We start from the raw sequence: 57061 nt of genomic DNA, 5'->3' as shown, positions 1-57061 counted from the left end.
CTGGATCAGGTCCACCAGAATCCCTTCGCGCAAACCACGGTCGGCGATGCGCAGCCGTTCCACCGGCCAGACGTTGCACAGCGCGTCCAGCACGGCGCACCCCGCGATCACCAGATCGGCGCGGTCGTGGCCAATGCAGGGATGACGCGCCCGCCCGTCAAAGTCCAGCCCGATCAGGTGCTCGATCACCGAACGGGCGTGGTCGATGCGCAGATAGCTGCCATCCACCGCCCGCCGGTCATAGCGGCCAAGCCCCAGATGCACCCCGGCCAGCGTCGTCACCGTGCCCGACGTGCCCAGCATCTGCACCTGACCGGCGGCGACGCGGCGCTCGATCCGGTTGCGCGCCTCGAACGGGGCGATGGCGTCGGCCACCGCATCGACCATGCGGTCGTACATGGCGGGCGTGACCTCCGGCCCGCCGAACTCCTCGGTCAGACCGATCACGCCGCAACGGATGGAGATTTGATCGAGCACGCGCGGCGGCCGCCCCGGCTCCAACGCCAGCCACATCAATTCGGTGGATCCGCCGCCGATGTCGAACACCAGGGCAAAGGGCGGGCTGCGTTCCAGCAGGGAGGCGCAACCGGCCAGCGCCAACCGCCCCTCCTCCTCGCTGGAGATGATTTCCAGCGCGATGCCGGTTTCGCGTTCCACCGTGGCGACGAAATCGCCGCAATTGGCCGCGCGCCGACAGGCTTCGGTCCCCACCGCGCGGGCGGCGGTCACGCCGCGCCGCTCGATCTTGGATCCGCAGACGCGCAGCGCGGCGATGGTGCGCTCCATCGCCGGGTCGGACAGGCAATCGTTGCGGCTCAACCCCTCGCCCAGCCGGACGATGCGGGAAAAGGCGTCAATGACGCGAAAGCCGCCGCCGGGGGCCGGTTTGGCGATCAGCAGGCGGCAATTGTTGGTCCCCAGGTCCAGCGCGGCGAACACCGGGCGCGTCACAGCCGACGAACGGATGCGCTCCGCGTCGCTGTCCCACTCGCTGTGCACCTGAATGACCACGTACCCCGCCCCGCCGCGTGTAAAGAGGGGATCATAGCCCGGATTGCGTTCCGACGGGAACCCCCCTTCCAGGGCGATCCTGGAACGGACGCACCCCGGTCGGGGGGGACCCGATCACGCGCCCCCGATCACGCCCCCGATCCCCTGCCCCCGATCATTTTCCGGTGATGAAGGAGCAGGTGCTTTTTTCCAGCGGCAGGAACGCCTCGTCCGCCGGGATGTTGCGGACGCGGGTGTAATAGTCCCACGGGGCCTTGCTCTCCGCCGGAGCCTTCACCTGATAGAGCGACAGGTCATAGAGGACCCGGCCATCCTTGCGGACGCTGCCGGGGGTGCCGAAATAGTCGGTCGGCATCGCCTTCATCGCCGCCGTCACCGCTTCGGCGTCGGTCGTGCCCGCCTGGCGCGCGGCCTTCAGCCAATGGCTGGTCGCCAGATAGGTGTTCGCCTGTTCCTTGCTGGGCATCTTGCCGTGACGGCCGAAGAAGCGCTTGGACCACGCCCGCGTCTGGTCGTTCTGGTCCCAATAGAAACCTTCGGTCACATACAGCCCCTTGGCCAGTTCCAGCCCAAGCGAATGGACATCGGTGATGAAGACGATGTAGCCGACCATGCGCTGTCCACCGGCGATCAGGCCGAACTCACCGGCCTGCTTGATCGCGCCGATGGTGTCGGCCCCGACGTTGGCCAACGCCACCACCTTTGCCCCGCTGCCCTGGGCCGACAGCAGGTAGGACCCGAAATCGCTGGTGCCGATGGGGTGCTTGACGCTGCCCAGAACCGTACCGCCCGCCGCCTTGATCGCGTCGGTCGCCGCCTTTTCCATCGCGGTGCCAAAGGCGAAATCGGCGGTGATGAAGTACCAGGAGGTTCCGCCCGCCTGCACCACCGCGCGGGTCGCCCCCACCGCCAGCGACGCGGTGTCGTCCGCCCAATGGATGGTGTAGGGGGAGCATTGGCCGTTGGTCAGCTCGGTCGTGGTCGCCGCGCTGATCATCAGCACCTTTTTCTTTTCCCGCGCCACCGCCTGGACCGCCAGCGCCACCGACGACACCGGAATGTCCGTCACCATGTCGACGCCCTCCACGTCGAACCAGCGGCGGACGATGTTGGACGCGACGTCCGGCTTGTTCTGCATGTCGGCGGCGATCACCTCGATCGGGCGATCCAGCAGCTTGCCGCCGAAATCCTCGACCGCCATCTGGGCGGCGATGGTCGCCCCCTTGCCGCCGATGTCGGAGGCAAAACCCGCCTCGTCCACCAGAACGCCGATCTTCACCGGCTTCACGCCCTGCCCCCAGGCCAGGTTTGCGCTGGCCGCCAACACCGCCGCCGCCAGGGCGAAAGGCCGCATCGAAAGATTCACGGAATCCTCCCCTCTTCTGCTCGCGCTCTTGTTGAGTTTCTTGGCGATGGCGCGCTGGATCTTGGTGGGTGCGGGTCGAACGTTGCCCGTCACACCCGCACCGACATTGCGCACATCCGAAACTGTTTCTATATACCAACAGTATCGTATGAAACTTTATCGCTGTCGAGAGGCTTTGATGGAATCGGGGAGCGAAGGGAGGCTGGCGATGGCCACGGCAAAACACAGGTGGAACGCAGCCACAAAAAGAAACCCCCGCGATCAGGGCGGGGGCTTCCAGAACGGATGCAGAGGATCCGCACGTCAAGAGCCAATCAGGAGAACACACTGAATTGGCGGCAGGAAACAGAAACTCAGGATGTCAAAATCCAGACATCATCAAGTAAGCGCCGGTGGAGTCATGATCTTACTCACCCTCCCTTGCTTCGGTGACTCTGTCCTTCACAAGCCCGACGCCGAGGCGCAATCGCTTGGAGGAAAACCAGTACAGGAGCGCTTTTCTGCCACCTCTGTGTTTTTCGTCTTGAATACGATGCACCCGCGCCGCCAAACCGTCAAGACAAAATCAGCAAGAGTCATCGTCTTTCAAACAGACTCTAAGAAAAAGAAACCCCCGCAACAGTGGGCGGGGGTTTCCATTACCAACCATATCGGCTGATACATTCATCGCCTTGCGGCGCATGGCAATCCAATTGTCTGGGCCGACCAGATCGGCGTGCTCAGGTAAGCGTCGGTGGAGTCATGATCTTACTCACCCTCCCTGGCTGTCAGGAACCGCAGACGACCATCGGGGGCGCAATCGCAGATCGCCAGAACCCCGAGAACTTTCGATCACCTCAACGATTACTGTAAGAAAAGCCTGCGCCCATTCCGCTGAACTGTCAAGAGCCTGTCACAGTCCAATCATCCACACACCGATCACCCACACAGCCCGCAGGCGACCGACGCCATCCGGTGCGGCGGCTTGACCGGTGGCTTGCGCGGGGGCCATTCGGAAAAGCCACGCTCCTCCCCGGCCGGGCGCAGGGCTGACAGGCGGTCGCCCGCCTCGACCCACAAGACGGCGGCGCTTCGCCACGCCGGGGTGTCCATCACCCCGCGCCAATCGCAGCCGAACAGGCTGGAGATCAGCCAACCGCACAGCAGCACCACCACCAACTGTTCGGAAAAGCCACCGGTCTTGATGATCGGCAGGGCAAAGGTGCGCCGCCGTTTCAACGGGTAGAGCAACGGCAAGCCGGACGGCGACAGCAGATCCCCGGCCAGATGGGTGAGATAGCCGACCAGGAACGGCGCGCTGAGACCCGCGTCCACCCCGCTGTGGGCGAACAGCCACGCGCAGGCGGCGACGGCGAACAGCGAATGGGTGATGCCGCGATGGCCGAACACCAGCGAGATCGGCACCGAAATCGGCTTCAACCGGCTGCCCAGCGTCGATTTGGGATGGTCGATGTCCGGGGCAAGCGCCCCCAACGCCGCCAGCCCGATGCCCAGCGGGTCGAGCGGCGGCAGACCGAACCGGGACGCCAGCCAGGTCCAGGTCGCGGCACCGACGATGATGTGCGACGAGGCCATCATGGCATCCCGCCCCCAACCGCTGCCAGCACTCCCGCTGCCCGCACTGCGGAACTCCTCCCCCCAAACGCGCCCCGCAACGTCCAACGCGCTGGAAACGGAGAGGAAACCTAGCATCGGAACGGAATCCGAACAACAGGACCCGCGCAAAAGGCGCACACAAAAAGCCCCTCTCCCGTGTTGGGAGAAGGGCTTTTGCTCACGCCCGGTGCCGCCGTGATGGGCCAGCCGCACCGGGGAAAGCGTCACAGCGCCGCGATGACCGCACCGGCTCTTTCCACACCGGTCACTGCGGAATGGCGCTGGTCTTGGCGTAGCCCAGCGTCTTCAGCGCCTCGGCGATTTCCGGCAGGATGCCGGGGTCGTCGATGGTGGCGGGCATCTTGTAATCAGCGCTGTCGGCGATCTTCTGCATGGTCCCGCGCAGAATCTTGCCGGACCGGGTCTTGGGCAGGCGCTCCACCACCAGGGCGCGCTTGAAGTCGGCCACCGGGCCGATCTGGTCGCGCACCATCTGCACCACCTCCTTGACGATGTCCTCGTGCGGGCGGCTGACACCGGCCTTCAGGCAGACAAAGCCGAGCGGCACCTGCCCCTTGAGGTCGTCGGCCACGCCGATCACCGCGCATTCGGCCACATCCTTGTGGCTGGACAGCACCTCCTCCATCGCGCCGGTGGACAGGCGATGCCCGGCCACGTTGATGATGTCGTCGGTCCGGGCCATCACATAGACATAGCCGTCGTCATCGATGAACCCGGCGTCGCCGGTCTGGTAATAGCCCGGATAGTCGGCGAGGTAGGATTTCTTGAAGCGCTCGTCGGCGTTCCACAGGGTCGGCAGCGTGCCCGGAGGCAGCGGCAGCTTGACGCAGATCGCGCCGATGTCGCCGCGCGGCACCTCCTGCAACTCCGCGTTCAGCACGCGCACGTCCCAGCCCGGCATCGGGCGGGTGGCGGAGCCGTACTTGATCGGGAACAGATGCACGCCAAGCGGGTTGCCGGAGATCGCCCAGCCGGTTTCGGTCTGCCACCAGTGATCGATGACCGGCACCTTCAGATGATCTTCCGCCCAATGCAGGGTGTCGGGGTCCGACCGCTCCCCAGCCAGGAACAGGGCGCGGAAGTGGGACAGGTCGTATTTCTTCAGCAGCAGCGCGTCCGGGTCCTCCCGCTTGATGGCGCGGAAGGCGGTGGGCGCGGTGAACAGCGTGCCGACCTTGTGCTGTTCGATCACCCGCCAGAAGGTTCCGGCGTCGGGCGTGCCGACCGGCTTGCCTTCGAACACCAGCGTCGTCGCCCCGGTCAGCAGCGGCGCGTAGACGATGTAGGAATGGCCGACCACCCAGCCCACATCGGACGCCGCCCAATACACCTCGCCCGGCTGGACGTTGTAGATGTTGCGCATGGTCCAGCGCAGCGCCACCGCGTGGCCACCGTTGTCGCGCACCACGCCCTTGGGCTGGCCGGTGGTCCCGGAGGTGTAGAGGATGTAGAGCGGATCGGTCGCCGCCACCGGCACGCAGGCCGCCGGTTCGGCCGCCGCCGCCGCCTCGACCCAATCGACGTCGCGGCCGGGGATCATCGACGCGGTTTCCTGCGGGCGTTGCAGGACGATGACGTGGGCGGGCTTGTGGTCGGCCTGCTCGATCGCGGCGTCGAGCATCGGCTTGTATTTGATGACGCGGTTGGTTTCGATGCCGCAGGAGGCCGACACGATCACCTTGGGGGTGGAATCGTTGATGCGGGTCGCCAGCTCGTGCGGGGCGAAGCCGCCGAACACCACCGAATGCACCGCCCCCAGACGGGCGCAGGCCAGCATGGCGACGACCGATTGCGGAATCATCGGCATGTAGAGGAGGACGCGGTCGCCCTTCTCCACGCCCTGCGCGCGCAGCGCCCCGGCAAAGCGCGCCACCTGGTCCTGCAACTCGGCGTAGCTGATGGTCTGGACGGTCTGCGTCACCGGGCTGTCATAGATGATCGCCGCCTGCGCGCCGCGCCCGTCCTCCACATGGCGGTCCACCGCGTTGTAGCAGGTGTTCAGCTCCCCGCCGACGAACCAGCGGTAAAAGGGGGCGGCGCTGTCGTCCAGCACCCGGTCATAGGGCTTGAACCAGGCGATGTCCTTGGCCGCGTCCGCCCAGAAGCCTTCGGGGTCGGACAGGGAGCGGGCGTGCATCTGATCGAAGAGAGCGGCGGTGCTTTGGCTCATCGGGGGCGTCCTTATCATTATATTTGGTTCGCGTTTCCTCGCGCACGCGCAACGATCCGTCGCGCGTCCCGCTCCAATGTGCGTCAAGACCACCGCCGCGCGCAAATGGCAGAAGGTCGGGGGTGCGACGGGCTGTCGCAGCGTTTCCCCCGATTCAACCCCGATTCCCCGCCAAAGAACCCGGCCTCAGAACCCCACGCAGGCCGGGCGCATGACGATGGCGACCGCCTGTTGCTTGAACCGCTTTTTGTAGAGGTCGGCGACCTCGTGGATGCGGGCCAGGGTCGCCGGATCGGACGCGGTCAGCAGGGTCAGGATCTTGCTGGGTTCCTTCACCAGCCGCCCGGTGTCGCTGTCGCGCCAATGGCCCGCCGCGTCCTGGATGGTCAGGCCATCGGGAAAGCGCGGCGTGATCTCCCTGTTGACGAATCGCGCCCACGCCTTGTCGGTGACGCCCAGGTGATCGCCGATGTTGCGGCCAAAGAACAGGCGTGATTCCACCATCGGGCTGCCCGACAGCAGGGTGCATTCCAGAGCTGGGGCCGGGGCCGGGGCCGGAACAGGCACCGCCGTTTCCGCCCGCAGCGGGGCGGACAGCGGCAGCAGCAGGGCGGCGGACAGCAGGGCGGCGCGCAACGGCATCATCACATCAACCTCCTTCGCAAACGGAACGGACATCCGCAACCGATGATACGCGCATCCCCGCGCGCGGCGAAGCGGCAAGCGGGCGGTTGCGCCGCAAGCGCCCGCCCCTTCCCGCTGGTCAGATCGCCGCCGGACGGTTATGGATGGCGCATGGCTTCCGATCCGCCCATCACCGGGATTCGCCCGATCCTCACCGTCGTGCAGAGCAACGGCGAGCGGCTGATCGTGGCCCGGCTGACCAATCTGGGCGGCGGCAGCCAGTCCAACCGCTTCGTCCTGCGCCAGTCCGATTTCCGCGCGCCCTGGACCCACCCGGACAAGGGCTATTTCGGTTACGCCGAGGTCGCCCGGGCGCTGGACGCCAACGGCTGGCGCGGCTGCAAGATCGAAGCGATGCCCACCACCGATCTGGAGGAGCGGCGCGCCCGCCTGCTCGCCCGCAAAAAGTTGCATCTGCAATGCGTGGAGGCGGCGATCCGCCGGGTGCAGGACGACAGCGCTCGCCCCGCGTAAGGCCCCAATCGTCATAATTCCCATTCGCTGTCTTCCGGTTGGTGCCGGACCGGCCTATATCCCTTGAACCGATTGTTTGGAGGGATTTGATGACCAGCAGTGCCGCCTTGGCTGCAACCGACAGCCCCGATCTGGGCACGCTCCCCACCTGGGATTTGACCGACCTCTACCCCGGCATGGACGCGCCGGAGCTGGCCGCCGACCTCGACCGCACCGACGCGCAGGCCAAGGCGTTTCAGGAGCGCTACGCCGGGGCGCTCGCCGGTTTGTCCGGCGATGCGCTGGCGCAGGCGATCGCCGACTATGAGGCCATCGACGAAACGCTGTCGCGCGTGATGTCCTTCGCCAGCCTGACCTACAGCGGCAACATGGCCGATCCGGTTATCGGCAAATTCTATCAATCCGCGCAGGAGCGGGTGAACGCCATCTCCACCCAACTGATCTTCTTCACGCTGGAGATCAACCGGCTGGAGGAGGAGGCGGTCGCTGCCCGGCTGGCGGATTCGCCCGCGCTGGCGCGCTACGCCCCCTGGCTGCGCGACGTGCGGCTGTACCGCGATCACCAATTGACCGACGAGGTCGAACGGCTGCTGCACGAGAAATACGTGGTGGGCCGCGCCGCCTGGAACCGCCTGTTCGACGAGACCATCGCCGGGCTGCGCTTCCCCATCGGCGGGCAGGATCTGACCTGTGCGGAGGCGCTGAACCGCCTGTCCGACCGCGACCCGGCCAAGCGGCGCGAGGCGGGCGAGGTGGTGGGCCGCGTCATGGGCGAGAATTCCCGCCTGTTCGCGCTGATCACCAACACGCTGGCCAAGGACAAGGAGATCGAGGACACGTGGCGGCGCTACCCCTCCCCCACCGCCGCCCGCAATCTGTCGAACCGGGTTGAGGATGAGGTGGTGGACGCCCTGGTGTCCGCCGTCAAGGCCGCCTACCCCGACCTGTCGCACCGCTATTACGCGATGAAGGCGACATGGTTCGGCCAGGATCATTTGGATTACTGGGACCGCAACGCCCCCCTGCCCAACGACGCCGACCGCAGCATCCGGTGGGACGAGGCGCGCGACATCGTGCTGGGGGCCTATGGCCGCTTTTCGCCCGATCTGGCCACGCTCGGGCGGCGTTTCTTTGACAACCCGTGGATCGACGCGCCGGTGCGGCCGGGCAAGGCCCCGGGGGCGTTCGCCCATTCCACCGTGCCCAGCGTCCACCCCTATCTGCTGGTGAATTACCAGGGCAAGACGCGCGACGTCATGACCCTGGCGCACGAGCTGGGCCACGGCGTCCACCAGATCCTTGCGGGGAAGCAGGGGCATTTCCTGTCCGACACGCCGTTGACGCTGGCCGAAACCGCGTCGGTGTTTGGCGAGATGCTGACCTTCCGCGCCCTGCTGGCGGCGGAAACCGATCCGGCCCGCCGCCGCCTGCTGTTGGCCAGCAAGGTGGAGGACATGCTGAACACGGTGGTGCGCCAGATCGCCTTCTTCGATTTCGAACGGCGCGTCCACACCGAACGGCGCGCGGGCGAATTGACCGCCGACCGCATCGGCGAGATCTGGATGGCGGTGCAAACCGAAAGCCTCGGCCCGGCGCTGCGCTTTGACGAGGGGTATCGCCATTACTGGTCCTACATCCCCCACTTCATCCATTCGCCCTTCTATGTCTACGCCTATGCCTTTGGCGATTGTCTGGTGAACTCGCTCTACGCGGTCTATCAGGACGCCGAACAGGGCTTTGCCGACAAATATCTGGCGATGCTGACGGCGGGCGGCACCCTGCGCCACCAGGATCTGCTCGCCCCCTTCGGCCTGGACGCCACCGACCCGGCCTTTTGGCAAAAGGGCCTGGACGTCATTCGCGGCTTCATCGACGAACTGGCCCAAACCCCCACCTGACCCACCTCCAGAACCCTCTCCCCCCGGGGAGAGGGCAGGGTGAGGGGGAAACCGCCCCAAGAATCCCCACCCCTCAAAACCCCACCGCCCATTTGACCCCGGTCAAGGGCACCCGCGCCCCCACAGGGCAGAATGGCCCGCGAAGCCCCCGCTTCGCGGGCCATTCCCGTTTCCGGTCCCGCCCCTGCCCGTTTCCTCAAGGACCCGCCGCATGACCGCGCACCCCGCCCCGGCCACCGATTCCGCCCCCCGGTCCAGCGCCGAGGCCCTGCCCGATCCGGCGGCGCTGATCACCCTGGGTCATCCGATGATGGACCACGACCACGCCGAGGCGCTGGCCCTGCTCGCCGCCGCCGAGGCCACCCCGCCCGGCGCGCTCGCCCCGGCCTTCGCCGCGCTGGCCGACCATCTCCGCGCCCATTTCGCGCGGGAAGAGGCGCTGATGGCCGAAACCGGCTTTTTCGCCCAACACTGCCACAGCGCCGAACACGCCCGCCTGCTGGCCGTCTTCGCCAACCTGCAAGCCACCCTCACCCCCCACCACGAATCCCCCGCCCGCACCTACCTGCGCAGCGCCTTCCCCTCCTGGTTCGACACCCATCTGGTGACGATGGACCGGGTGACGGCGGGGTTTTTGATGGGGGGGGACGGGGATTTTTGAGGCAAGGCGAGCGATTCATAATGATCGCTTTGCGCCAGAAATGGACTATTTGGTTTTAAGAATAGAACCTAAGAACGGTGACGTTGAGTGCATTGTTTTAATGACGCCGCCGCGAACTGGATTGACGGCAAGCCCGGTGAAATCGCCTCTCTGTCCGACCATGCCGATTTCGTGACGGCGGTGCCCATCATCGAAGACTTCCTGCCACTGCTACATGCGATTGCTATCACAGCTAACTTGCAGGACGCTGCAAAGCCGCTGGTTTCCGGCTGTGCAATGAGGTAGTTTTACCCGATATAAATGAGTTATCGCGTCTGATATCAAAATTTTGGCTAGAGTAGTCTGGACAAAGGTAATATTTGGTCGGGGGTTATGTGACGAAAAGCAAAAACGGCCAGACAGCGAGCCAAATGGAGGATTTGGAACCGCCCACTCCGTGGCCAGGTGCGAATGCGCGTTTGCTCGGTTTGGGAGTCGGATTGCCAATATCGGAGCTCGATCGACTCGCAAATTTCAGCGCGGCGGAGTTCGAGCGCCTCACCCTGGAATGGGCGTCCGATTATCTAGCCGTGAAGAGACCAGAAATCGTCGAGGTCCAACAGCGCGGTGGCGCAGGCGATAAGGGCCGCGATGTCATCGCCTGGCACGATCCAAACACTGTCCCACTCCGCAAATGGACGCTCTACCAGTGCAAGCACTACGGTTCAGCGCTGGGGGCTGGCACAGCTGCGGCAGAAATCGGGAAGGTGTTATTTTACAGTCACCGTGGCGACTACACCTTTCCAGAAGAATATTATTTCGTAACTCACAAGGGTGTGACCTCGCCATTCCAAGACCTTCTGGATAAGCCCGAAGATCTTCGAAAATTCATCATCGATAAATGGGAAGAGCATTGCCGGAGCAAAATCCGCAAGGATCCCGTCGAGCTAACGGTCGAACTTAAGGCCTACATCGAAAGCGTCCCTTTTACGGCTTTCCGTGCGAAGCAACCGCTTACTCTTCTGAACGAACACGCCCAGACCAAATACCATCTGACCGTCTTCGGCGCACCGCTGATCGATCGCCCGAAGCCGCCCGAACCACCATCCGATGTGGCACCTGGCGAGAACAAATATGTTACGCAACTCATGAGGGTGATTTCAGCCGATCTCGGCCACACAGTATCAAATCTGTCCGATTTTCTGCATTCGAATAAGCATCGCCGATTGTTCGATCGGTCGCGCCTGACCTTTTATCATGCCGAAGGACTTAAAGAGCTGGCGCGGGACCAGATGGCTGACATTGCATTCTTTGATACGCTCCTTAAGGAGTTTCACGATGGTCTGTACCACTGGCATACCAGTGAACCTGACGGCTATCAGCGGTTGATCGAGACCGTTAAGGCGTCGCAGAATATTCAGCTCAGCAAGCACGCGCTTGAGCCTCACGTTCTGCCAAACGACCGAGAGGGTATGTGCCATCAGATGGCGAACGAAGGGCAAGTCCAGTGGTGCGACAAATGAGCTTGCCGGATCAATGGGCACGACCGTTCAACACCCCGATAGAGTCGGGATTGCGGCTTCTCTTCGCGCTTGATGAAGCCAATGGTGAGGCGTTCGATCTCCAGCGTCTGGTGTCCTACGACTATCTTCTCGTCCATTCCGGCGACGTTAAGGGCGGCCCGCCGAGCCTTCACCCCGCCGTGCCGTTCAGAGGAGGAGAGCTTTTGGTGAAGCGCGAACTCGTACTCGCGGGGCTTGATGCCATGTTCGCGAAAGAGCTTTTGGAGAAGGAATTCGAACCCAGTGGCATTTGCTATCGTGCCACTGCGCTCACAAGAGCCTTCCTAAAATTGCTCGCATCCAACTATGCATCCTCGCTGCGTGCGCGAGCGGCCTGGGTAGTTCGGCACTTTGCGACTTACACAGACGAGATGCTCGAAAGTTACATGACCGAGAATATCGGTCGTTGGGGCGCTGAATTTGATCGCCTGACGATAATAAAGGAATTGGAACTGTAATGCTCCAGATCAGGGAAATACGCCTCAGTGGCCCAAATGTTGAAGACGCCTCGGTCAAATTCGGTCCCGGCCCGAACGTCATCGCCGGCGAATCCGACACCGGGAAAAGCTATCTGCTTCATTGCCTCGATTACATTTTCGGAGCCGAGGAGCTGAAAAAGCGCATCCCGCAAGCCGAACCCTATGACGAACTGAAAGTCGAATTTCAGAACACAGCAGGCGATTATCTCACATTGGTTCGCAACCTTTCGGGCGGCGATCTTAAAGCACATCGTTCGCAGATCGACGCCATCCAGGGAGATGGCGAGGCGATCGCACACCGACGGCACGGCACAAGCAAGGCCGATGACATAACATCGGTTCTGTTTCCTTTCGCGGGCATCAAGGAAGCCATGCTCCGCAAGGATAACGATGGGAAAGTGCAGCGGCTCACAATCCGTACATTCTTTCCGACGATAATCATCGACGAAGTGGCCGTGATCGAAGAGCAGTCACCTGTTCTTGGACGGGGAGGGTTCGATGAGACGCCGCGGAAGCGCATGTTCGCATACATGCTCTCTGGCAAAGACGATTCCAGTGTAGTCGCCAGTGAAAAGAAGGCGATCGTCACGGCTCGTTTGAATGCCCAAATAGCGCTGATCGATGACTTGCTGGCACCGTTGGAGCAACAGCTCCAAGCCACGCCGAGCGATCACACAGAGGATTCCATCGAGAAAATCGATGAGACAATCGCCAGGGTTTCTGACGAGCTTGCCGCTATTGAAACGGAACGCGCGAACTTACTAAATGAGCGCGATACGGCGAGCGACGTGAGAACCAAAGCCGATACTCAAATATTAGCGATTGATCAACTTCTGACACGATACCATCTCCTCAGCGAGCATTATACGTCCGACCTGAGCCGCTTGGACTTTGTCGCAGAAGGCACGTATTATTTCGATAGTTTGCAAACTGTCACCTGTCCGCTCTGCGGACAGAATATGGATGACGATCATGCTCATAAGGCTGCGCAGGCCAGTGCAGATGTCTATGCGGCCGCCAGAGCGGAGGCAGCGAAAATACTTGCTCAGCGTGCTGACCTTGAAGACGCCATTGCCAGCTTGAAACAACGGCGCAAAGCGCGCGACGCGGACAGGGCGAATGCACAAACCGCGTATCAGGATGCCGAACGCAGACTGGCCAGCATTCTGCTACCTGCTGCCGCAAACAGCACCGCGCAGCTTCGTCGCCTTAACAAGCGGCGATTAGAGCTGGAATCTGCTCGCAACACGAGCGAGCAAGTCGAGATCTTGCGCGCGCTCAAAATAGAAATCGAGCAGAGCAAAACTGGAAAGGGAAAAACCAAGAAGCTGTGGGAGAGCTTGCCTGAAGTCTCTTTGCTGAAATTTTGTAAAGAAGTCGAAGAAGTTCTTAAAGAATGGAAATGGGAAGGCGAAGGCCGCGTCGAATTTGACACGAAGAATTTCGACATCAAGGTCGATGGGCAAACTCGACAATCCCACGGGAAGGGCTTCCGAGCCGTCTTGTATTCGGCCTTCGTAATCGGGTTGGTTCGCTACTGTCAGAAAATGAACCTACCCCATCCGGGGGTCGTGGTTATCGACTCGCCATTAACAAGCTATAAGCGGCGGGGTGCGAGGGATGTGAAGGGTTCTGACAGCACAGTAAGCTCCGGCGTCGAGGCAGCTTTCTGGGTGTCACTTACGAAAACTGCCAAGGACGTGCAGGTCATTATCGTAGAAAACAAGGAGCCGCCTGCCAGTGTGGCCGCTGCCGTTCACTATGAGTGGTTTGCGGGGAATGAAGCCGAACCCGGTGATCGAGTTGGCTTCATTCCCTGGGCACTGGATAATTAGAACTCTTCCCAAGCACCATTGGTACCCTTCGTCAATTTACCCCAATGGTCAGGGGTAGGCTTCTTGTGCACCTTGCGCCGTTTTTCAGTGGACTTTTACAACCAGGGATTTTACGTGATTGATAAAATTACGACTTTCATGATTTACCGCAGATTAGCAGAATGTCTAAAACTGGCGCAAGGCGATCCTGGCCAAAGGTCCGCTTTGAGGCATAAGCCACCATGTCCGAAGGACCGATCTTGGCGTGCATCAGACCCCACCGCCAACCCCAGAAACGCAAAAAGCCCGGCTCAAGGCCGGGCTTTATTGGGAACCGTTGGTGCGGTTCGGAAGATGGTGGGCGCACAAGGACTCGAACCTTGGGCCCGCTGATTAAGAGTCAGCTGCTCTACCAACTGAGCTATGCGCCCATCTGTGTTGTTCGTTTGGCCGCGATCACCCGCGAACCCAGCCGGAACCACACGGCTGCCAAGAGATGGTGGGCGCACAAGGACTCGAACCTTGGGCCCGCTGATTAAGAGTCAGCTGCTCTACCAACTGAGCTATGCGCCCATCTCTCGGTGATCACCAGACGCCGACTTGCGGAGACCGCTTGTCCAACCGACTGGTCATCGTTCCGGGCCGACGGTGCCGCCCGCCCGGTGTGGCGCGGTTTATAACGAAGCCGGTTGGGGCTGTCGATAGGAAAATTCGGTCGCCGCCGATTTTTTTCGCCCGTCCGCGCGGCGGGGGTTTTTCGCCGGATCGTTGCCGCGCCGGGCCGACCGTTATAGGACTCATCCCCAGGCTGGGCGGATCGGGGGGCCGGGCGGATCGGGGAAGGATGGGGGGTGCCGTGGAACGGTGAACAGGGGGCCGAAACATGTTTCACCGTGTTTCAAACGTTCCATTCGCCCCACCCCCGCCCCCGCCCCCGCCCGCTGCGGCACGGCGGCGGGGGCTTGTGGGCCGGGGTGGTGGCGGCTACACCGTCGCGGCGGCGCGCGACGGGCGGCGCGGATGGACGAACGGGGGCGTGGGGCATGAGCGGTGATGCGGGCGGTCAGGCGGGGGATTGGACGGGCGGCTATGTCGGCGGGATCGACTACATCCGCGCCTTTTACCGCGATTGGACGCCCGCCCTGCTCTCCTTCGCCCTGACGCTGAAGGGCTGGCGCACGCCCGACGCGCTGCACGACGGGCGCTTCACCCTGGCCGAACTGGGCTGCGGCCATGGGCTGACCAGCGCGGTGCTGGCCGGGGCGACGCCGCAGGCGCGGTTCGAGGCGATGGACTTCAACCCCGGCCACATCGCCGGGGCGCGGCGGCTGGCCGGGGATGGCGGGCTGGGCAACGCCCGGTTCCTCGACGACAGCTTCGCCGACCACGCCGGGCGCGACGGGCCGCCGCTCGACGCCGTCGCCCTGCACGGGGTGTGGTCGTGGGTCAGCGCCGACAACCGCGCCATCCTGGTCGATCTGCTGCGCCGTCGGCTGGTGCCGGGCGGTGTGGTCTTCGTCAGCTACAACGCCCTGCCCGGTACGCTGGCCCACATGCCGCTGCGCCGCCTGCTGGTGGACCGCTGCGCGGCCGACCACGGCCCCCTGCCCGACCGGATCGAGCGCGCCGTCGCCCACGCCGCCCGGCTGGCGGCGACCGGCGGCGGCTGGTTCGCCCGCACCGACGGGGTGGTGGAGCGCATCGAGTCGTTGCGCGGCAAATCGGCCAACTACATCGCGCACGAGTATCTGAACCGCGACTGGACCGCCTTCCACCACGCCGACGTCGCCCGCGAGATGGCCGCCGCCAAGCTGGATTTCGCCGGGGCCGCCGTGCCGATGGAGCAGTTGGACGATCTGACCCTGTCAGACGCCGCCCGCGCCCTGGTGGCGGAGGAGACCGACCCGACCCAGGCCGAAACCCTGCGCGACCTGCTGACCAACCGCAGCTTCCGCCGCGACCTCTTCATCAAGGGGGGCGAACGGCTGAGCGCCGCCGAGCGGCGCCGCCGCCTGCGCGCCACCCGCTTTGCCCTGCTGGTCCCCGCCGACGATCTGCCGGACAGCGCCTCCACCCCCGTCGGGACCCTGCGCTTTGCCCGCGCGCTGCACGAGCCGTTGGGCGCGGCGCTGGAGCGGGAGCCGCAGAGCCTCGGCGCGCTGCTGGCCCTGCCCGCGCTCGCCGCGCAGGGGGAAGAGGCGCTGTTGCGCGCCCTGATCCTGCTGACCAGCCTGGGCCTTGCCGCCCCGCTGCCGGAGCAGGACGACCCGCAGGGGGCGCAGGCCCACGCCGACCGCTTCAACGCGGCGGTGCTGGCCCGCCACCGCGACGTCGACGGCCCCAGCCACCTCGCCGCCCCGCTGCTGGGGTCCGGCGTGGCGGTGTCGCGGATCGAGGCGCTGTTCCTGCTGGCCGCGCGCGAGGGCGTGGACCCGGCGGCCTTCGCCTGGTCCTGCCTGTCGGAGGATGGGGTGGTTCTGGCCCGCGACGGCGCGCGGATCGACGGCGATGCGGAGTCGGTGGCCGAGTTGCGCCGCCGCCACGCCGCCTTCACCGCGCGGCGGCTGCCGGTGCTGACTCGTCTGGGGGTGCGTTGACGGGACGACGGACGGAAAGGCGGGTCAGCGCCCGCCGCTGCCACCCGCCGCCGGTTTGGGCAGCTTCTCGGCGATGCCGTACAGCTCCTCCCGCCGCCGGATCTCGTCGAACACGTCGTCGGGCCGGATGTTCAGCGTCGCCCACAGCACCGACAGATTGTAAAGCAGATCGGCGCTTTCGTTGATGACGCCCTGGCGGTCCTCGTTCATGGCGTCCAGCGCCACCTCGACCGCTTCCTCGCCCACCTTCTTGGCGATCTTCTTCGGCCCGGCGGCGATCAGCCGCGCGGTTTTGGAGTCGGCGGGGTTCATGCCCTGCCGGTCCAGGATGGCGTCATACAGGCGGATCAGGGCGTCGGTCATCTCGGGAACGGGCTGTGTCAGAAATGTTTCAGCAGCGTGAACCCGCCGAACCGTTTTTTCCACACCCCATTCGCACCCGGCGTGCGTTTTTTGTCACCGGGTGCGGGGCCGCCACACCCGGTGACGCCCCTCCCCGAGCGCGGTCAGAGCGCCGGATCGCAGGAGCGGTCGGCCTTGGGGCGCTCGTCCAGCAGCGGCTTCCCGGTGCTGACGTAATAGACGACCTCGGCGATGTTGGTGGCGTGGTCGCCGATGCGCTCCAGATTCTTGGCGATCATCATCAGATGCATGTGGGCGGTGAACTGCCCCGGCGCGGTGGAGGCCGAACGCTCGATCTCCGCGCACAGGCTGGTGTAGAGCGCGTCCACCTCGTCGTCGGTGTTCCAGATCCGCAGGGCGGCTTCGGCGTCGGTGTCGACGTAGGCGTCGATGACGGCGGTCAGGCGCTGGCGCACCAAACGCCCCAGATTGGGCAGGCCCAGCAGCGGCGCGGATTCGGGAAACACCTCGATCGCCGCCGCGCGCTTGGCCGAATTGGCGGTGTGGTCGCCGATCCGCTCCAGATTGGCGGCGATCTTCAGGGCGGAAACGACCTCCCGCAGGTCGTCGGCCACCGGCTGGCGCAGCGCCAGCAGGCGCATGCAATGCGCTTCGATCTCGTGCTCGAAACTGTCAAGCTGAGCGTCGGACCGCACGACCTCCAGCGCCAGTTCGGGATTCCGATGGGTCAGGCAGCTCAACGCCTGATCAAGCTGGGTTTCAGCCGCTCCCGCCATCTGGACGATGGCGGACTTCAGCCGCTTCAGGGCGTCCTCAAACGCGGACACGATGTGCGGGGCGGAGTTCGACATCGGGGCAGACCTTTCCAGGCAACGGACTGTGTGGGAGGCGACGGATCGGTAACGCAGCTTTTACCAACACCAAGAATAACGACAGAACGTTACCGCAGCATGACAGCCCTGACCAGATCGTTGCGCACCCGTTCCACCGGCGCGCGCCAAGGGTTGATTTCGCACCGCAGCGCTGCCACAAGGCGATCCACAGGCTGTATGTCCGCCCCATCAACCGCCGGAACCCCGATGCTCGCGATGATCGAACGCCGCTTTGAACAGGTCATTTTCGCCAGCCGCTGGCTGCTCGCCCCGTTTTACCTAGGGCTGGTGATCGCCCTGGGCCTCTTGCTGATCAAGTTCCTGCAAGAGGTGCTGCACATCGCCCCCCATGTGCTGGACATGGCGGAAAAGGATGTGCTGCTGGCCGTGCTGACGCTGATCGATCTGTCGCTGGCGGGCAACCTGCTGCTGATGGTGATCTTTTCCGGCTATGAGAATTTCGTGTCCAAGATCGATGTGGCTGACCACGAGGATCGGCCCGACTGGATGGGCAAGGTCGATTTCGGCGGGCTGAAGCTGAAGCTGATCGCGTCCATCGTCGCCATCTCGGGCATCCATCTGCTCAAGTCCTTCATGAATCTGGCGAATGTCACCCAGAACGAGTTGATGTGGCTGGTGATCATCCACATGACCTTCGTGGTGTCGGGCGTTCTGCTGGCGCTGATGGATCGGCTGGAAGGCCACCGCCACGGCCCGGCCAAGGGCGACGCGGAGCATTGATCCACCCCGGGACGCGCGTCGGTGTTCCCCACAATCCCGTTGCGGCGCAGCATGAATCGGCCTAGACAGGGCCAATTCACGCTCACCCGCACTCGGCGCTTGAGCGTGTCCGTGCATTCGTCTATGGAACCGTCGGCGGACGTGCCGCGTCGCGCCGCCGGTCCGGCCGTCTCAACCGCTTTCAAGAGTCCGTCACCCCCATGCTCTCCAAACTGCTTGGCGTATTGTCCGCCGACATGGCGATCGACCTCGGGACGGCCAACACCCTCGTCTATGTGAAGGGTCGCGGCATCGTCCTGAACGAACCCTCGGTCGTGGCCATCGCCAACGTGCGCGGCAAGAAACAGGTGCTGGCTGTTGGCGATGAGGCGAAGTTGATGCTGGGCCGCACGCCCGGCAACATCCAGGCCATCCGCCCGCTGCGCGACGGTGTCATCGCCGATTTCGAAGTGGCGGAAGAAATGATCAAGCATTTCATCCGCAAGGTTCACAACCGCCGCAGCTTCGCCAGCCCGCAGGTCATCATCTGCGTGCCATCGGGATCGACCGCGGTGGAGCGTCGCGCCATTCAGGAATCGGCGGAGGCCGCCGGTGCCCGCCGCGTGTTCCTGATCGAAGAGCCGATGGCCGCCGCGATCGGGGCCGGTCTGCCGGTGACGGAGCCGACCGGCTCCATGGTGGTGGACATCGGCGGTGGGACCACCGAAGTGGCGGTCTTGTCTCTGGGCGGCATCGTCTATTCGCGGTCCGTCCGCGTCGGTGGCGACAAGATGGATGAGGCGATCATCGGCTACATCCGCCGCACCCACAATCTGTTGGTCGGTGAAGGCTCCGCCGAGCGGATCAAGAAGGAAATCGGCTCCGCCTGCCCGCCGGAAGACGGCGAAGGCCGCATCCTGGAGATCAAGGGCCGCGACCTGATGAACGGCGTGCCCAAGGAACTCATCATTTCCGAACGCCAGATCGCCGAGTCCCTGGCTGAACCGGTGTCCGCCATTGTGGAGGCGGTGAAGGTCGCCCTGGAACACACCGCGCCGGAACTGGCCGCCGACATCGTCGACAAGGGCATCGTGCTGACCGGCGGCGGGGCGCTGCTGGGCAATCTGGATTTCGTCCTGCGCCACGCCACCGGCCTGCCGGTGTCGATTGCCGATGACCCGCTCTCCTGCGTTGCCCTGGGGACCGGTCGCGCGCTGGAAGAGATGAAGACCCTGCGAAACGTCTTGGTCAGCGCTTACTGATTGGTGTATCTGTCGATGGCCCTTGGTTTGCCGTGCCATGGTTAGGCCGCGCAGACCTGGGGCATCCCCGTATCTGGACGGGAACATCCTGTGAAGCCTCGTTCCTCCGGCTCCGTTGTCCGCCTTGCCGCCCCGTTGCGGGCGTTGGCGCAGCGTTTTTCCTTCCTGCTTCTGGTCCTCGCCTCAATCGCGCTGATGATGGTCGGGAAGATCGAGTCAGTGTCGGTGGACACCGCGCGCGCGCGCGTGACCGACGCTTTCTCCCCGATCCTGGATGCGATTTCGCGCCCAGCAGCGACCGCTGCCCGCGTCATCGAGTCGGCGGTCGAGGTCCAGAACGCGTTTGAGGAGAACCAACGCCTGAAGGCGGAAAACGCACGTCTTCTGCAATGGCGGCAAGCCGCCCTGCGGTTGGAGGCGGAAAACGCCAGTCTGCGCACGTTGTTGCGGGCCACCCCGGAACCGGCGGTCAACTTCATCACGGCCCGCGTCATCGCCACCCCGGGCAGTTCCTTCGTCCGCACCTTGGTGGTCACGGCCGGGCGGCGGGATGGCGTGAAAAAGGGGCAAGCCGCGCTCGCGGGGGCTGGGTTGATCGGTCGGGTTATCGAAGTCGGGGAATGGTCATCGCGCGTGCTTCTGCTGACCGATATCAGCGCCCGTGTGCCCGTGGTGCTGGAAAGCTCCCGGCAACGCGCGGTTTTGGCCGGTGACAACTCCGATCAGGCCAAGCTGTTGTACCTGCCGCCGGATTCTCCGGTGCAGGTCGGGGACCGTGTCGTGACCTCCGGCCATGGCGGGCTGTTCCCGCCCGGGCTTCTGGTCGGCGTCGTCACATCGGCCAGCGAACGCGGAGGCGTACGGGTGCTGCCAAGCGCCGACCTGTCGCGGGTCGAGCATTTGCGTCTGGTCGATTTTGGCCTGCCCGGAACGGAGTTTGACTCCTCACCCGAGTGGAAATGAGGCGCGTCCGCGCGACCCCGATGGACGCATGACATGACAACAACCTTCTGGCAGAGGCTGGACAAGGCGGGGCGCAATCTTGCGCCCTTTGCCGTTACGGTGATGCTGGTGCTGGTCGGGCTGATCCGCCTACCCGCCCCCTCCTATGCCCCCATCGCACCCGACCTGACGCTGATCTCGGTCTATTACTGGACCATCCACAGACCAGATCTGATGCGACCGAGGGTGGCCTTTCTGATCGGGCTGCTGCAGGATCTGCTGATCGGTGGACCGCTGGGGGTCAACGCGCTGATGCTGGTGGTCACGCAATGGGCGGTGGTCAACCAACGTCGGCTGTTCCTGGCCAGCACCTTTCTGTTGCTGTGGATCGGCTTTGCTTTGGTGATGATCGGGGCGGCCTTTCTGGAATGGCTGGCCTTTTCGGCGTTGAATGCGACCATCCTGCCCCTCAAACCGGCCCTGTTCCAGGGTTTGCTGACGGTGGCGATGTTCCCGGCGCTGGGGTGGTTGCTGATCCGGGTCCATCGGGCTTTCCTCAATGAGTAGCGGGGTTTCCCACAGGGTTTCATGAGTTCCATCGACCGCGACACCGACCGATCCCGATTGCTGACCCGCCGCGCCATGGTGCTGGGCGGGTTGAAGTTGGCTGGGCTGTCCGCGCTGGTTGGACGGCTCTATTATCTTCAGGTCGTTGAATCCGCGCGTTACACCATGCTGGCGGAGGAAAACCGCATCAGCCTGCGCCTGATCGCCCCTTCGCGCGGGACCATCGTTGACCGGTTCGGTGTGCCGTTGGCGGTCAACCAACAGAATTACCGCGTCGTGGTGGTGTCGGAGCGGACCCGCAACATCCAGGAAACGCTGGACAAGATCTCCCGCATCGTTCCACTGACCGAGGGCGACCGCCGCCGCGTGCTGCGCGAACTGCACCGCAAGCGCCGCTTCGTGCCCGTCACCGTGCGCGAGAACCTGTCTTGGGAACAGGTGGCGACGCTGGAGATGAACACGCCGGACCTGCCCGGCGTGGCGATTGAAGTGGGTGAACTGCGCCATTACCCGCAGGCGGATTCCCTGGCCCACGTCATGGGCTATGTCGGCGCGGTGTCGGAAGCGGAGTTGAGCGGCAACAGCGACCCCGTGCTGTCCCTGCCCGGCTTCCGCATCGGCAAGGCGGGCATCGAGAAGTTCCATGAAAAGGTGCTGCGCGGAACCGCCGGAACCAGCCAGTTGGAGGTCAACGCGGTTGGCCGCGTCATCCGCGAACTGTCGCGCGACGAGGGCCAATCGGGCCGCGAAATCCAGTTGACCATCGACATGGAGATGCAGCGCTTCGTTCAGCAGCGGTTGGCGCAGGAGCAAAGCGCGTCCGTGGTCCTGATGGACGTGCACACCGGCGGCATCTACGCCCTGTGCTCCCACCCCAGTTTCGACCCCAACCAGTTCACCTTGGGCATCAACGCCGAGCTGTGGGAGGAGTTGCTCTCCAACCCGGCCACGCCGCTGAACAACAAGGCGGTGGTCGGGCAATACCCGCCGGGGTCCACCTTCAAGATGATCGTGGCGTTGGCCGGGCTGGAATCGGGGGCGATCAACAGCCATCATTCCGTCTTCTGCCCCGGTTATATGGAATTGGGCGACCACCGGTTCCATTGCTGGCGCAAGGGCGGGCATGGGACCGTTGATGTGGTCGGCGCGCTGCGCCACTCCTGCGACGTGTTCTTTTACGACGTGTCGCGCCGCGTCGGCGTGGACCGCATCGCCGAGATGGCCCGGCGTTTTGGCCTGGGCGAACGCACCGGCCTGGATTTGCCGCACGAACGCCCCGGCGTGATTCCTTCCATCGCCTGGAAGAAGGCAACCTATGGCAAGGGCTGGGACATGGGCGAAACGCTGATTTCGTCCATCGGTCAGGGCTATGTCCTGACCACGCCGTTGCAATTGGCGGTCATGACCTGCCGCTTGGCCAACGGTGGCTATGGCGTCAAACCGCATCTGACCCGGCAGATCAAGACGGTCAGCGGCGAGCAAACCAGTTGGCCCAATCTGGGGGTCAAAAAGGAAAATCTCGACATCGTGCTGCGCGGCATGAACGAGGTGGTGAACGCCCCCAACGGCACCGCGTTCAAATCGCGCATCACCGAGATCGGCTATGAGATGGCCGGAAAGACCGGCTCGGCCCAGGTCCGCCGCATCACCATGGCCCAGCGCGCCGCCGGTCTGAAGAAGCAGGACGAAATCCCCTGGCGCGACCGCGACCACGCGCTGTTCGTCGCCTTCGCGCCGCTCCAGGCCCCGCGCTACGCCTGCGCCGTGTTCGTCGAGCATGGCGGCGGCGGGTCCACCGCCGCCGCCCCGATCGCCCGCGACATCCTGCTGGAATGCCAGAAGCGCGATCCAGGCCGCGCGGCGGTGGCCGACAACGCCCCAAACAGCCCGAAGGGCAAGCCCAAGGGGTGATGGCGCGGCGGAGTGCGGCCCCTCCCCTGCCCGCCGGATCACTTCACGGCGGCGTTCCCACCATCGGCGAACAGGGCCGATCCGGCGACGAAGCTGGACATCGGCCCGGCCAGGAACAGCGCGGCCTGCGCGATCTCCTCCGGCTGGGCGATGCGCTTGAGCGCGTGCAGGCCCGCCGCCCACGCCCGTTGGTCGGCATCGCCCGCCATCGCGGTGTCCACCCCGCCCGGCAGCAGCGCGTTCGCGCGCACGCCCCGGGCGGCGTAATCCGCCGTCAGCCCCTTGACCAGGCCCATCAGCCCGGCCTTGGCCGCCGCATAGGCCGCCATGCCAGGCAGACCGACGCTGGTGCCGACAAAGCTGGAGGTGAAGACCAGCGCGCCACCGCCCCGCGCCAGCAGGGCGGGAACCTGATGGCGCGCGCCCAGAAAGGCCGCCGTCAGATTGACCGACAGAACCGCGTTCCATTCCGCACAGGTCACGTCGGCCAGCGGCTTGATCGACCCGACCACGCCCGCGTTGTTGACGGCGATGTCCAACCCGCCAAAGGTGCCGTGCGCCGCCTGAACCAAGGCCGCGTGCGTGCCCTCGTCGGCCACATCCCCGGCAACGGCCAGCGCCCGGCCGCCCTGGCCCGTGATCGCCGCCACCACCGCGTCCAGGCCGGAGGCGTTGCGGGCGTTCACTACCACCGCCGCCCCTTCGGCGGCAAACAGCAGCGCCGTCGCCCGGCCAATCCCCGCCGACGCGCCGGTCACAATCGCCACCTTGTCGCGCAACATCGCCATGATCCGTCTCTCCTCCATCACCGTTTGGTTGGAGACACAGACCTACGCAGCCCCGGCAGGCGGCAACACCCGGTTCTTGCGATCCAATCGACGGGGTGAAGCGCGCTTCCTCACGGAATGCACGCGGGCAACAAAAAAGCGCGCCCCTTGCGGAGCGCGCCTTTCCGTGTGGAACGGATCGGAGAACCGATCAGTTCTTCGACTTGTCGACCAGGCGACGCTCGGCGATCCACGGCATCATGGCGCGCAGCTTCTCGCCGACCTTTTCGATTTCGTGTTCGGCGTTGCGGCGACGGATGGCCTTGAAGGACGGCTGGCCGACCTTGCATTCCTGCATCCAGTCGCGGACGAAACGGCCTTCCTGAATGTCGGTCAGGACGCGCTTCATCTCGGCCTTGGTCTCGGCGGTGATGATGCGCGGGCCGGTGCGGTAATCACCATACTCAGCGGTGTTGGAGATCGAGTAACGCATGTTGGCCATGCCGCCCTCATAGATGAGGTCGACGATCAGCTTCACTTCGTGCAGGCACTCGAAATAGGCCATTTCCGGGGCGTAACCACCCTCAACCAGCGTTTCATAGCCAGCCTTGATGAGTTCGGTCAGACCGCCGCACAGGACGACCTGCTCACCGAACAGGTCGGTTTCGCACTCTTCCTTGAAGCTGGTTTCGATGATGCCCGCACGGCCGCCGCCATTGGCAGAGGCGTAGGACAGGGCGATGTCCAGCGCGTTGCCCGAGGCGTTCTGGTGCACGGCGACCAGCGACGGCACGCCGCCGCCACGCTGATATTCGCTGCGCACGGTGTGGCCAGGCCCCTTCGGCGCGATCATGAACACGTCGAGGTCGGCGCGCGGCTCGATCAGGTTGAAGTGGATGTTCAGGCCGTGGGCGAACGCCAGAGCCGCACCCTGCTTCATGTTCTTGGCCAGATCGTCTTTGTACAGGTCGGCCTGGAGTTCATCGGGGGTCAGAACCATCACGACATCGGCCCACGCGGCGGCTTCGCCGGGAGCCATCACGGTGAAGCCAGCGGCTTCGGCCTTCTTCGTGGTCGCCGAGCCGGGGCGCAGAGCGATCCGCACGTCCTTGACGCCGCTGTCACGCAGGTTGTGGGCGTGAGCGTGGCCCTGGCTGCCGTAGCCAACGATGACGACCTTCTTGCCCTTGATCAGGTTGACGTCGGCATCACGATCGTAATAGACGCGCATGGTGATGGTTCCTTGAATTCACAGCAAACGAAGAGGGTGTGCGTCCCCTTGCGGGCGGATTACTCCATTGAGCAAAGCCGTCCGTCAAGCGAAACAATCGCATGGTTGCGCGGCAAAACCGGGACGCTTCCTTGCGTTTTTGCCGTCGCAACCGGTCGAACCGGAGCCGGGGGTCAGAACCCGCTGGCCCCCTTGGACATGGCGACGACGCCGGTGCGGCTGGCTTCGACCAGCCCCAATTGCGCCATCAGCCCAACGAAATCATCGACCTGCTCGGTGGTCCCGGTCAGTTCGAAGACGAAGGAGGTGAGCGTGGCGTCCAGCACCGTGGCCTTGTAGATGTCGGCCAGACGCAGCGCCTCGATGCGCTTTTCACCGGTCCCCGCCACCTTGACCAGGGCCAATTCCCGCTCCACCGACGGGCCTTCGTCGGTCAGATCATGGACCCGGTGCACCGGGACCAGACGGCTCAACTGCGCCTTGATCTGCTCGATGATCATCCGGGTGCCGGACGTGACCAGGGTGATGCGCGACAGATGGTCGGCGTTGTTCACCTCCGCCACCGTCAGGCTTTCGATGTTGTAGCCACGCCCGGAAAACAGACCGATGACGCGCGCCAGCACGCCCGGCTCATTGTCCACCAGCACGGCGATGGTGTGCTTTTCGATCTTGCTGTCGTCCATGATTCCCAATCCCCAGAAATAGCGTGCGTCGGATCAACGAAGCCTGACGATCAGACCAGGACCATGCCGTCTTCCGGCGTGGCGTCGGACGGGCTGTCGTCCGGGCCAAGCAGGATTTCGTTGTGGGCCTTGCCGCCGGGGATCATCGGGAAGCAGTTTTCCTTGGGATCGACCGCGATGTCGACGATGCAGGGGCGGTCGGTGACGGCCAGCATCTTTTCGATGACCTCATCGACCTCGGCCACCGTGGTCGCGCGCAGACCGACGCAGCCCCAGGCCTCGGCCAGCTTGACGAAGTCGGGCAGCGCTTCCGAATAGCTCTGCGAGAAGCGCGAGCCGTGCAGCAGCTCCTGCCACTGGCGCACCATGCCCATATATTGGTTGTTCAGGATGAACACCTTGACCGGGGCGCGGTACTGCACGGCGGTGCCGATTTCCTGCATGTTCATCAGGAAGCTGGCCTCGCCAGACACGTCCACGACGATGGCGTCCGGGTGGGCGATCTGCGCGCCGATGGCGGCGGGCAGGCCATAGCCCATGGTCCCGAGACCACCGGAGGTCAGCCAACGGTTGGGCTGGTCGAAGGGCAGGAACTGGGCCGCCCACATCTGGTGCTGACCAACCTCGGTCGTGATGTAGTGGTCCTTGCCGCGCAGCGCGTCGCGCAGGCGCTCCAGCGCGTATTGCGGCTTGATGACCGCTTCGGTGCGGTTGTAGTTCAGGCACTTGCGCGCCCGCCAACCGTCGATCTGGCCCCACCACTCCTTCAACGCCGCCTGATCGGCGCGCTTCTGCCGGGCCTTCCACATGGTCAGCATGGCTTCCAGCACCGCCCCGCAATCGCCGACGATGGGAATGTCGACGGCGACGTTCTTGTTGATCGAGCTGGGATCGATGTCGACGTGGATCTTCTTGGACCCCGGCGCGAATTCCGACAGCTTGCCGGTCACGCGGTCGTCAAAGCGGGCACCGATGTTGATCATGACGTCGCAGTTGTACATGGCGAGATTCGCCTCGTACGTGCCGTGCATGCCCAGCATGCCCAGCCATTGCGCGTCCGACGCCGGGAAGGCCCCCAGCCCCATCAGGGTCGAGGTGATCGGGAAGCCGGTGGTCTTGACGAACTGGGTCAGCAGCTTGGCCGCCATCGGGCCGGCGTTGATGACGCCGCCGCCGGTGTAGAAGATCGGGCGCTTGGCGTTGGCGATCAGTTCGATCGCCTCCTCGACGCGGGCGATCTCCGGCTTGACCTGCGGGCGGTAGGTCTTGTGCTTGACCTCACCCGGCGGGACATAGACGCCATCGGCGAACTGCACGTCCTTCGGCACGTCGATCAGCACCGGGCCGGGGCGGCCGCTGCGCGCGACGTAGAAGGCCTCGTGCATGGTGCGGGCCAGATTGTTGACGTCCTTCACCAAGTAATTGTGCTTGGTGCAGGGCCGGGTGATGCCGGTGGTGTCGGCCTCCTGGAAGGCGTCGTTGCCGATCAGGTGGGTCGGCACCTGACCGGACAGGCAGACCAGCGGGATGCTGTCGCACAGGGCGTCCAGCAGACCGGTGACGGCGTTGGTGGCACCCGGACCCGACGTGACCAGCACGCAACCGACCTTGCCGGTCGAGCGCGCGTAGCCTTCCGCCGCGTGAACGGCGGCCTGTTCGTGCCGTACGAGGATGTGACGAAGATCGTTTTGCTGGAACAGCGCGTCGTAAATGGGAAGTACGGCGCCGCCGGGATAGCCGAAGATGGTATCAACGCCCTGATCCTTCAGAGCCTTGATGATGATCTGGGCGCCGGTCAGCTTCTGTTCAGGCATAGCTCACGACCTTCTCAAAGGGGTGCCTCTCCTTCGGGCACCCGTATCCCCGGGACTGCCGCCACCAAGCCAAGGCTATTCCATCAAAACAACGGTTTAGCCCCCTGCAGCCGGGGCGGGAGCGGCAAATTAGCCAAATCCACGCGCGGTGGTCAACCCATTTCGCGAATGATTGACAAGTTTTTTTGCCGCAGTTTTTCCAATTGTTGCGCGATGATGTCACGAAGCATCACGCCCGGCCTCACACCCGCCCTCCGCCCCCCACATGCGTCAACGGCGGCCACCCCAGGCCGGGATGGCCGCCGTGTCGGCGGGACCGCAGGAGTCGGACGGGGCGAACCCCGCCCGGTCAGGCGTCAGATCGACTCTTTCAGCAGCGCGCAGAGACGGCGCACGCCCTCGCGCACCCGCTCCGGCTTGTTGACGGAGAAGGAGAGACGCAGCGTGTTCTGGCCCGAACGGTCGGCGTGGAAGGCCGAACCGGGCACGAAAGCCACGTTGGCTTCCTTGATCGCGCGTTCCAGCAGCGCGGTGCCGTTGACGGTCTCCGGCGCTTCCACCCACACGAACATGCCGCCTTCCGGCTTGGTCCAGGTGACGCCCGGCGGGGCGAACTCGTCCAGCGCGGCCAGCATGGCGTCGCGGCGCTCCTTGTACTGGGAGCGCAGATGCTTGATGTGGCTGTCGAAAATCTGCGACACGACGTCGTGCAACACGATCTGGTTGATGGTGCTGGCGTGCAGATCGGCGGCCTGCTTCATCAGCACCAGACGGTTGATGACCTCCGGCGCGGCGTTGACCCAACCCACGCGCAAGGCCGGAACCATCGTCTTGGAGAAGGTCCCGCAATAGATGACGTTGGTCAGTTTGCCGCCGTTGCGGGCGCAATCCAGCGCGGCCATCAGCGGCAGCGATTCGCCGTCATAGCGCAGTTCGGAATAGGCGGTGTCTTCCACCACCGGCACGCCAGCAGCCGCGCAGCGGTCGAGAATCGCTTCACGCCGGGCCAACGACACCGTGGTCCCGTTCGGGTTCTGGAAGTCGGGCACGAGGTAGAAGAATTTCGGCTTTTGCGCCAGCGCGGCGTCCAGCGCCGACAGTTCCGGCCCTTCCTCGTCCATCGGGATGGAGAGGTAGGACGGCTCATAGGGCGAAAAGGCCTGAAGCGCGCCAAGATAGGTCGGGCGGGTGACGACCACCTTGTCGCCGGGGCCGATCAGCAGCTTGCCGACGAACTCAAGAACCTGCTGCGATCCGTTGGTGACAAGCACGCTGTCCAGCCCGACCGGCACGCCGTTGCGCTCCATATAGGCGCAGATCCATTCGCGCAGCGGGGTGAACCCCTCGGTGATCGAGTATTGCAGCGCGCCGCCAGCGCCGCCGTTCGATTGGAAAATCTTCTCATAGGCCCGTGCCAGGGCGGAGGTCGGGAAGAAATCCGGGTCGGGAATGCCACCGGCGAAGGAAATGATCTCCGGCCGGTCGATCAGCTTCAGCAGCTCACGGATCTCCGACGCCGTCATGCCGCCCACGCGGCTTGCGAACACATGACCCCAATCAACCGACACGACGATTCTCCTGGACTGATGCGGCGCGCCGATTCACCGGCGCACGTGTGTTTTTAGAAGGCGGAGAATTGCACTCCGTTGGTCCAATGAACAGAGCGAATCGACCGTATGGCAGCCATGCGGTGCCGTATGGGGCGGTCGTTCCGCAAGTTGATGACGGAACCATGTCACCTGCCGCTTGGCATAGCGCCGGGTGGATTGCTGGGCAAGGGCGATGGCGTCCTCCAACCCAATCTCTCCGTGCAGATGGCGGCGCAACTCCGGCACACCCAACGCCTTCAGCGCGGGCAGATCGGCGGGCAAGCCCTGGCGGGTGGCCAGCTCGTCCAACCGCCGCACCTCCTCCAGCGCGCCTTGGCCCATCATCAGGCGAAAACGGTGGTCGCACAGGGCGTAGAGATCGGCGCGCGGCGGGTCGAGCAAGACGATGGAAAAGCGCATGCCCTCGGGCGCGCCTTGGGCGGTCTGGCTTTGCCAGTGGGACAGCGGATGGCCGGTCGCCTCCAACACCTCCCAGGCGCGGGTCAGGCGGGTGGTGTCACCGGGGTTGAGCTTGGCCGAATCCGGGTCACGCGCCACCAGTTCGGCGCGGAACGCCTCCCCGCCCAAGGTGGACAGGCGGGCGTGGGCGGCGGCGCGCACCGCGTCGGGGATCGGCGGCACCTCGCTCAACCCGTGCATCAAGGCGCGCAGATAGAGGCCGGTCCCGCCGACCAGCACCGGCAACCGACCGTCAGCCTGAGCCTGGGCGATCTCCGCCAAGGCCAGATCGCGCCAGCGCGCCGCCGACCCGCGTTCGGCCACCGGCAACACGCCATAGAGCCGGTGCGGCGCGCGCGCCAGATCCTCGGCGGGCGGGCGGGCGGTGATGACGTCCAACTCGGCGTACAACTGCATGCTGTCGGCGTTGATGACCGTGCCGTCCAACGCCTCCGCCACCGCCAGCGCCAAGCCGGATTTGCCCGACGCCGTCGGCCCACCGATGACGACCACGTCCGTAAGCTCGCTCATGCCCCGTCCCTTGCCACGCCCTTCAAACCCGATCACGGTGATTGAGCATCATCGGTGCGGCAGGCCAAGCGAAAACACAGCACCCACCCCGCGCACCAAGCCGATCAAAACGGAAAGCCCCGCCCGACCAAAACGAAAAGCCCCGCAAGGGGTGCGGGGCTTTTCAGTGCGGGCCAAAGGATTCCGCAAGATGATCGCCGTCAGGCGAAAAAACTCGAGGGTGTGATTTGGAAAACATCACGGGTCATCGCGTAAGCGCCGGTGGAGTCATGATCTTACTCACCCTCCCTGGTTTCGGTTTCACTCAAACGGTTCAAGACCCGACACCGCAGAAGCGCCGGTAACTCGGAAGCATGTCTTGCTCACCTCAGCGCCGTTTCTGTAAGGAGAAGCCTGCTCCTCTTGCCCAACGCTGTCAAGCGCCCGCGCTGTCATCAAAGCGCAAAAAAGCGGCGGCCCTCCGGCGCTGTGGCGGCGGGGCCACGCCCCACCTTCCCAAAGCGGGGCGGTTCGGTCTATAGCTGCGGCTTCCATGAAGACCGCCGATTTCGATTTCGACCTGCCGCCCGACCGGATCGCCGAGCATCCCGTCCGGCCCCGCGACGCCGCCCGCCTGTTGGAGGTCGGTGCCCGTCTGCACGACCGCGTGGTGCGCGACCTGCCCACCCTGCTGGAGCCGGGCGACCTGATGGTCGTCAACGACACCCGCGTCATTCCCGCCCGGTTGGACGGGCGGCGCGGCGCGGTGGCGGTGGAGATCACCTTGCATAAGCGCCTGGGCGAACGGGAATGGGCCAGCTTCGCCCGCCCCGGCAAGCGGCTGAAGCCCGGCGACGTCATCGACATCGCCGAGGATTTCCAGGCCGAGGTCATCGCCAAGGACGGGATGGAGGTGCGCCTGCGCTTCTCCACCGGCGGGCCGGATCTGATGGCCGCGCTGCACCGGCATGGCCGGATGCCGCTGCCCCCCTACATCCGCCGGGCGTCGGACGCCAGCGACAACGCCGATTACCAGACGGTCTTCGCCGCGCGCGAAGGGGCGGTCGCCGCCCCCACCGCCGGGCTGCATTTCACGCCGGAGCTGCTGGCGGCGCTGGACGCGCGCGGGGTGCGCCGGGTGCCGGTGACGCTGCATGTCGGGGCGGGAACCTTCCTGCCGGTGAAGGTGGACGACATCGCCGACCACACCATGCACAGCGAATGGGGTGAGATCCCCGCCGCCACCGCCGACGCGGTCAACGCCACCCGGCGCGCGGGCGGACGGATCGTGTCGGTCGGGACCACCCCTCTGCGCATCCTGGAAACGGCGGGGCGGGAGGACGGGACGCTGGTCCCCTTCAGCGGCGACACCAGCATTTTCATCACGCCGGGCTACCGCTTCCGCATCGTCGATCGGCTGTGGACGAATTTCCACCTGCCGAAATCGACGCTGTTCATGCTGGTCTGCGCCTTTGCCGGGTTCGACCGGATGCGCAGCGCCTACGCCCACGCCATCGACCAGAATTATCGCTTTTTCAGCTACGGCGACGCCTCGTTGCTGCACAGGACGGATCACCAATGACCGGCATCGGCTTTGAGCTTCTCGCGACCGACGGGCGGGCGCGGCGCGGACGGGTGACGACTGCCCACGGGACCATCGAAACCCCCGCCTTCATGCCGGTCGGCACCGCCGCCACGGTCAAGGCGATGACCACGGACGCGGTCGCCTCCACCGGGGCGGAAATCCTGCTGGGCAACACCTATCACCTGATGCTGCGGCCCACGGCGGAACGGGTGGCCCAACTGGGCGGTTTGCACCGCTTCATGAATTGGGACAAGCCGATCCTGACCGACAGCGGCGGGTTCCAGGTGATGAGTCTGGCCGGCCTGCGCACCATGTCGGAAGAGGGCGTGACCTTCAAATCCCACCTGGACGGCAGCCGGTACCACCTGACGCCGGAACGCTCGATCCAGATCCAGCACATGTTGGACAGCAACATCACCATGTGTCTGGACGAGTGCACGCCCTACCCTGCCACGCCCGCGCAGGCCGAATCGTCGATGAAGCTGTCGATGCGTTGGGCCAAGCGCAGCAAGGACGCCTTCGTCGAACGGCCCGGCTATGGCCTGTTCGGCATCGTCCAGGGCAGCGTCTACCCCGAATTGCGGGCGGAGAGCGTCGCCGCCCTGACCGACATCGGGTTTGACGGCTACGCCATCGGCGGGCTGGCGGTGGGCGAAGGGCAGGAGACGATGTTCACCGTGCTCGACTTCACCGAACCGGCGATGCTGAAGCAGCGCCCGCGCTATCTGATGGGAGTGGGCCGCCCCAGCGACCTGATCGGCGCGGTGCGGCGCGGCGTGGACATGTTCGATTGCGTCATGCCGACCCGCTCGGGCCGCACCGGGCAAGCCTTTGTCCGGCGCGGAACCATCAACATCCGCAACGCCCGCCACGCCCACGACGACCGGCCGCTCGACGCCGAATGCGGGTGCCCGGCCTGCCAGCGCTACAGCCGTGGCTACCTGCATCACCTGTTCAAGGCGAACGAGATGCTGGGGCCGATGCTGCTGACCTGGCACAATCTGCATTATTATCAGGACCTGATGCGGGAGCTGCGGCAGGCCATCGCCGACGGCCGGTTCGAAGCGGTCGCCACCGCGCTGGAAGCCCGTCTGGCCGAAGGCGATGTGGAGGCGACCACCGACCCGCTGGGCAAACCGCCCAAGCCGCCCAAGCAGAACCGCCCGCCCAAGCCAGCCCCCAAGCCGGAGAAGGCCACGGCGGAGACGGCCGCCGCGACTCCCGACACCCCAACCGCCCCCGCGCCGACCGCCGCCGCGCCAGCCGAAAAGGACGCGCCCCATGAGTGACAGCATCTATTCCGGCCTGACCATGCTGGGCGGGGCCACCGTTCAACCGCAATCGCCGGACGCGGCGGTGTTGGAACGGGTGCCGAACCCGAACCCCGGCGACGCCTATGTCGTGCGCTTCACCGCGCCGGAATTCACCTCGCTCTGCCCAATCACCGGCCAGCCGGATTTCGCCCATCTGGTGATTGATTACGTGCCGGGCGATTGGCTGGTCGAAAGCAAGTCGCTGAAGCTGTTCCTCACCAGCTTCCGCAACCATGGGGCCTTTCACGAGGCCTGCACCGTCGGCATCGGCAAGCGGCTGGTGGCGGAGCTGGCCCCGCAATGGCTGCGCATCGGCGGCTACTGGTACCCGCGCGGCGGCATCCCGATCGATGTCTTCTATCAGACCGGCGACGCGCCCAAGGGCGTGTGGATTCCATCGCAGGACGTTCCGGGCTACCGTGGCCGGGGCTGACCCGAAGGCACTTGATCCGGCCACGCTGCGCGCCCGCATCCGTGACCGCATCCGTGACAAGGCGCTGACCATGGGCTTCGACGCGGTGGGCTTCGCCCCCGCCGCGCTGGGGCCGGAGGCGCGCGACCGTCTGGCCGCCTTTCTCGCCGCCGGTCGGCACGGCGATATGGGCTGGATGGCCGACCGGGTGGACCAGCGCGCCCACCCGCAAGCCCTGTGGGAGGAGGCGCGCAGCGTCATCGTGTTGGGGACCAGCTACGCCCCCCACGACGACCCGCTGCGGCTGCGCGACCGCCCCGACCGGGGGGTGGTGTCCGTCTACGCCCGCAACCGCGACTACCATGATCTCATCAAGGGGCGTTTGAAAACGCTCGGCCATTGGCTGCACCATCAGACCAAGGCCGGGGTGAAGGTGTTCGTCGACACCGCCCCGGTGCTGGAAAAGCCGCTGGCCCAGCGCGCCGGTCTGGGGTGGCAGGGCAAACACACCAACCTCGTGTCGCGCGAGCATGGTTCCTGGCTGTTCCTGTCGGAAATCTACACGACGTTGGAGCTGCCGCCCGACGACGACGCCCGCGACCGTTGCGGGTCCTGCACCCGCTGTCAGACCGCCTGCCCGACCGACGCCTTTCCGGCCCCCTATCAGCTCGACGCCCGGCGCTGCGTGTCCTATCTGACCATCGAACACAAGGGGCCGATCCCCGACGATCTGAAGCCGCTGATCGGCAACCGGATTTATGGCTGTGACGATTGTCTGGCCGTGTGCCCGTGGAACAAATTCGCCCGTGCGGCGCGCGAACCGGCCTTTCTGCCGCGCGCCGAGTTGACCGCCCCCCGGCTGGCCGATCTGGCGCAACTGGACGATCCTGGATTCCGGCAGGTGTTCAGCGGCTCGCCGATCAAGCGCATCGGGCGCGACCGTTTCGTGCGCAACGCCCTGGTCGGGCTGGGCAACAGCGGCGACCCGCGCCTGCGCCCGGTGGCCGACGCCCTGCGCGACGACCCCAGCGACATCGTGCGCGATTCCGCCCACTGGGCGTCGAGCCGGTTGAGCGGCTGATCCTTTGGTCCTTGGATACGGCGGCTTTTGCCAGCCCCCGCCATTCCCGCTACCATCCCACCAACGCCGCCCCACCAACGGCGCGACACACCAGCCGTGGGAACCTCCCCATCGACACACCGCCCCCTTATGGCCCGGTTCGGCCCGACGAGATCGACGCCGTTGCCCGCCTCGCCCACCACGGCTTTGGCCTGCCCCGCCCGATCTTCGACCGCTACGCCGATCTGTTTGGCGTGGACCGGTTGCGCGTGCTGCGAGCCACGGGTCCAACCGGACGCTGTGAACCGATGGCTTGCGCCGCGCATTGGCTGGTCAATCAGTGGTTTTGTGGACAGCCGGTGTCCACGCAAGCCATCGCCATGGTGGCGGTGGATCCAACCCGGCGAGGGGAAGGTCATGGCAGCGCGCTGATGCGCAACCTGTTGGCCGAAGGGCGGGCGGCGGGGGCCGCGCAGGCGGTGCTGTGGCCGTCCACCCTGCCTTTCTACCAGCGGCTTGGGTTCGGTCGGGGCGGTGTCGCTTGCCGTTGGAGCGCCCCGCCGGCACTGCTGACCCCATTGCGTGGCATCGAATGGGATGATGGCGCGATTCTGCCCGCCGACCCGCGAGACGCCACCCCGCTCGCCGCCATCCGCCGCCGGATGCTGGAAGACGGCAACGGCCTGATCGAACGGGATGAAACGCTATGGTCCCTGGCCCTGTGCCCGGACGGCGACCCTGCCGCTCTGTTCCTGTTGACCGGTCCCAGCGGTGCCGAAGGTTACATCGCACTCTCACCGCCCCAGAGTCGGCGGTTGCAGGTGGCCGACCTGTGCGCTGCCACCCCGCGCGCCTTGCAACTGGCCCGTCGGTTGTTGTCCGGCTACCGGGCACAGGCGGACCACGTGGTGTGGCGCGGCGGCCCAGACGAATCGCTGCCCCTGCTCGCCTCTGACCTGGGAGTGGAGTTGGAGCAGCGAGAGGAATGGTTGCTCCGCATTCTCGACGTCCGGCGGGCCTTGACCGCGCGCGCTTATCCAAGCGACATCGATACCGTCGTTGCGTTTGCCATCAACGATCCACTCTTCCCCGAGAACAACCAAACATTCCATCTAAAAGTTGCAAAATCCAAAGGCGAAATCATTCTTTGCATGAATGACAACGCCCCGACTGCAACTTTGGGAATTGACGCGTTCTCCAGCCTCTACAGCGGTCATGCCAGCGCGAAGGCGCTTTGGCAGGCTGGTTTGCTGTACGGTAAAGAAAAGATTATCGCACCGATGGAACGGTTGTTTTGCGGACCCCGCCCCTGGATGGTCGATCGTTTCTGAAATAGGGATTGGTCCTGACCTGCATCAAAGCGAAAATTAACCTCCTGTGCTCCAATAAGGACTTAGAGACAGAAAACCCACCATCGGCCTGCGGGGAGTCCCTCTTTCATGACGATCGGAACACGGATTGCGCTCGGTTTTGCCACCGTGCTGCTTCTGACGGTTGCCGTCGCGTTCGTTGGCTGGAACAGTCTGAGCACCTATGCGGAGCGGGTCGACCTTGCCGCTCACACCGCCGAGTTGGACGCGCGTCTCAAGTCAGTCCGCATCGAGGAGGCGCGCTTCGTCACAGAACGCGACGCCAAGGCGGCAACCAACGTGCCGGGCATGCTCGAAGCCTTGCGTGCTGAGGCCCAAGAGACCAAAGCCGGGCTGGCCGACGCGGACAGCCGTCGTTTGGTGGACGACATCCTGGCGGGAATTGATGGCTACCGCGCCGCCTTCACCGCCTTCACCACCCAGGATGGCGAGGCCCATGCGCGCACCGCCAGCATGGAAACCCGCGCCCGCGCGTTGAAGGACATCGCAGAGAAGATCGGCAAGCAGCAATCCGACCGCTACGACCAGAACATCGTCAGCCAGAAGGAGGCGGACACCGCCGCCTTTCACAGTCTGGAAACCACCGATCGCGCCAACAAATTGATCGAACGCGTGCAGGAAGCCCGACGGCTGCAAAGCGAGTTTCTGCGCACCGGAGAGGTCGGCCTGACCGACCAGATCACCACCGCCATCGGCCAATTGATCGACGCCGCCGAGGCGGTGGAAAAGGATCTGGCCGGAACCAACGACGAGGATCTGGCCAAGGAGATCACCGCCGACAGCCGCGCCTACAAGGACGCCTTTGCCGCGATGCGCGCCATGAGCGCCGCCATCCCGGCGGACCGAGCCACCGCCGTCGATCAGGCCGCCAGGGAAATCCAGACCCACGCGCAGGAACTCCATGAAAATCAGGCGATGGTCTCGGCCGCCCTGCGCGAAGCCTCCAATTTCGCCCAAAGCGAGGTGAACGAAGCCGTTCTGCTGCGTGGCCTGGCCACGCGCCTGGTGCAGGGTGTGCAATCGGCGATGCTGGGTCAGCGGGATTTCCTGCTGACCGGTTCACCCGACTCACAAACGACCGTTACCTCTGCGGTCAAGGACATCCTGGACACGGCGGGCAAGGCGGGGGCTTTGCTGGTGGATAAGGAAGGGCGCGCGCTGATCGCCACCGCGACCGATGCGGCCAAAGCCTTTGACAGCGAATTTGTGGCCCTGGTGACGACCATCCAGAAGCAGCACGAATCGATGAGCGCCATGGCCAAGGCGGCGGGTTCGGTCAGTGATCTGGTCGGGCGTCTGGTCACGCTCCAACGGGAAGACCGTGAAACGGGGCGGGCCAACTCCAGCACCGTCATCATCATCGGTTCGGCGGTGGCCCTTCTGCTGGGGGCCTTGATGGCCTGGGTGATCGACCGTGCCATCACGCACCCGCTTCACGCGATGACCGCCGCGATGAGCCGCTTGGCCGAAGGCGATCTGAGCGGCGACATCCCCGGCAGTGACCGCAAGGATGAACTGCGGGCCATGTCGCGCGCGCTGTCGGTGTTCAAGGACAACGCGTTGGAAATGCAGCGGATGGAGCGTGAACGGGAGGACATGCGCCGCCAGATCGACGCCGACCGTCGCCGCACCATGAACGAATTCGCCAACGGCTTTGAGCAAGCGGTGTCTGGGGTGGTCAATTCGCTGACCGAATCGGCCTCCACCCTGGGGCGCGACGCGCAGGAAATGTCGTCGGACGCCCAGTTGACGACCAAGAAATCCTCCGCCGTCGCCACCGCCTCGGAACGGGCAACCTCCAACGTGCAAACCGTGGCGGCGGCGGCGGAGGAACTGTCCTCCTCCATCGCCGAAATCTCCCGCCAATTGAATGCCAGTTCGCAGGCGGCCGCAGGGGCGGCGGAAAAGGCGGTTCAGACCAACGGAATTGTCGAGGGACTGTCGCACGCTGCCGAACGCATTGGGCAGGTCGTCGGCCTGATTGGTGAAATCGCCGAGCAGACCAATCTCCTGGCGCTCAACGCCACCATCGAAGCCGCGCGCGCGGGAGAGGCCGGCAAGGGCTTTGCTGTCGTCGCCACGGAAGTGAAGAACCTTGCAGGCCAAACCGCCAAAGCGACGGAAGAGATCTCCGCCCAGGTCGCCGACATGCAAACCGCCACTGTGGGCGCGGTGGAGGCAATCCGCACGATCTCCGACGCCGTGACCACGATCAGCGGGACCGTCACCGACATCGCCCACGCGATGGAGCAGCAAGGGTCCGCCACCCGCGAAATCGCCCAAAATGTGCAGCAAGCCGCCGAAGGCACACAGCTTGTGATGCAGAACATCGCCGACGTGACCAACGCCGCCAACAAGACCGGTGGGGCCGCCGACGCCGTTTTGCAAGCCAGCCGCACCCTTGCCACCCAGGCTGACCGCCTGCGCGGGGAGGTTCAGGGCTTTTTGAACAAGGTCCGCATGAGCTGACCCCTCACCACACCGGGGCTGGCTTTTGCAAGCCACCTCAGGCGGCGCTGGTCCAGCGACGGATCGGTTGATGCGACAGGGCGGAGTTGCCATAAGCCGGAAGGCTTGTCACCTCCGCCCCGATCCAATCGGGCAACGCGATGATCTGGTTGGGATCGCGCAACTCCACCTCGGCGATGACCAACCCAGCGTTTTCACCCTCGAACACGTCAATTTCCCAGCACAAGCCATCCTGGTCGTACCGATACCGGGTTTTTTCGATCAGCCGACCTTCACAGGAATGTTCCAGAATCCGGCGGGCCAGATCGGGCAAAAGGGGAAACTCCAGCTCTTCCCGGCAGGCTCCGGTTTTGGCTGACTTCATCGTCAAGGTCGCCTGCCCGTCGGCCAGCCGGACCCGCACGGTGGTTTGCCCGTCACGCGGCAGATAACCTTGTATGATGTGGACGCCGCTCCGGCACAAATGGCTGATGTTCTTGCGAACCAGGAAACGCCGCTCAATCTCCAGCGCCATGACCACGCCTTTCGGACCATCCACGTGAAACCTAGACAAAGCCAAAACGCCCAGCAAGCGGCAAAGGCCTGCGCCATCAAATCATCATGGTTCAGCCACCGGACCATGATGATTTCCGCCGAATGCAAAATCGAACCAATCGAAAGGGTCCACCATGATAATCATGCCTGATCATGACCGCTGAACCTCCCGAAATTGGTCCCTGGCTGGCTTGGCTCATCCTGATGGTGACGTATGTCCTTCCGTTGCTCCACGTCGTAACGGCACGCTCCGGCGGTGCGTGGCAAGCACCACCGGGCAGTGGCTGTCCATTCGGGCCGCGACTCGGCTGGCTGGTGATGGTGCTGTTGCTGGGTCCAATCGGGTGGCTCCTCTTCGTCCGTCGACAACGACACTCCCCACCACGGTGTTGACCACCGCAGCCAGACGCTGCGGCGCAACATTGAGCGCGCCAAAAACAGACAAACGCTGAACCATGCGTTATGCTGCCCCGCAATCCGATGCACCAAGCAAATCGGACAGGACCAAAACAACAAACCCGAGGGATTCGAGAATGGACACTCCGCTGTGGCGCCCAAGCGAGGAGCGCGTCACCAATTCCAACCTGACCGCCTTCCGGACGGCGGCCAACGCGCGTTTCGGCCTTCGTCTGGACGATTACGAGGCGCTGTACAACTGGAGCATCGCCGAAAAGGAACGCTTCTGGCGCTTCCTGTGGGACTGGGCCGGGCTGACCGGTGATCTGGGTGCGGTTGATCTGCTGGACGGCGACAAGATGCCGGGTGCCCGCTGGTTCCCGGAAGCCAGCCTGAGCTACGCCGAAAACATGCTGGCCGCGCTGCCCGCGGGCGACGCCGTGGTGTTTTGGGGCGAGGACAAGGTCAAGCGCCGCTGGTCGGGGGCCGAGCTGGTCGCCACCGTTTCCCGTCTGCAACAGGCGTTGAAGGCGCAGGGCGTGGGCAAGGGCGACCGTGTGGCCGCCATCATGCCGAACATGCCCGAAACGCTGGCCGCGATGCTGGCCACCGCCAGCCTGGGCGCGGTCTGGTCCTCCTGCTCGCCCGATTTCGGCGTGCAGGGCATCGTGGACCGCTTCGGCCAGATCGAACCCAAGGTCGTGTTCGCGCCGGACGCCTATTGGTACAACGGCAAGAGCCACGACGTCCGCGCCAAGCTGACTGAGGTGCTGGTCGATCTGCCCAGCGTGCGCACCGCCGTGATCGTGCCCTATGTGGACGCTGCCCCGGATCTGTCCGGCCTGCCCAAGGCGGTTGATCTGAACGCGTTCGTGGCCCCCTTCCCCGCCGCCGAACCGACCTTCGAGCGGGTCGCCTTCGACCACCCGCTGTTCATTCTCTATTCGTCGGGGACGACCGGGAAACCGAAATGCATCGTCCACGGCGTGGGCGGGACCCTGCTGCAACACGTCAAGGAACACCGGCTGCATTGCGATCTGAAGCCGGGCGACCGGCTGTTCTACTTCACCACCTGCGGCTGGATGATGTGGAACTGGCTGGTCACGGGGCTGGCCAGCGGCACGACGCTGGTTCTGTATGACGGCTCGCCCTTCGCCCCCAACGGCAACATCCTGTTCGATTACGCCGATGCCGAACAGGTCACGCTGTTCGGCACCTCGGCCAAATTCATCCAGTCGCTGGAAAAATCGGGGCTGGAGCCGATCAAGACCCATTCGCTGGCCAGCGTGCGCACCCTGACCTCCACCGGGTCGCCGCTGATGCCGGAGAATTTCCAGTTCGTCTACCGCGCCATCAAGGCCGACGTGCATCTGGCCTCGATCAGCGGCGGGACCGACATCATGTCCTGCTTCGTGCTGGGCAACCCGATCGCTCCGGTGTGGATGGGTGAAATCCAGACTCGCGGCCTGGGCATGGCGGTGGAGGCGTTCGACGACCATGGCCACGCCGTGCGCGGCGAAAAGGGCGAACTGGTTTGCACCCGCCCGTTCCCCAGCATGCCGATCGGCTTCTGGGCCGATCCGGATGGGGCGAAATACCGCGCCGCCTATTTCGACCGCTTCCCGAACGTCTGGGTCCATGGCGATTTCATCGAACAGACCGAACATGGCGGCTGGGTGATCTATGGGCGGTCCGACGCGGTGCTGAACCCCGGCGGTGTCCGCATCGGCACGGCGGAGATTTACCGCCAGGTCGAGCAGTTCCCCGACATCATGGAGGCGGTCTGCATCGGCCAGGATTGGGACGGCGACGTCCGCGTCGTTCTGTTCGTGGTGCTGCGCGAGGGGCTGACGCTGGACGCTGCGTTGGAAAAGGCGATCCGCACCCGGATCAAGGACAATTGCTCGCCGCGCCACGTCCCGGCGAAGATCGTCCAGGTGACGGACATCCCGCGCACCCGCTCGGGCAAGATCACCGAGCTGGCGGTGCGCGACGCCGTGCACGGCCGCCCGATCAAGAACACGGAGGCGCTGGCCAACCCGGCAGCCCTCGACGAGTTCCGCGAACGGGCCGAACTGGCGGGTTGATGGGCTCGCACCGATGACACGTCCGGCCCTGTTTCTCGATCTGGATGGCGTGCTGGCCGATTTCGACCGGGGCGTCGTCGCGGTGACGGGGCGGCGGCCGGACGAACAGCCGGTTGCCTCCATGTGGCGGGCGCTGTCCCGCCACGCGGATTTTTTCGGCTCGTTGGCCTTCACCCCGGACGGGCGGGATCTGTGGGACTTTTGCGCCCCGCACCGCCCGACCATCCTCACCGGCCTGCCGCAAGGCCGTTGGGCCGCCCCGCAGAAAGTCCGCTGGGTCGCCGAACGGCTGGGGCCGGGGGTCCCGGTCATCACCTGCATGACCCGTGACAAGCCGCTCCACGGCGGACCCGGCGCGCTGCTGGTCGATGACCGTGAAAAAACCCGCGCGCCGTGGGAAGCGGCGGGCGGGCTTTTCGTTCTGCACCGCAACGCGGTGGACAGCGTGGCGGCGCTGCGGGCGCTGGGCTTCTGATCCCCCACCGCCCGCCGCACCCCCAAGCGTCAACCGGGCAGCGCCTGCCGCTCCTCGTGACGGGTCTTCAACAGCGAGACCAACACGCCACCACCGATCAGACCCAGCGTGATGCTGAGCGACAGCAGCGGGTCGAGCTTGCCGAAGAATTCGGCGTAGAAGATCTTCGAACCGATGAAGACCAGCACCAGCGCCAACGCCACCTTCAGATACCGGAAGCGGTGGACCATCGCGGCCAGGGCGAAATAGAGCGCGCGCAGGCCAAGCACGGCGAAGATGTTGCTGGTGTAGACCAGATACGGGTCGGTGGTGATGGCGAAGACCGCCGGGACGCTGTCGACGGCAAAGACCAGATCGGCCAGCTCAACCATCACCAGCGCCAGGAACAGCGGGGTCGCCATGCGCCGGATGCGGCCCGACGCGTCGGGCTGGCTGACAAAGAACTTGTGCCCATGGAACTGGTCCGTCACCGGCAAGCGACGCTTCAGGAAGGTCAGCACCGGGTTGTGGGCGATGTCCGGCTCGCTGTCCTTGCCCAGCAGCATCTTGATGCCGGTCAGCAGCAGGAACGCGCCGAACAGATACAGGATCCAATGGAATTCCGCGATCAACGCCGCGCCCGCGCCGATCATCACGCCACGCAGCACCACCACACCCAGAATACCCCAGAACAGTACCCGGTGCTGGTAAGCGCGCGGCACGGCGAAATAGGTGAAGATCAGCGAAATGACGAACACATTGTCGAGCGACAGGCTCTTTTCAACGAAATAGCCGGTGTAATAGAGAAGTGCCGCTTCATCGCCCATCGACCACCAGACCCAACCGCCGAACAGCACGGCGATGGCGATGTAGAACGCCGACAGGACCAGACTTTCCGTCACGCCGATTTCACGGTCACGACGATTCAGAACCCCCAGGTCAAGCGCCAGAAGCGTCACGACGACGCCGAGAAAGGCCAGCCAGACCCAAAGGGGTTTCCCCAGAAAATCCACCAGAAAGGATGCGTAGAGAGTGTCCATGGAGACAAGCCACTTGATGGCGCTGCGTCAGCGGTGAGATCAAGAGGTTCCGACATCGCGACCGACGCCTCGGTCGCCAGAGGGGCCCGGACCCAAACATCCCGAACATGGGGACGCCCGCCAAAAGATCAAGTCATCGACACGCGCCGCGAGTCGTCTTATTTCAGCGCGGTAACAGAATGGGGGTGCCACCGACACCCGCCCCATTCCACCCGCGCCCGGTTCCACCACCATAAATGATGCGAAGAAACGACCGGAAAAGTCACCATCGGTTGCCTTTTTGGTCTTCTCGCTTGTGTCATGTCCGCCGTTCTGCCAATAACTCCCAAAAACCGAAACCAACCGACCCAATGGAGTGTCGAATGAATCAAGCTGAGCTGATCGAAACCGTCGCCACCAACGCCGGCATCAAGAAGGCCGATGCGGCCAAGGTCGTTCAGGCGGTGTTCGAGGGCATCAGCTCCGCGCTGGGCCGTGGCGAGGACGTCCGTCTGGCCGGTTTCGGCATCTTTGAAGTGGCCGAACGCGCCGCCCGCGAAGGCCGCAACCCGCGCACCGGCGAAGTGGTGGCCATCGCCGCGTCGAAGGCCCCGAAGTTCAAGCCCGCCAAGCAGCTGCGCGATTCGGTGAACGGCTGATCCGCACCCACACCGCACACGGAGTGCCGTCATGACCATCGACTTCTCCGATCTGCAATCGCTGACCGCCAAAGTGGTGGCGGCCTATGTCGGCAACAACACGGTGTCTGTTCACGATCTGCCGTCGTTGATCCACAACGTCCAAGCCGCGTTCCGCAGCCTGGGCGATGAAAAGCCCGCCGCATCCAAGCAAGAGCTGATTCCCGCCGTTTCGATCAAGAAGTCGGTGACGCCGGAATACATCGTGTGCCTGGAAGACGGAAAGAAGCTGAAGATGCTCAAGCGGCATCTCAAGACCGTTTACGATCTGACCCCGGACGAGTACCGCGCCAAGTGGGGCCTGCCGCCGGAATACCCGATGGTCGCCCCGAACTACGCCAAGGCCCGGTCGGAAATGGCGACCAAACTGGGGTTGGGGCGCAAGCGCAGCTCTGTGGATTGACCGTTCTGACAGTGCAGTTTGCAAGCGGCGCGCTCTTGCTGGCGCGCCGCTTTGCGTTTCGCCTTTCGCAAGCTGCGGCAAAATGTCACTTCACCCCCTGACTTCTGCTCCACTCTGTTCAATTGGCTCCATTTGCTGGCATTTTCCCAAAATCTTTTAAACACGCTCAAATTGCCATTTGGAGAGTGCGTCAATGTCGAGTGCTTCCCAAACTCAATCAATCTCAGACCGCATCACTTTCTTGCGGATTGACGAAGCGACCAAAGCCGCGCTGCGCGAATTTCAACCCCATTTGGCCCAGAAGATCGATTTTATCCTTGATGAATTCTATTCTTACCTACGCGGCGTTCCAAACGTTGCTTCCCTGCTCTCAAACCCATCAACGGTTAGCCGGGCGCGGGATTTGCAAAAACAGCATTGGCTGCGCAACGTCTTCACCGGAACTTTTGATGAATCCTACGTCACGCAGGTGCTGAAGATCGGCCAGACCCATCAGCGCATTGGCCTGGAGCCGCGCTGGTATACGGGGGCCTATTGCTTCACCCTGAACAAGCTGATTGATCTGGCGACACAGATTTACCGCAAGAAGCCAGAAAAATTGGCTGTGCTCCTGCAATCGATCAACAAGGCCGTGTTCCTGGACATGGATCTGGCGACCTCTGTTTACATCGATCTCAACACCGCCGCGATCATCACCCGCGAGTTGGGGGCAACCGCCGACAGCTTCGAACGCGAGGTCAAGGGCGTGGTGCAAGCGGTGGCGACGTCCGCCCACCAACTCCAGGTATCGGCGGGGACCATGAGGCGCACAGCGGAAACCACCAGCCAGGAATCGACCCAAGTGGCCGCCGCCGCCGAACAGGCGGCGGTCAACATCCAGACTGTTGCGGCGGCGGCGGAAGAATTGACATCTTCCATCCGCGAGATCAGCCAACAGGTGACGCAGTCCGCCGCCATTGCCGGTGAAGCGATGACAGAGGCCGAACGGACAAACGCGACCGTTCAAGGTTTGGCCGACGCGGCCAGCAGGATCGGCCAGGTGGTCAAGCTCATTCACGACATCGCCAGCCAAACCAACCTGCTGGCGCTGAACGCCACCATCGAAGCCGCACGCGCCGGTGAGGCGGGCAAGGGCTTCGCCGTGGTCGCCAGCGAAGTAAAAAGCCTCGCCAACCAGACCGCCAAGGCGACCGAGGAGATCAACGCGCAGATCAATGCCGTGCAGAGCGCAACACAGGAGGCGGTGGGAGCCATCCGCTCCATCTCCGGCACGATCTCCCGCATCAACGACATTTCCTCCTCCATCGCGTCCGCCATGGAGGAACAGGGTGCCGCCACGACCGAAATCGCCCGCAACGTTCAGCAGGCCTCAGTCGGCACCCGTGAGGTCAGCGAAACCATCGTGCGCGTCAACCAATCGGCCAGCAATGCGGGATCTGAGGCCGAGCGGGTGCTGGAAGCAACCAATGGTCTGAGTCGGCAGGCTGAAACACTGGGGGCGGAAGTTGACCGCTTCCTGACACGCGTGCGCGCTGGCTGAACAGCGCGCCAACGATACAAAGGAAAACCTGGAAGACATCATCGCACGAGAGGGAGCGTCCAATCGAACGCTCTCTTTCGCACGTTGTCGTCAGTGTGCAGCCATCGCTGCGTGTCAGACGATGGTGCGAATGACCATATCGCTGACCGGCATCTTCTCCGCCTGTGCAGACCGCAGCGCATCACTCGGGCTGTTCCAATGGCAGCGCCCGCTCACCGTCACCAGTTCCCCATCTCGCAACATCACGCACAGACCGGTTTGGCCGAGGCTCACAATCCGCAACATAGCCCTATCCATTGTTTGCGGGATCGAAACCGCCGCGTCCCACGCAATTCGCAGTCAATGCAAAAGCTATGAAATTGCCCGTACCGGGTCAAATTGATTCACATTGACGATGGGATACGACCGCTTCGACGCGGCTGTCCATACGCTCACTCCGCCGCCAGCGCAAAAGACACCAGACGGGCGGGACGGCGTCGGGGCAGATGAATGCGCGCCGCGTCCAGGATGCCCGCCAATTCACGCAAGGCGTCGGTGGCCAAACTCAACGCCATCACCGGCAGCCAGCGGTCGAACAGTTGGGCCGCCGTGTCCCCATCCCCGCCCTGGATCGCCGCCAGCGCGTCCAGCATCGCCGCCTCGTCCGCGCTGACCCGCGTGCAGGAGGGGGCGCAGACATCCGGCCGGGCCGCGTTGGCGACGGAAAAGGCACCCAGAAGGGCAAACAGCGGCAACAGCGCGGTGTTGGGCACGCCCGCGATGTTCAGACCGATCCGCATCGACGCCATCGCCCCGGCGGTCCCGGTGCGGAACCATTGGCGGATGCCGGTCAACAGCGCGCGTTCGGCCGCCGTCAGGTCCATCACCGTCCAGGGCGACGGACGCCCCATCCCACCCGTTTCGCACATCGACCACGCTCCTTCGCTGGGTTGCGGAGCGCACTCTACCCCACCACCTTACGAATTGCGAGTCATTCTTATTTGCGAAATTGTCGCAGGCACAAAACGGCCCGCCTCTCCATCAGGACAGGCGGGCCGTTCCGGTCGTCAGGCGGTTGCGTCAGCGATCACTCGCCCAATCAACCGCCCAATCACCCATCAACTCACTCGGCAGCCACCGCGTCGGCCCCGGCGGGCGGGGTCCAGCGCAGGATCGGCTTGCGGGCCGCCGCCGTTTCGTCCAACCGGCGGCGCGGGGTCAGGCGCGGGGCCGCTTGGAAATAGGCCACATCGCCGCCCTTGGCCCGTTCGGCCAGCGCGCGCAGCGCGCCGATGAACTGATCCAGGCTGGCCTTGCTCTCGGTCTCCGTCGGCTCGATCAACAGCGCCCCATGGACGACCAACGGGAAATACATGGTCATCGGGTGGAAACCCTCGTCGATCAACGCCTTGGCGATGTCGAGCGTGGTGACGCCGGTCCCCTTCAGGAACCGGTCGTCGAACAGGCATTCGTGCATGCACGGACCGTCGAAGGAGGCCGTCATCACGTCCTCCAGCTTGGCCATCACGTAGTTGGCGTTCAGCACCGCATCGCCCGACGCCTGCCACAGCCCATCGGCACCGTGGCTGAGCATGTAGGACAGGGCGCGGGTGAACATGCCCATCTGCCCATGGAACGCCTTCATCCGGCCAAAGGCCGGGCCGTCCCCGGCCTCCTCGACCAGCGCGAAGCCGTTCGCGCCGTGGGTGACGTAGGGAACCGGCACATAGGGGGCCAGCGCCTCGGAGAACACCACCGGACCCGACCCCGGACCGCCACCGCCATGCGGGGTGGAGAAGGTCTTGTGCAGGTTGATGTGCATGACATCCACGCCCAGGTCGGCCGGGCGGACCCGCCCGACGATGGCGTTGAAATTGGCACCGTCGCAGTAGAAATAGCCGCCCGCCGCGTGCACCGCGTCGGCGATGGCGATGATGTCCCGCTCGAACAGGCCGCAGGTGTTCGGGTTGGTCAGCATCAGACCGGCCACATCCGGCCCCAGCTTGGCCTTCAGCGCGTCGAGATCGACGCGGCCATCGGCGGTCGCCGGGATCGATTCCACCGCATAGCCGCAAGCAGCGGCGGTGGCCGGGTTGGTGCCGTGGGCGCTTTCCGGGACCAGGATCTTGGTGCGGGCGCTGTCGCCCTTGGCCTCATGCGCCGCACGGATCGCCATGATGCCGCACATCTCGCCATGGGCACCCGCCGCCGGGGCCAGCGTCACCGCCGCCATGCCGGTCAGGGTCTTCAGCCAATGGGCCAGCGCGTCCATCAACTCCAACGCACCCTGCACGGTGCTGATCGGCTGGAGCGGGTGCACGTCGGCGAAGCCCGGCAGCCGCGCCATCTTCTCGTTCAGGCGCGGGTTGTGCTTCATCGTGCAGGAGCCGAGCGGGTACAGGCCGCTGTCGATGGCGTAGTTCTTCTGCGACAGGCGGGTGTAGTGGCGCACCACCTGCGGCTCGGCCAGACCGGGCAAGCCGACGCTGGCGCGCGGCTTCACCGCCCCCAGCCGCGTGGCCACCGGGGGGATCTCCGGCAGATCAACACCGCAACGACCCGGCGCGTCCTGCTCGAAAATCAGCGGCTCTTCGATCTGAAGGCCACGGTTGCCGGTGATGGTTCCGGTGACGGCGTTGGTGCTGGCCAACGCGGGAATGGCCGAGGGGCGGCCCTGGGAATTCATGCTCATGACAGAACCTCAGCAAGCGCCGTGGCGAAGGCGTCCATGTCGGACTCGGTGTTGGTCTCGGTGACGGCGGCCAGCAGCAAATCGTCCATCTCGCCCGGATACAGGCGCGACACCGGCACACCGCCCAGAATGCGGCGGGCGGCCAGCGCCTCCACCACCCCGGCGGCGGGCTTGGGCAGCTTCACGGTGAATTCGTTGAAGAAGCTGTCGTTGACCACCTCAACCCCCGGAACCGCCGCCAGCTTGTCGGCCATCTGCACGGCCTTGGCGTGGTTGAGCTGCGCCAGATGGGTGATCCCCGCCTCGCCCAGCAGGCTGACATGGATCGAGAAGGCCAGCGCGCACAGACCGGCGTTGGTGCAGATGTTCGAGGTCGCCTTTTCGCGGCGGATGTGCTGCTCGCGCGTCGACAGCGTCAGCACGAAGCCGCGACGGCCATCGGCGTCCACCGTCTCGCCGCACAAGCGGCCCGGCATCTGACGAACATATTTGTCCTTCACCGCGAACAGCCCGACATAGGGGCCGCCGAAATTCAGCGCGTTGCCAAAGGACTGGCCTTCCGCCGCAACGATGTCGGCCCCCATGTCGCCCGGCGGGGTCAGCAGGCCCAGCGACAGCGCTTCCGTCACCACGACGATCAGCAGCGCGCCCTTGGCCTGGCAGACCTTCGCCAACTCCGAATAATCGCGGACATGGCCGAACACGCTGGGATTCTGCACGACGACGCAGGAGGTCTTGTCGTCGATCTGGGCGGCCAGATCCTCCACCCCGGTCGGATCGGCGGGGAACGCCACGGCGTCGAAGCCGATGAAGCGGGCGTCGGTGGTGGTGGTGTCACGGTAATGCGGGTGCAGGCCGCCGGACAGCAGCGCCTTTTTGCGCCGCGTCACCCGGTTGGCCATGATGACGGCCTCGGCGCAGGCGGTCGCACCGTCATACATGGAGGCGTTGGCCACATCCATGCCGGTCAGCAGCGACACCTGCGTCTGAAACTCGAACAGGACCTGCAAGGTCCCCTGGCTGACCTCCGGCTGGTACGGCGTGTAGGCGGTCAGGAACTCACCGCGCTGGACCATGTGATCGACGGTGGCCGGAACATGGTGGCGGTAGGCACCGGCCCCCAGAAAGCTGGGGACCGACCCGGCGGCGATGTTCTTGGCGGCCATCGCGCCCATCAGGCGCTCGACCTCCAATTCGCCCATGTGGTTGGGCAGGCCCCCGATCGGGCCGGACAGACGGGCGGCTTCGGGGACATCGCGGAACAGATCGTTCACCGACGCCGCGCGGGTGGCCGCCAGCATGGACTGCCGGTCGGCCTCGGTCAGGGGCAAATACCGCATGTTAGTGCGATTCCTCCACAAAGGCCGCGTAGGCGGCTTCGTCCATCAGCGCGTCGAGCTGCGACGGATCGCTGAGCGTCACCTTGAAGAACCAGCCATCGGTTTCCGGCGCGCTGTTGGCGAGCGACGGATCATCGACCAACGCCTGGTTGGCTTCGGTGACGGTGCCGGACACCGGGCAATAGACGTCGCTGGCGGCCTTGACCGACTCGACGACGGCGGCTTCCTTGCCCTGCTCCAGGACCCGGCCCACCTCGGGCAGTTCGACGAACACGACGTCACCCAACTGGCCCTGGGCGAAGTTGCTGATGCCGATGGTGGCGACGTCACCCTCGACGCGCACCCATTCATGGTCCTTGGTGTATTTGACGGTCATTGTGATCCCCTGTTCAAACGCGGATGTGTCTGACAACGAAAGAGTCGAAGCGGCCCAATCAGCCCCGGTATCAGCCCCGGTAATAGCGCTGCGGCACGAAGGGCAGCGCGGCAACGCGGGCGGGCAGCGGCTTGCCGCGCACCATCAGCGTCAGCGGCGTGCCGACGGCGGCGTGGGCGCGATCGACATAGCCCATGGCGACCGGCGCGCCCGCCGTGGGGCCAAAGCCGCCGCTGGTGATCTCACCGATCTTGGTGCCGTTGGCGTCGAGAATGTCGGTGTGCTCGCGGGCGGGCTGGCGGCCTTCCGGCTGGATGCCGACGCGGCGGCGCGAGGCCCCGTCCGCCAGTTGCTGCACGATGATGGCGTGGCCGGGGAAGCCGCCTTCGGCGCGGCGGCGCTTGGGCAGCGTCCATTCCAGCGCGCCGTCCACCGGGGTGGTGGTGGTGTCGATGTCGTGGCCGTACAGGCAAAGCCCGGCTTCCAGACGCAGCGAGTCGCGGGCACCCAGCCCGATGGCCTCCACCTCCGCCTCGGCCAGCAGGGCGCGGGCGATGGCCTCGGCGGCGTCGTTCGGGCAGGACAGCTCATAGCCATCCTCGCCAGTGTAGCCGGAGCGGGTCAGCGTCACCGGCACGCCGTTGAATTGGGCGCTGCGGCAGCTCATGAAGGGCATGGTCGCGGCTTCCGGCACGAAACGCGCCATCACCTCGGCCGCCATCGGGCCTTGCAGGGCGAGCAGCGCCAGATCGGCGAGGTATTCAACCTCGACCAGACCGGCCAGCTTGCCGCGCAGATGGGCGATGTCCTGCTCCTTGCAGGCGGCGTTGACCACCAGGAACAGATGATCCCCGGCGTTCGTCACCATCAGGTCGTCGAGGATGCCGCCCTGCTCGTTCAGGAACAGCGTGTAACGGGTGCGGCCAACCGCCAGCCCCTTGATGTCGCCGGGAACCAGCGTTTCCAGCGCCGACGCCGGATCGACCCCGGCCGAAGCGATTGGCTTCAGACGGACTTGGCCCATGTGCGACACGTCGAACAGACCGGCCTTGTCGCGGGTGTGCTGGTGCTCCTTCAGGATGCCCAGCGGGTATTGCACCGGCATGTCATACCCGGCAAAGGGGACCATGCGGGCACCCAGCTCGACATGCAGCGCGTGCAGGGCGGTGGTCTTGATGGCTTCGGTGGAGTCGGTCACGCTGGCTCTCCGGCATAAGGGACGCGCCCGCGCCGACCCTTCGGCGCGAGAGATTGCCCCCTCTGTCTTGGACCTGAGAGATTCACCGCACGCGCGCCAAGGCCGGTGGCCTGGGACGAACGCGCCGGTTTACTCCTTCGGTGAGGCACGACGCGCGAGCGCGCGTGTCTGCTTTCCAGAGTTGCCTTATCCCCTTGCGGTCCTTGCTGCCTGAGAGTTTCCGGGGGCGGTTGCTCCTTCGGCGCCACCGTTTTGCCACCCGTGGTCCCGGGCACCGCAACGGCGATCTCTCCCGCGAGGGATCATCAGCGTGTTGTTCGCACACTGTCGCGGATAGGCATGTTTGTCAATCAGAGGATCGAGCGGTCGTGGAAAACACGGAAGACCTCATTTTTCCTATTTTAGGAATTTTATCTTTACAGAACAGCCAAGGACGGCCATCCTTCGACCGCGCGCTTCAAACGGCTGGCCAGCCACCTCCTTCACGCGCATCGATCCATTTTTTGAACGGAGCGCCTCCATGGCTACCCAGACTTTCAACCCGTCCGACCTGTCGCAATCCGCCACGAATTGGGCGGTGGCCCAGCGCATCGTCGGACCCTTCGCCCCGCACGCCCAGGTCACGCCGAATCTGACCCTGGCGCTCGACCCCGGTTTTCTGCTGAGCGGCACGACCCTGACCGAAGTCAACGCGCAGAACGTCGGCCCCTTCGCCCCGCCCTCGTCCGGTTTTCGCATCGACCGCGTGGTGATTGACCGTTCGACCGGTGCCGCGTCCATCGTCACCGGTGCCGCCAACAGCCTGACCCCGCCCGCCATTCCCACCGGCAAGCTGCCGGTTGCCCGCGTCATGCTGGAACCAACCACGGCGGCCATCATCAACGAGATCGTGGTGGACGAACGGGCGCTGAGCGACCTTAACCCAGTGTCGCTGAATGTCTCTTTCCGCGCCAACATGAACAATGTTCATCAGACTGGAATTGCCTCATCCACCTGGACGAAAATCAACTTCTCGACAACCGATTTCAATGTCGGGGGTGCCTTCGATACTGCGACTTCACGGTTCAAGCCTCTGACGGCCGGCAACTATCTGGTTACGGGCAAGGGCGCGATGACGATTAGCCCCGGCTATCAGCTCAGCCTCGCTATCTACAAAAACGGCGCGATGTATTCGCTGGTGACGAATTACACACCGTACAGCAGCGGCGTTTACACTTCGGTTTCCGATTCCGTGGTGCTGAACGGGTCGACCGACTACATCGAACTCTGGTGCCAGACCAACAACGCCGGGTCCAACACGCTGTTGGGCGACACCCCGAACACCAGCTTTACGGCTACCCGGATCAGCTGACGTGTGATGCAACCGGTAGCCGTCAGGGCTGCCGGTTGCGGGAAATGCAATTGTTCAAGACACTCCCCTTGCATTCCTTGCTGCCTGAGAGTTTCCGGGGTGGTTTCTCCTTCGGCACCACCATCCTGCGATCCGTTCCCGGACCATCTCAACAGCAATCGCCCGCGAGGGATCATCAGCGTGTTGCCCGCACACCGTTGTGCACGGGCAAGAATATCAAGCGGAGGATCGCGGCGCTGTTGAAATTCCAAACAACGCCAATTTTCCAATTATGGGAGAAATCTTAACATTGGAGCCGCGCCCCCCGTTCGCGCGGAAAACCGGATGGGGATCCCCCGTCTTCGCATCGCGGCGAGACCAGGGATCCCCCCTTCACATCACTTCAAATCCAAATGGCTGCCGTCGCAAAAAGGCGGTTTCTTGGTCGCCTTGCAGCCGCAGAAACGGGCCTTCATCGTCGTGGCCGGGGCGAACTTCATCGGTTCGAACCCGGTTCCGGTGTGGCTGCCGTCGCAGAAGGGCTGCTTGGCGCTGCGACCGCACCGGCACCAGTAATAGGTCTTTCCCGCCTCCATCTCGACGGTGAAAGGCTCCTTGGACGCAACGACGGGGTTGGCCATTCAACTCTCCCTTGGCGGTTGGCCCGATCATCGGGCGGCTACGGGTGGTTGGAAAACTGGAACCGGCGACGACGGAAGCGGGGCTGACGGTCAGCGTTTCAACTGGGCGCGGTTGAAGGCCAATTGCTCCGGCGTCAACTGGAAGCCAAGATAGACCTTCCAATCCTTGGCGTTGGCATCCTTGGGCAACGGAATCTTCGGAGCCAGTTCTTCCTTGCTGCCAGAGCGCGGCTGACCGGCGGCAAAGGTCACGTCGGTGTCGAAAAAGGCCTTTGACACAATCGTGTCGTCCGGCTTGGCCAACGCGACAAAATACTGATAGCGGGCGCTGTCGCCCTTCATGGCCGGGCCACGCTCGGCGATCAGATACAGATTGACGTTCACCGTCACGCCGCTGCTGGTGTAATCGCACGTGCCCGCGAAATCGGCCAGCGCCGCGCGCGATTCCATATCGTTCAAGTCGCGCCCGCCGGAACGGAGCAACGTCACTTCGGACAGATCACGGATGATCGACACCTTCGGGCAGGCCAGCGCCGCCTCCGCCGCAGATGGGGCGGACAGCCCCAGATCGGCGCAGCCGGACAGCCCCACGGCGGCGGTCATCGCCGCCAGCGCGAGCAGGCGCGTCCGGGCCGGGCTTTTCAGAGAGGGGGCAGCTGTATTAGGGTCGCGGCGGCGGTCCATCGGTTCGGCCTGATCGGTTGGATCGAAAGGTGTGCGGGTGACTTTAGAGATCCCGCGCAACCGGCACAAGGCCATGCGACGGCTTTGTTTCCTGTGACCGTTTTGACAATGGCGAACCTGAGAGCGACATGACCAACCCGGCTTCCCTGACGATCCTTCTCGCCGCCCCGCGCGGTTTTTGCGCCGGTGTGGACCGGGCGATCCAGATCGTCGAAACCGCGCTGGAGCGGTACGGCGCGCCGGTCTATGTCCGGCACGAGATCGTCCACAACCGTTTCGTCGTCCAAAGCCTGGAAGCCAAGGGCGCGGTGTTCGTCGATGAATTGACCGAGGTGCCGGACGGCGTGCCGGTGGTGTTCTCCGCCCACGGCGTGCCGAAATCGGTGCCGGAGGCGGCGGAGGCGCGCGGCCTGTTCTACCTCGACGCCACCTGCCCGCTGGTCAGCAAGGTGCACCGCGAGGCCGAACGGCATTTTTCCGAAGGCCGCCAGATCGTGCTGATCGGCCACGCCGGACACCCGGAGGTGATCGGCACCATGGGCCAACTGCCCGAAGGGGCGGTGGTGCTGGTGGAAACGGTGGCCGATGTGGCGCGGATCGTGGTCGATGATCCGGACAATCTGGCCTTCGCCACGCAAACCACCCTGTCGGTGGACGAAACGGCGGACATTCTCGCCGCCCTTCAGGCCCGCTTTCCCGCCATCGCCGGGCCGAAGAAGGAAGACATCTGCTACGCCACCACCAACCGTCAGGCGGCGGTCAAGGCGATCGCGCCCAAGGTGGACGCGCTGCTGGTGCTGGGCGCGCCCAACTCCTCCAACTCCAAGCGGTTGGTCGAGGTGGCGAAGGTCCATGGCTGCCCCGCCGCGCAACTGGTCCAGCGCGCCAGCGACATCGATTGGTCGGCGTTGGCCGGGGTCACGCGGTTGGGAATCACCGCCGGGGCGTCGGCCCCGGAAATCCTGGTCGAAGAGGTGATCGAGGCCGCCCGCGCCCGCTTCACGGTGACGGTCGAGGAGCTGCGCACCGCCACGGAAAACGTCGTGTTCAAGCTGCCCCGTGCCCTGGTCGAGGATGTGGTGGAGCGGGACTGAGCAACAGCCCCCTTCCCTTTCCCGCTTCTGAGCGCGCGCCGCCGCCCTTCAGGCCTGTGGTTTTACGGCCCCTTGCGGCGGCGGCCCGGCTTTTTCTGCGGCGCGCCTTCGGGGATGCCGCGCCCCTGGCGGGCGGTGCTGATGCCGATGCTGCCGGGGGCTTCCAAGCCCAGATCCATGGCTTCCAGGCGGCGCAACTCGTCGCGCAGGCGGGCCGCCTCCTCGAATTCCAGATCGGCGGCGGCGGCGCGCATGCGTTTTTCCAGATCGGCGATGACGGTTTTCAGGTTGTGGCCAACCAGTTCGGTGGCGTTCAACCCGGTTTTCACCGTCACATGGTCGCCGCGCTCATAGACGCTTTCCATAATGTCGCCGATCGCCTTCTTCACCGACTCCGGCGTGATGCCGTGTTCCAGGTTGTAGGCGTGCTGCTTTTCGCGCCGCCGGGCGGTTTCGCTGATCGCGTATTGCATGCTGTCGGTGATCTTGTCGGCGTAGAGGATCGCCCGGCCTTCGATGTTGCGCGCCGCGCGGCCGATGGTCTGGATCAGCGAGGTCTTGGAGCGCAGATAGCCTTCCTTGTCGGCGTCGAGGATCGCCACCAGCGCGCATTCGGGGATGTCCAGCCCCTCGCGCAGCAGGTTGATGCCGACCAGCACGTCATAGGCCCCCAGACGCAGATCGCGGATGATCTCGATCCGCTCCAGCGTGTCGACGTCGGAATGGATGTAGCGGACGCGCAGCCCCGACTCGTGCATGTATTCGGTCAGCGCCTCCGCCATCTTCTTGGTCAGGGTGGTTACGAGCACGCGATAGCCCTTCGCCACCACCTCCTTGCACTCCCCGATCAAATCATCGACCTGGGTTTCGGTGGGGCGGATGATGACCTCGGGGTCGATCAGGCCGGTGGGGCGGACCAACTGTTCGCTGAAGACGCCGCCGGTGCGCTCCATTTCCCAATTGCCGGGGGTGGCGGAGACGAAGACCGTCTGCGGGCGCATCGCCTCCCACTCCTCGAACTTCAGCGGGCGGTTGTCCACGGCGCTGGGCAGGCGGAAGCCGTATTCGACCAGCGTTTCCTTGCGCATGCGGTCGCCCCGGTACATGCCGCCGATCTGCGGCACCATGACGTGGCTTTCGTCCACGATCAGCAGGGCGTTGTCGGGCAGATATTCGAACAGGGTCGGCGGCGGTTCGCCCGGCGCGCGGCCGGTCAGGAAACGGGAGTAGTTTTCGATCCCGGCGCAGGAGCCGGTGGCCGCCATCATCTCGATGTCGAAGGTGGCGCGCTGCTCCAACCGCTGCGCCTCCAGCAGCTTGCCTTGGGCGTTGAACGCCTCAAGCTGCTCCTTCAGCTCCTTTTTGATCGCGCCGATGGCCTGATGCAGCGTCGGCTTCGGGGTGACGTGGTGGCTGTTGGGGTAGACGCGCACGGCCTCCAACCCGGCCAGCTTTTCACCGGTCAACGGGTCGATCTCGTGGATCGCCTCGATCTCCTCGCCAAACAGCGAGACGCGCCACGCGCGATCCTCCATGTGGGCGGGGAAGATCTCCACCGTGTCGCCGCGCACGCGGAACAGGCCACGGCCAAAGGCGGCGTCGTTGCGCTTGTATTGCAGCTCGGTCAGTTTGCGCAGCAACTCGTGCTGGGGGATCACCTCCCCCTTGCGCAGGTCAAAGGTCATCTCCGAATAGGTTTCGACCGAACCGATGCCGTAGATGCAGGACACCGACGCGACGATGATGACGTCGTCGCGCTCCAGCAACGAGCGGGTGGCGGCGTGGCGCATCCGGTCGATCTGCTCGTTGATCGAGGATTCCTTTTCGATGTAGGTGTCGGTGCGGGCGACGTAGGCTTCCGGCTGGTAATAATCGTAATAGGAAACGAAGTACTCCACCGCGTTGTCGGGGAAAAAACTCTTCATTTCCCCGTAAAGCTGGGCGGCCAACGTCTTGTTGGGGGCCAGCACCAGCGTCGGGCGCTGCACCGTCTGGATCACATGCGCCATGGTGAAGGTCTTGCCCGACCCGGTGACGCCCAGCAGGACCTGATCACGTTCCCCGCGCACCAGCCCGTCGGTCAACTCCGCAATGGCGCGCGGCTGGTCGCCCGCCGGAACATAGTCCGACGAAATGATGAACCGCTTTCCAGCCTCCAGCTTCGCAAAGGACTTGGCGGGGATGGGGGACAGGACGGGGTTGGCCATGGCGGGGATCGGTCCGGGTCGGTGGTACGGAACAGGAACCGATTATATGGGCCGACCAGGGCCGTCTGTCGAGCGATGCGGCACCATCACCGCAGGGCTATCGCATTTGGCCGAGGATGGCTCTGGCGTATTCGTCGGACCAACCTGCCCGCTTTCGCCTGGCTCGGATTGAGTCGGT

At 64.6% G+C, this 57061-nt stretch carries 50 protein-coding genes, 2 tRNA genes and 1 riboswitch (1 of these 53 cut by a window edge); of the genes, 26 read left to right on the top strand and 26 right to left on the bottom strand.

Annotated elements, in window-relative coordinates; genetic code table 11:
- On the bottom strand, positions 1–1011 hold the 5' portion of the coding sequence (locus EJ903_RS10590; RefSeq protein WP_126614922.1) for a Ppx/GppA phosphatase family protein. It extends 15 nt beyond the left edge of the window; 1011 of the gene's 1026 nt are visible here — the first part of the coding sequence; its start codon is at positions 1009–1011; its stop codon lies beyond the left edge, outside the window.
- Between the two features lie 154 nt (positions 1012–1165).
- Positions 1166–2365 (bottom strand): ABC transporter substrate-binding protein, encoded by a 1200-nt coding sequence (locus EJ903_RS10585; protein WP_126614920.1) that lies wholly within the window; start codon positions 2363–2365, stop codon positions 1166–1168.
- A 412-nt stretch (positions 2366–2777) separates the two neighbouring features.
- Here EJ903_RS10585 and EJ903_RS10580 point away from each other — a divergent pair, with 412 nt between their 5' ends.
- Positions 2778–3035: a hypothetical protein gene (locus EJ903_RS10580; protein WP_126614919.1), complete on the top strand. Its 258-nt coding sequence runs from the start codon at positions 2778–2780 to the stop codon at positions 3033–3035.
- Positions 3036–3295: 260 nt separating this feature from the next.
- Here EJ903_RS10580 and EJ903_RS10575 read toward each other — a convergent pair whose 3' ends face one another.
- The 3 genes from EJ903_RS10575 to EJ903_RS10565 form a co-directional block, all read right to left on the bottom strand.
- The gene (locus EJ903_RS10575) at positions 3296–3955 is read right to left on the bottom strand and encodes a metal-dependent hydrolase (protein ID WP_126614917.1); all 660 of its coding nucleotides are present in this window, start codon (positions 3953–3955) and stop codon (positions 3296–3298) included.
- A gap of 283 nt (positions 3956–4238) precedes the next feature.
- A complete protein-coding gene (locus EJ903_RS10570) occupies positions 4239–6164 on the bottom strand; it encodes a propionyl-CoA synthetase (protein ID WP_126614915.1) in 1926 nt (641 codons plus the stop codon).
- Between the two features lie 186 nt (positions 6165–6350).
- Positions 6351–6809: a DUF3574 domain-containing protein gene (locus tag EJ903_RS10565; RefSeq protein ID WP_158627918.1), complete on the bottom strand. Its 459-nt coding sequence runs from the start codon at positions 6807–6809 to the stop codon at positions 6351–6353.
- Between the two features lie 150 nt (positions 6810–6959).
- Here EJ903_RS10565 and EJ903_RS10560 point away from each other — a divergent pair, with 150 nt between their 5' ends.
- From EJ903_RS10560 to EJ903_RS10535, 6 genes are all read left to right on the top strand, one after another.
- On the top strand, positions 6960–7322 hold the full coding sequence (locus tag EJ903_RS10560; protein WP_126614911.1) for a hypothetical protein: 363 nt from the start codon (positions 6960–6962) through the stop codon (positions 7320–7322).
- An 89-nt stretch (positions 7323–7411) separates the two neighbouring features.
- Entirely contained in the window at positions 7412–9220 is a 1809-nt protein-coding gene (locus EJ903_RS10555; RefSeq protein ID WP_126614909.1) for a M3 family oligoendopeptidase, read from the top strand.
- Between the two features lie 211 nt (positions 9221–9431).
- The gene (locus tag EJ903_RS10550; protein ID WP_126614907.1) at positions 9432–9881 is read left to right on the top strand and encodes a bacteriohemerythrin; all 450 of its coding nucleotides are present in this window, start codon (positions 9432–9434) and stop codon (positions 9879–9881) included.
- Positions 9882–10255: 374 nt separating this feature from the next.
- Positions 10256–11383, top strand: a complete 1128-nt coding sequence (locus tag EJ903_RS10545; protein ID WP_210211423.1) for an ABC-three component system protein — start codon at positions 10256–10258, stop codon at positions 11381–11383.
- Positions 11380–11880, top strand: coding sequence for an ABC-three component system middle component 2 (locus tag EJ903_RS10540; RefSeq protein ID WP_126614903.1), 501 nt, complete (start codon positions 11380–11382; stop codon positions 11878–11880). Before EJ903_RS10545 ends, EJ903_RS10540 begins: the two co-directional genes overlap by 4 nt.
- The gene (locus EJ903_RS10535; protein ID WP_126614901.1) at positions 11880–13736 is read left to right on the top strand and encodes a hypothetical protein; all 1857 of its coding nucleotides are present in this window, start codon (positions 11880–11882) and stop codon (positions 13734–13736) included. The genes EJ903_RS10540 and EJ903_RS10535 overlap by 1 nt, the downstream gene beginning before the upstream one ends.
- 334 nt (positions 13737–14070) lie before the next feature.
- Here EJ903_RS10535 and EJ903_RS10530 read toward each other — a convergent pair.
- Positions 14071–14146: transfer RNA gene (locus EJ903_RS10530), tRNA-Lys, on the bottom strand.
- 66 nt (positions 14147–14212) lie between these two features.
- Positions 14213–14288: transfer RNA gene (locus EJ903_RS10525), tRNA-Lys, on the bottom strand.
- 470 nt (positions 14289–14758) lie between these two features.
- Between EJ903_RS10525 and EJ903_RS10520 the strand changes: the two genes are divergently transcribed.
- Positions 14759–16312, top strand: a complete 1554-nt coding sequence (locus tag EJ903_RS10520; protein ID WP_126614899.1) for a class I SAM-dependent methyltransferase — start codon at positions 14759–14761, stop codon at positions 16310–16312.
- Positions 16313–16336: 24 nt separating this feature from the next.
- Here the strand turns inward: EJ903_RS10520 and hisE are convergent, their stop codons facing one another.
- Together hisE and phoU are read right to left on the bottom strand one after the other, a co-directional pair.
- Positions 16337–16675 carry a phosphoribosyl-ATP diphosphatase gene (hisE, locus tag EJ903_RS10515; protein ID WP_126614897.1) on the bottom strand — a complete coding sequence of 113 codons (339 nt, stop codon included), beginning with the start codon at positions 16673–16675 and terminating at the stop codon, positions 16337–16339.
- Positions 16676–16818: 143 nt separating this feature from the next.
- The gene (gene phoU / locus EJ903_RS10510; protein ID WP_126614895.1) at positions 16819–17526 is read right to left on the bottom strand and encodes a phosphate signaling complex protein PhoU; all 708 of its coding nucleotides are present in this window, start codon (positions 17524–17526) and stop codon (positions 16819–16821) included.
- Positions 17527–17763: 237 nt separating this feature from the next.
- On the opposite strand from phoU, the gene EJ903_RS10505 reads away from it, so the two are divergent.
- The 5 genes from EJ903_RS10505 (at position 17764) to mrdA (ending at position 22949) form a co-directional block, all read left to right on the top strand.
- Positions 17764–18288: a TIGR00645 family protein gene (locus EJ903_RS10505; RefSeq protein WP_126615144.1), complete on the top strand. Its 525-nt coding sequence runs from the start codon at positions 17764–17766 to the stop codon at positions 18286–18288.
- Positions 18289–18488: 200 nt separating this feature from the next.
- Positions 18489–19529, top strand: coding sequence for a rod shape-determining protein (locus tag EJ903_RS10500; protein ID WP_126614893.1), 1041 nt, complete (start codon positions 18489–18491; stop codon positions 19527–19529).
- A 90-nt stretch (positions 19530–19619) separates the two neighbouring features.
- Positions 19620–20492, top strand: a complete 873-nt coding sequence (mreC, locus tag EJ903_RS10495) for a rod shape-determining protein MreC (protein ID WP_126614891.1) — start codon at positions 19620–19622, stop codon at positions 20490–20492.
- Positions 20493–20525: 33 nt separating this feature from the next.
- A complete protein-coding gene (mreD, locus tag EJ903_RS10490) occupies positions 20526–21038 on the top strand; it encodes a rod shape-determining protein MreD (RefSeq protein WP_126614889.1) in 513 nt (170 codons plus the stop codon).
- 21 nt (positions 21039–21059) lie between these two features.
- Positions 21060–22949 carry a penicillin-binding protein 2 gene (gene mrdA / locus EJ903_RS10485; RefSeq protein ID WP_126614887.1) on the top strand — a complete coding sequence of 630 codons (1890 nt, stop codon included), beginning with the start codon at positions 21060–21062 and terminating at the stop codon, positions 22947–22949.
- A gap of 38 nt (positions 22950–22987) precedes the next feature.
- On the opposite strand, the gene EJ903_RS10480 is transcribed toward mrdA, so the two are convergent.
- From EJ903_RS10480 to miaA, 6 genes are all read right to left on the bottom strand, one after another.
- Positions 22988–23737: an SDR family oxidoreductase gene (locus EJ903_RS10480; protein WP_126614885.1), complete on the bottom strand. Its 750-nt coding sequence runs from the start codon at positions 23735–23737 to the stop codon at positions 22988–22990.
- 190 nt (positions 23738–23927) lie between these two features.
- Positions 23928–24947, bottom strand: coding sequence for a ketol-acid reductoisomerase (gene ilvC / locus EJ903_RS10475; RefSeq protein ID WP_126614883.1), 1020 nt, complete (start codon positions 24945–24947; stop codon positions 23928–23930).
- Positions 24948–25120: 173 nt separating this feature from the next.
- Positions 25121–25630 carry an acetolactate synthase small subunit gene (ilvN, locus tag EJ903_RS10470; protein ID WP_126614881.1) on the bottom strand — a complete coding sequence of 170 codons (510 nt, stop codon included), beginning with the start codon at positions 25628–25630 and terminating at the stop codon, positions 25121–25123.
- Between the two features lie 50 nt (positions 25631–25680).
- The gene (locus EJ903_RS10465; protein ID WP_126614879.1) at positions 25681–27444 is read right to left on the bottom strand and encodes an acetolactate synthase 3 large subunit; all 1764 of its coding nucleotides are present in this window, start codon (positions 27442–27444) and stop codon (positions 25681–25683) included.
- A 356-nt stretch (positions 27445–27800) separates the two neighbouring features.
- Complete coding sequence (locus EJ903_RS10460) at positions 27801–29012, bottom strand: aminotransferase-like domain-containing protein (protein ID WP_126614877.1); 1212 nt, start codon at positions 29010–29012, stop codon at positions 27801–27803.
- 33 nt (positions 29013–29045) lie between these two features.
- The gene (gene miaA / locus EJ903_RS10455) at positions 29046–30023 is read right to left on the bottom strand and encodes a tRNA (adenosine(37)-N6)-dimethylallyltransferase MiaA (protein ID WP_126614874.1); all 978 of its coding nucleotides are present in this window, start codon (positions 30021–30023) and stop codon (positions 29046–29048) included.
- A gap of 532 nt (positions 30024–30555) precedes the next feature.
- Here miaA and queA point away from each other — a divergent pair.
- From queA to EJ903_RS10425, 6 genes are all read left to right on the top strand, one after another.
- On the top strand, positions 30556–31584 hold the full coding sequence (queA, locus tag EJ903_RS10450) for a tRNA preQ1(34) S-adenosylmethionine ribosyltransferase-isomerase QueA (protein ID WP_126614872.1): 1029 nt from the start codon (positions 30556–30558) through the stop codon (positions 31582–31584).
- A complete protein-coding gene (gene tgt / locus EJ903_RS10445; RefSeq protein ID WP_246015433.1) occupies positions 31581–32876 on the top strand; it encodes a tRNA guanosine(34) transglycosylase Tgt in 1296 nt (431 codons plus the stop codon). Before queA ends, tgt begins: the two co-directional genes overlap by 4 nt.
- The gene (queF, locus tag EJ903_RS10440; RefSeq protein ID WP_126614870.1) at positions 32869–33333 is read left to right on the top strand and encodes a preQ(1) synthase; all 465 of its coding nucleotides are present in this window, start codon (positions 32869–32871) and stop codon (positions 33331–33333) included. The genes tgt and queF overlap by 8 nt, the downstream gene beginning before the upstream one ends.
- Positions 33320–34393, top strand: coding sequence for a tRNA epoxyqueuosine(34) reductase QueG (gene queG, locus EJ903_RS10435; RefSeq protein ID WP_281274760.1), 1074 nt, complete (start codon positions 33320–33322; stop codon positions 34391–34393). Before queF ends, queG begins: the two co-directional genes overlap by 14 nt.
- Before the next feature lie 11 nt (positions 34394–34404).
- Positions 34405–35703, top strand: a complete 1299-nt coding sequence (locus tag EJ903_RS10430) for a GNAT family N-acetyltransferase (RefSeq protein ID WP_246015431.1) — start codon at positions 34405–34407, stop codon at positions 35701–35703.
- Between the two features lie 108 nt (positions 35704–35811).
- Positions 35812–38211 (top strand): methyl-accepting chemotaxis protein, encoded by a 2400-nt coding sequence (locus tag EJ903_RS10425; protein ID WP_126614866.1) that lies wholly within the window; start codon positions 35812–35814, stop codon positions 38209–38211.
- 37 nt (positions 38212–38248) lie between these two features.
- On the opposite strand, the gene EJ903_RS10420 is transcribed toward EJ903_RS10425, so the two are convergent.
- On the bottom strand, positions 38249–38725 hold the full coding sequence (locus EJ903_RS10420) for a CYTH domain-containing protein (protein WP_126614864.1): 477 nt from the start codon (positions 38723–38725) through the stop codon (positions 38249–38251).
- 553 nt (positions 38726–39278) lie between these two features.
- Between EJ903_RS10420 and EJ903_RS10410 the strand changes: the two genes are divergently transcribed.
- Positions 39279–41228: an acetoacetate--CoA ligase gene (locus EJ903_RS10410; RefSeq protein ID WP_126614860.1), complete on the top strand. Its 1950-nt coding sequence runs from the start codon at positions 39279–39281 to the stop codon at positions 41226–41228.
- Positions 41229–41241: 13 nt separating this feature from the next.
- Positions 41242–41703, top strand: coding sequence for an HAD family hydrolase (locus EJ903_RS10405; protein ID WP_126614858.1), 462 nt, complete (start codon positions 41242–41244; stop codon positions 41701–41703).
- 29 nt (positions 41704–41732) lie between these two features.
- On the opposite strand, the gene EJ903_RS10400 is transcribed toward EJ903_RS10405, so the two are convergent.
- A complete protein-coding gene (locus EJ903_RS10400) occupies positions 41733–42722 on the bottom strand; it encodes a TerC family protein (RefSeq protein ID WP_126614856.1) in 990 nt (329 codons plus the stop codon).
- A gap of 362 nt (positions 42723–43084) precedes the next feature.
- Between EJ903_RS10400 and EJ903_RS10395 the strand changes: the two genes are divergently transcribed.
- From EJ903_RS10395 to EJ903_RS10385, 3 genes are all read left to right on the top strand, one after another.
- Positions 43085–43360 carry an HU family DNA-binding protein gene (locus tag EJ903_RS10395; RefSeq protein ID WP_085556605.1) on the top strand — a complete coding sequence of 92 codons (276 nt, stop codon included), beginning with the start codon at positions 43085–43087 and terminating at the stop codon, positions 43358–43360.
- 31 nt (positions 43361–43391) lie between these two features.
- Positions 43392–43802 (top strand): Ros/MucR family transcriptional regulator, encoded by a 411-nt coding sequence (locus EJ903_RS10390; RefSeq protein WP_126614854.1) that lies wholly within the window; start codon positions 43392–43394, stop codon positions 43800–43802.
- 193 nt (positions 43803–43995) lie between these two features.
- Positions 43996–45342: a globin-coupled sensor protein gene (locus EJ903_RS10385; RefSeq protein WP_126614852.1), complete on the top strand. Its 1347-nt coding sequence runs from the start codon at positions 43996–43998 to the stop codon at positions 45340–45342.
- 114 nt (positions 45343–45456) lie between these two features.
- Here the strand turns inward: EJ903_RS10385 and EJ903_RS26965 are convergent, their stop codons facing one another.
- The 6 genes from EJ903_RS26965 to gcvT all read right to left on the bottom strand — a co-directional run bounded on the left by EJ903_RS26965 (position 45457) and on the right by gcvT (position 50927).
- Complete coding sequence (locus EJ903_RS26965) at positions 45457–45627, bottom strand: hypothetical protein (RefSeq protein WP_158627917.1); 171 nt, start codon at positions 45625–45627, stop codon at positions 45457–45459.
- A 146-nt stretch (positions 45628–45773) separates the two neighbouring features.
- The gene (locus EJ903_RS10380; protein WP_126614850.1) at positions 45774–46250 is read right to left on the bottom strand and encodes a hypothetical protein; all 477 of its coding nucleotides are present in this window, start codon (positions 46248–46250) and stop codon (positions 45774–45776) included.
- 194 nt (positions 46251–46444) lie between these two features.
- A complete protein-coding gene (gcvPB, locus tag EJ903_RS10375) occupies positions 46445–48013 on the bottom strand; it encodes an aminomethyl-transferring glycine dehydrogenase subunit GcvPB (protein WP_126614848.1) in 1569 nt (522 codons plus the stop codon).
- Positions 48010–49353 (bottom strand): aminomethyl-transferring glycine dehydrogenase subunit GcvPA, encoded by a 1344-nt coding sequence (gene gcvPA / locus EJ903_RS10370; RefSeq protein ID WP_126614846.1) that lies wholly within the window; start codon positions 49351–49353, stop codon positions 48010–48012. The genes gcvPB and gcvPA overlap by 4 nt, the downstream gene beginning before the upstream one ends.
- Position 49354: 1 nt before the next feature.
- Positions 49355–49729, bottom strand: a complete 375-nt coding sequence (gene gcvH / locus EJ903_RS10365) for a glycine cleavage system protein GcvH (RefSeq protein ID WP_126614844.1) — start codon at positions 49727–49729, stop codon at positions 49355–49357.
- A gap of 70 nt (positions 49730–49799) precedes the next feature.
- Positions 49800–50927 (bottom strand): glycine cleavage system aminomethyltransferase GcvT, encoded by a 1128-nt coding sequence (gene gcvT / locus EJ903_RS10360; protein WP_126614841.1) that lies wholly within the window; start codon positions 50925–50927, stop codon positions 49800–49802.
- Positions 50928–51114: 187 nt separating this feature from the next.
- A riboswitch (glycine riboswitch) is annotated at positions 51115–51232 on the bottom strand.
- 215 nt (positions 51233–51447) lie between these two features.
- On the opposite strand from gcvT, the gene EJ903_RS10355 reads away from it, so the two are divergent.
- Positions 51448–52278, top strand: coding sequence for a hypothetical protein (locus tag EJ903_RS10355; protein WP_126614839.1), 831 nt, complete (start codon positions 51448–51450; stop codon positions 52276–52278).
- Between the two features lie 377 nt (positions 52279–52655).
- Here EJ903_RS10355 and EJ903_RS10350 read toward each other — a convergent pair whose 3' ends face one another.
- Together EJ903_RS10350 and EJ903_RS10345 are read right to left on the bottom strand one after the other, a co-directional pair.
- Positions 52656–52898 (bottom strand): CDGSH iron-sulfur domain-containing protein, encoded by a 243-nt coding sequence (locus EJ903_RS10350; protein ID WP_126614837.1) that lies wholly within the window; start codon positions 52896–52898, stop codon positions 52656–52658.
- Positions 52899–52988: 90 nt separating this feature from the next.
- Positions 52989–53657: a hypothetical protein gene (locus EJ903_RS10345; protein ID WP_246015428.1), complete on the bottom strand. Its 669-nt coding sequence runs from the start codon at positions 53655–53657 to the stop codon at positions 52989–52991.
- A 53-nt stretch (positions 53658–53710) separates the two neighbouring features.
- On the opposite strand from EJ903_RS10345, the gene ispH reads away from it, so the two are divergent.
- The gene (gene ispH, locus EJ903_RS10340; protein WP_126614835.1) at positions 53711–54676 is read left to right on the top strand and encodes a 4-hydroxy-3-methylbut-2-enyl diphosphate reductase; all 966 of its coding nucleotides are present in this window, start codon (positions 53711–53713) and stop codon (positions 54674–54676) included.
- Between the two features lie 62 nt (positions 54677–54738).
- Here ispH and uvrB read toward each other — a convergent pair whose 3' ends face one another.
- Positions 54739–56883 (bottom strand): excinuclease ABC subunit UvrB, encoded by a 2145-nt coding sequence (uvrB, locus tag EJ903_RS10335; protein WP_126614833.1) that lies wholly within the window; start codon positions 56881–56883, stop codon positions 54739–54741.
- Positions 56884–57061 lie beyond the last annotated feature (178 nt).

This window comes from Azospirillum griseum (genome assembly GCF_003966125.1).
GTDB classification, from domain to species: domain Bacteria; phylum Pseudomonadota; class Alphaproteobacteria; order Azospirillales; family Azospirillaceae; genus Azospirillum; species Azospirillum griseum.
The sequence above is the reverse complement of the archived record's forward strand: the minus strand, read 5'-3'. Positions and strand labels throughout refer to the sequence as shown.

Bases quoted from the DNA above. Each gene is read 5' to 3' on its own strand.
- EJ903_RS10585 (WP_126614920.1), bottom strand. From the start codon at position 2,365: ATGCGGCCTTTCGCCCTGGCGGCGGCGGTGTTGGCGGCCAGCGCAAAC.
- EJ903_RS10580 (WP_126614919.1), top strand. From the start codon at position 2,778: ATGATCTTACTCACCCTCCCTTGCTTCGGTGACTCTGTCCTTCACAAG.
- EJ903_RS10575 (WP_126614917.1), bottom strand. From the start codon at position 3,955: ATGATGGCCTCGTCGCACATCATCGTCGGTGCCGCGACCTGGACCTGG.
- EJ903_RS10570 (WP_126614915.1), bottom strand. From the start codon at position 6,164: ATGAGCCAAAGCACCGCCGCTCTCTTCGATCAGATGCACGCCCGCTCC.
- EJ903_RS10565 (WP_158627918.1), bottom strand. From the start codon at position 6,809: ATGATGCCGTTGCGCGCCGCCCTGCTGTCCGCCGCCCTGCTGCTGCCG.
- EJ903_RS10560 (WP_126614911.1), top strand. From the start codon at position 6,960: ATGGCTTCCGATCCGCCCATCACCGGGATTCGCCCGATCCTCACCGTC.
- EJ903_RS10555 (WP_126614909.1), top strand. From the start codon at position 7,412: ATGACCAGCAGTGCCGCCTTGGCTGCAACCGACAGCCCCGATCTGGGC.
- EJ903_RS10550 (WP_126614907.1), top strand. From the start codon at position 9,432: ATGACCGCGCACCCCGCCCCGGCCACCGATTCCGCCCCCCGGTCCAGC.
- EJ903_RS10540 (WP_126614903.1), top strand. From the start codon at position 11,380: ATGAGCTTGCCGGATCAATGGGCACGACCGTTCAACACCCCGATAGAG.
- EJ903_RS10535 (WP_126614901.1), top strand. From the start codon at position 11,880: ATGCTCCAGATCAGGGAAATACGCCTCAGTGGCCCAAATGTTGAAGAC.
- EJ903_RS10520 (WP_126614899.1), top strand. From the start codon at position 14,759: ATGAGCGGTGATGCGGGCGGTCAGGCGGGGGATTGGACGGGCGGCTAT.
- hisE (WP_126614897.1), bottom strand. From the start codon at position 16,675: ATGACCGACGCCCTGATCCGCCTGTATGACGCCATCCTGGACCGGCAG.
- phoU (WP_126614895.1), bottom strand. From the start codon at position 17,526: ATGTCGAACTCCGCCCCGCACATCGTGTCCGCGTTTGAGGACGCCCTG.
- EJ903_RS10505 (WP_126615144.1), top strand. From the start codon at position 17,764: ATGATCGAACGCCGCTTTGAACAGGTCATTTTCGCCAGCCGCTGGCTG.
- EJ903_RS10500 (WP_126614893.1), top strand. From the start codon at position 18,489: ATGCTCTCCAAACTGCTTGGCGTATTGTCCGCCGACATGGCGATCGAC.
- mreD (WP_126614889.1), top strand. From the start codon at position 20,526: ATGACAACAACCTTCTGGCAGAGGCTGGACAAGGCGGGGCGCAATCTT.
- mrdA (WP_126614887.1), top strand. From the start codon at position 21,060: ATGAGTTCCATCGACCGCGACACCGACCGATCCCGATTGCTGACCCGC.
- EJ903_RS10480 (WP_126614885.1), bottom strand. From the start codon at position 23,737: ATGGCGATGTTGCGCGACAAGGTGGCGATTGTGACCGGCGCGTCGGCG.
- ilvC (WP_126614883.1), bottom strand. From the start codon at position 24,947: ATGCGCGTCTATTACGATCGTGATGCCGACGTCAACCTGATCAAGGGC.
- ilvN (WP_126614881.1), bottom strand. From the start codon at position 25,630: ATGGACGACAGCAAGATCGAAAAGCACACCATCGCCGTGCTGGTGGAC.
- EJ903_RS10465 (WP_126614879.1), bottom strand. From the start codon at position 27,444: ATGCCTGAACAGAAGCTGACCGGCGCCCAGATCATCATCAAGGCTCTG.
- miaA (WP_126614874.1), bottom strand. From the start codon at position 30,023: ATGAGCGAGCTTACGGACGTGGTCGTCATCGGTGGGCCGACGGCGTCG.
- queA (WP_126614872.1), top strand. From the start codon at position 30,556: ATGAAGACCGCCGATTTCGATTTCGACCTGCCGCCCGACCGGATCGCC.
- tgt (WP_246015433.1), top strand. From the start codon at position 31,581: ATGACCGGCATCGGCTTTGAGCTTCTCGCGACCGACGGGCGGGCGCGG.
- queF (WP_126614870.1), top strand. From the start codon at position 32,869: ATGAGTGACAGCATCTATTCCGGCCTGACCATGCTGGGCGGGGCCACC.
- EJ903_RS10425 (WP_126614866.1), top strand. From the start codon at position 35,812: ATGACGATCGGAACACGGATTGCGCTCGGTTTTGCCACCGTGCTGCTT.
- EJ903_RS10420 (WP_126614864.1), bottom strand. From the start codon at position 38,725: ATGGCGCTGGAGATTGAGCGGCGTTTCCTGGTTCGCAAGAACATCAGC.
- EJ903_RS10410 (WP_126614860.1), top strand. From the start codon at position 39,279: ATGGACACTCCGCTGTGGCGCCCAAGCGAGGAGCGCGTCACCAATTCC.
- EJ903_RS10405 (WP_126614858.1), top strand. From the start codon at position 41,242: ATGACACGTCCGGCCCTGTTTCTCGATCTGGATGGCGTGCTGGCCGAT.
- EJ903_RS10400 (WP_126614856.1), bottom strand. From the start codon at position 42,722: ATGGACACTCTCTACGCATCCTTTCTGGTGGATTTTCTGGGGAAACCC.
- EJ903_RS10395 (WP_085556605.1), top strand. From the start codon at position 43,085: ATGAATCAAGCTGAGCTGATCGAAACCGTCGCCACCAACGCCGGCATC.
- EJ903_RS10390 (WP_126614854.1), top strand. From the start codon at position 43,392: ATGACCATCGACTTCTCCGATCTGCAATCGCTGACCGCCAAAGTGGTG.
- EJ903_RS10385 (WP_126614852.1), top strand. From the start codon at position 43,996: ATGTCGAGTGCTTCCCAAACTCAATCAATCTCAGACCGCATCACTTTC.
- EJ903_RS26965 (WP_158627917.1), bottom strand. From the start codon at position 45,627: ATGTTGCGGATTGTGAGCCTCGGCCAAACCGGTCTGTGCGTGATGTTG.
- EJ903_RS10380 (WP_126614850.1), bottom strand. From the start codon at position 46,250: ATGTGCGAAACGGGTGGGATGGGGCGTCCGTCGCCCTGGACGGTGATG.
- gcvPB (WP_126614848.1), bottom strand. From the start codon at position 48,013: ATGAGCATGAATTCCCAGGGCCGCCCCTCGGCCATTCCCGCGTTGGCC.
- gcvPA (WP_126614846.1), bottom strand. From the start codon at position 49,353: ATGCGGTATTTGCCCCTGACCGAGGCCGACCGGCAGTCCATGCTGGCG.
- gcvH (WP_126614844.1), bottom strand. From the start codon at position 49,729: ATGACCGTCAAATACACCAAGGACCATGAATGGGTGCGCGTCGAGGGT.
- EJ903_RS10355 (WP_126614839.1), top strand. From the start codon at position 51,448: ATGGCTACCCAGACTTTCAACCCGTCCGACCTGTCGCAATCCGCCACG.
- EJ903_RS10350 (WP_126614837.1), bottom strand. From the start codon at position 52,898: ATGGCCAACCCCGTCGTTGCGTCCAAGGAGCCTTTCACCGTCGAGATG.
- EJ903_RS10345 (WP_246015428.1), bottom strand. From the start codon at position 53,657: ATGGCCTTGTGCCGGTTGCGCGGGATCTCTAAAGTCACCCGCACACCT.
- ispH (WP_126614835.1), top strand. From the start codon at position 53,711: ATGACCAACCCGGCTTCCCTGACGATCCTTCTCGCCGCCCCGCGCGGT.
- uvrB (WP_126614833.1), bottom strand. From the start codon at position 56,883: ATGGCCAACCCCGTCCTGTCCCCCATCCCCGCCAAGTCCTTTGCGAAG.